Origin of the sequence: Paenibacillus profundus (assembly GCF_021369635.1) — a bacterium.
GTDB lineage: Bacteria > Bacillota > Bacilli > Paenibacillales > Paenibacillaceae > Paenibacillus_B > Paenibacillus_B profundus.
Genome location: NZ_JAJNBZ010000034.1, coordinates 1 through 57,671 on the forward strand (window position 1 = coordinate 1; position 57,671 = coordinate 57,671).

Annotated in this window: 48 protein-coding genes, 2 pseudogenes and 2 riboswitches; of the genes and pseudogenes, 21 read left to right on the top strand and 29 right to left on the bottom strand. The window is 50.1% G+C overall.

What is annotated here, in order from left to right; translation table 11 throughout:
* Positions 1-185 precede the first annotated feature (185 nt).
* The 7 genes and pseudogenes from LQV63_RS25895 (at position 186) to LQV63_RS25925 (ending at position 6,602) form a co-directional block, all read left to right on the top strand.
* A pseudogene (locus tag LQV63_RS25895) lies at positions 186-727 on the top strand (DUF3267 domain-containing protein).
* A gap of 40 nt (positions 728-767) precedes the next feature.
* Positions 768-1,301 (top strand): GNAT family N-acetyltransferase, encoded by a 534-nt coding sequence (locus LQV63_RS25900; RefSeq protein ID WP_233698836.1) that lies wholly within the window; start codon positions 768-770, stop codon positions 1,299-1,301.
* 123 nt (positions 1,302-1,424) lie between these two features.
* Positions 1,425-1,769, top strand: a complete 345-nt coding sequence (locus tag LQV63_RS25905) for an antibiotic biosynthesis monooxygenase (protein WP_233698837.1) — start codon at positions 1,425-1,427, stop codon at positions 1,767-1,769.
* A 537-nt stretch (positions 1,770-2,306) separates the two neighbouring features.
* Positions 2,307-3,635 carry an ABC transporter substrate-binding protein gene (locus tag LQV63_RS25910; RefSeq protein WP_233698838.1) on the top strand — a complete coding sequence of 443 codons (1,329 nt, stop codon included), beginning with the start codon at positions 2,307-2,309 and terminating at the stop codon, positions 3,633-3,635.
* A 102-nt stretch (positions 3,636-3,737) separates the two neighbouring features.
* On the top strand, positions 3,738-4,679 hold the full coding sequence (locus LQV63_RS25915; RefSeq protein WP_267934203.1) for a carbohydrate ABC transporter permease: 942 nt from the start codon (positions 3,738-3,740) through the stop codon (positions 4,677-4,679).
* 44 nt (positions 4,680-4,723) lie between these two features.
* Positions 4,724-5,533, top strand: coding sequence for a carbohydrate ABC transporter permease (locus tag LQV63_RS25920; RefSeq protein WP_026010884.1), 810 nt, complete (start codon positions 4,724-4,726; stop codon positions 5,531-5,533).
* Between the two features lie 46 nt (positions 5,534-5,579).
* Entirely contained in the window at positions 5,580-6,602 is a 1,023-nt protein-coding gene (locus tag LQV63_RS25925) for a zinc-dependent alcohol dehydrogenase (RefSeq protein ID WP_233698839.1), read from the top strand.
* Positions 6,603-6,618: 16 nt separating this feature from the next.
* Here the strand turns inward: LQV63_RS25925 and LQV63_RS25930 are convergent, their stop codons facing one another.
* A complete protein-coding gene (locus LQV63_RS25930) occupies positions 6,619-7,236 on the bottom strand; it encodes a hypothetical protein (RefSeq protein WP_233698840.1) in 618 nt (205 codons plus the stop codon).
* 146 nt (positions 7,237-7,382) lie between these two features.
* Positions 7,383-7,467, top strand: a riboswitch (ZMP/ZTP riboswitch).
* A gap of 96 nt (positions 7,468-7,563) precedes the next feature.
* Here LQV63_RS25930 and LQV63_RS25935 point away from each other — a divergent pair.
* Together LQV63_RS25935 and LQV63_RS25940 are read left to right on the top strand one after the other, a co-directional pair.
* Positions 7,564-8,427 (top strand): bifunctional 5,10-methylenetetrahydrofolate dehydrogenase/5,10-methenyltetrahydrofolate cyclohydrolase, encoded by an 864-nt coding sequence (locus tag LQV63_RS25935; protein ID WP_233698841.1) that lies wholly within the window; start codon positions 7,564-7,566, stop codon positions 8,425-8,427.
* The gene (locus tag LQV63_RS25940; RefSeq protein WP_233698842.1) at positions 8,424-9,062 is read left to right on the top strand and encodes a cyclodeaminase/cyclohydrolase family protein; all 639 of its coding nucleotides are present in this window, start codon (positions 8,424-8,426) and stop codon (positions 9,060-9,062) included. Before LQV63_RS25935 ends, LQV63_RS25940 begins: the two co-directional genes overlap by 4 nt.
* A 78-nt stretch (positions 9,063-9,140) precedes the next feature.
* On the opposite strand, the gene LQV63_RS25945 is transcribed toward LQV63_RS25940, so the two are convergent.
* The 3 genes from LQV63_RS25945 to LQV63_RS25955 form a co-directional block, all read right to left on the bottom strand.
* Positions 9,141-10,328 carry an MFS transporter gene (locus tag LQV63_RS25945; protein WP_233698843.1) on the bottom strand — a complete coding sequence of 396 codons (1,188 nt, stop codon included), beginning with the start codon at positions 10,326-10,328 and terminating at the stop codon, positions 9,141-9,143.
* 378 nt (positions 10,329-10,706) lie between these two features.
* On the bottom strand, positions 10,707-11,939 hold the full coding sequence (locus LQV63_RS25950; protein WP_233698844.1) for an aminopeptidase: 1,233 nt from the start codon (positions 11,937-11,939) through the stop codon (positions 10,707-10,709).
* A 325-nt stretch (positions 11,940-12,264) separates the two neighbouring features.
* On the bottom strand, positions 12,265-12,474 hold the full coding sequence (locus LQV63_RS25955; protein WP_026010883.1) for a hypothetical protein: 210 nt from the start codon (positions 12,472-12,474) through the stop codon (positions 12,265-12,267).
* 951 nt (positions 12,475-13,425) lie between these two features.
* On the opposite strand from LQV63_RS25955, the gene LQV63_RS25960 reads away from it, so the two are divergent.
* Positions 13,426-13,830 (top strand): GNAT family N-acetyltransferase, encoded by a 405-nt coding sequence (locus tag LQV63_RS25960; protein WP_233698845.1) that lies wholly within the window; start codon positions 13,426-13,428, stop codon positions 13,828-13,830.
* Between the two features lie 65 nt (positions 13,831-13,895).
* Here LQV63_RS25960 and LQV63_RS25965 read toward each other — a convergent pair whose 3' ends face one another.
* Complete coding sequence (locus LQV63_RS25965) at positions 13,896-20,240, bottom strand: DUF4350 domain-containing protein (RefSeq protein ID WP_233698846.1); 6,345 nt, start codon at positions 20,238-20,240, stop codon at positions 13,896-13,898.
* A 259-nt stretch (positions 20,241-20,499) separates the two neighbouring features.
* Here LQV63_RS25965 and LQV63_RS25970 point away from each other — a divergent pair, with 259 nt between their 5' ends.
* Entirely contained in the window at positions 20,500-21,489 is a 990-nt protein-coding gene (locus LQV63_RS25970) for a Gfo/Idh/MocA family protein (RefSeq protein ID WP_233698847.1), read from the top strand.
* 163 nt (positions 21,490-21,652) lie between these two features.
* Here LQV63_RS25970 and LQV63_RS25975 read toward each other — a convergent pair whose 3' ends face one another.
* The 9 genes from LQV63_RS25975 to LQV63_RS26015 form a co-directional block, all read right to left on the bottom strand.
* Complete coding sequence (locus LQV63_RS25975; RefSeq protein WP_233698848.1) at positions 21,653-23,863, bottom strand: hypothetical protein; 2,211 nt, start codon at positions 23,861-23,863, stop codon at positions 21,653-21,655.
* Positions 23,864-24,170: 307 nt separating this feature from the next.
* Complete coding sequence (locus LQV63_RS25980; protein ID WP_233698849.1) at positions 24,171-25,079, bottom strand: ABC transporter permease subunit; 909 nt, start codon at positions 25,077-25,079, stop codon at positions 24,171-24,173.
* Between the two features lie 13 nt (positions 25,080-25,092).
* The gene (locus LQV63_RS25985; protein WP_019419548.1) at positions 25,093-25,998 is read right to left on the bottom strand and encodes an ABC transporter permease subunit; all 906 of its coding nucleotides are present in this window, start codon (positions 25,996-25,998) and stop codon (positions 25,093-25,095) included.
* A gap of 345 nt (positions 25,999-26,343) precedes the next feature.
* Positions 26,344-27,462 (bottom strand): iron-containing alcohol dehydrogenase family protein, encoded by a 1,119-nt coding sequence (locus LQV63_RS25990; protein WP_051004456.1) that lies wholly within the window; start codon positions 27,460-27,462, stop codon positions 26,344-26,346.
* A complete protein-coding gene (locus LQV63_RS25995; RefSeq protein ID WP_233698850.1) occupies positions 27,441-28,289 on the bottom strand; it encodes a MetQ/NlpA family ABC transporter substrate-binding protein in 849 nt (282 codons plus the stop codon). The genes LQV63_RS25990 and LQV63_RS25995 overlap by 22 nt, the downstream gene beginning before the upstream one ends.
* A gap of 65 nt (positions 28,290-28,354) precedes the next feature.
* Positions 28,355-29,020: a methionine ABC transporter permease gene (locus LQV63_RS26000; RefSeq protein WP_019419545.1), complete on the bottom strand. Its 666-nt coding sequence runs from the start codon at positions 29,018-29,020 to the stop codon at positions 28,355-28,357.
* On the bottom strand, positions 28,986-30,023 hold the full coding sequence (locus LQV63_RS26005) for a methionine ABC transporter ATP-binding protein (protein WP_233698851.1): 1,038 nt from the start codon (positions 30,021-30,023) through the stop codon (positions 28,986-28,988). The genes LQV63_RS26000 and LQV63_RS26005 overlap by 35 nt, the downstream gene beginning before the upstream one ends.
* An 88-nt stretch (positions 30,024-30,111) precedes the next feature.
* A riboswitch (SAM riboswitch) is annotated at positions 30,112-30,221 on the bottom strand.
* Between the two features lie 287 nt (positions 30,222-30,508).
* Positions 30,509-31,384 carry a radical SAM/SPASM domain-containing protein gene (locus LQV63_RS26010; protein WP_233698852.1) on the bottom strand — a complete coding sequence of 292 codons (876 nt, stop codon included), beginning with the start codon at positions 31,382-31,384 and terminating at the stop codon, positions 30,509-30,511.
* A 1,088-nt stretch (positions 31,385-32,472) separates the two neighbouring features.
* Positions 32,473-33,396: an RluA family pseudouridine synthase gene (locus tag LQV63_RS26015; RefSeq protein ID WP_233698853.1), complete on the bottom strand. Its 924-nt coding sequence runs from the start codon at positions 33,394-33,396 to the stop codon at positions 32,473-32,475.
* A gap of 278 nt (positions 33,397-33,674) precedes the next feature.
* Here LQV63_RS26015 and recQ point away from each other — a divergent pair, with 278 nt between their 5' ends.
* The 5 genes from recQ (at position 33,675) to LQV63_RS26040 (ending at position 39,624) form a co-directional block, all read left to right on the top strand.
* Positions 33,675-35,504 carry a DNA helicase RecQ gene (recQ, locus tag LQV63_RS26020; protein WP_233698854.1) on the top strand — a complete coding sequence of 610 codons (1,830 nt, stop codon included), beginning with the start codon at positions 33,675-33,677 and terminating at the stop codon, positions 35,502-35,504.
* Positions 35,501-35,857, top strand: a complete 357-nt coding sequence (csaA, locus tag LQV63_RS26025; RefSeq protein WP_019421569.1) for a chaperone CsaA — start codon at positions 35,501-35,503, stop codon at positions 35,855-35,857. Before recQ ends, csaA begins: the two co-directional genes overlap by 4 nt.
* Before the next feature lie 43 nt (positions 35,858-35,900).
* The gene (locus tag LQV63_RS26030; protein ID WP_233698855.1) at positions 35,901-37,697 is read left to right on the top strand and encodes a B12-binding domain-containing radical SAM protein; all 1,797 of its coding nucleotides are present in this window, start codon (positions 35,901-35,903) and stop codon (positions 37,695-37,697) included.
* A 482-nt stretch (positions 37,698-38,179) separates the two neighbouring features.
* On the top strand, positions 38,180-39,082 hold the full coding sequence (locus LQV63_RS26035) for a DUF2167 domain-containing protein (RefSeq protein ID WP_233698856.1): 903 nt from the start codon (positions 38,180-38,182) through the stop codon (positions 39,080-39,082).
* A gap of 74 nt (positions 39,083-39,156) precedes the next feature.
* Positions 39,157-39,624: a hypothetical protein gene (locus tag LQV63_RS26040; RefSeq protein ID WP_019421572.1), complete on the top strand. Its 468-nt coding sequence runs from the start codon at positions 39,157-39,159 to the stop codon at positions 39,622-39,624.
* A gap of 104 nt (positions 39,625-39,728) precedes the next feature.
* On the opposite strand, the gene LQV63_RS26045 is transcribed toward LQV63_RS26040, so the two are convergent.
* The 6 genes from LQV63_RS26045 to LQV63_RS26070 form a co-directional block, all read right to left on the bottom strand.
* Positions 39,729-40,466, bottom strand: coding sequence for an ABC transporter permease (locus tag LQV63_RS26045; protein ID WP_233698857.1), 738 nt, complete (start codon positions 40,464-40,466; stop codon positions 39,729-39,731).
* A 1-nt stretch (position 40,467) separates the two neighbouring features.
* Positions 40,468-41,181 (bottom strand): ABC transporter permease, encoded by a 714-nt coding sequence (locus LQV63_RS26050; protein WP_233698858.1) that lies wholly within the window; start codon positions 41,179-41,181, stop codon positions 40,468-40,470.
* Positions 41,178-42,092, bottom strand: a complete 915-nt coding sequence (locus LQV63_RS26055; protein ID WP_233698859.1) for an ABC transporter ATP-binding protein — start codon at positions 42,090-42,092, stop codon at positions 41,178-41,180. The genes LQV63_RS26050 and LQV63_RS26055 overlap by 4 nt, the downstream gene beginning before the upstream one ends.
* Positions 42,093-42,162: 70 nt before the next feature.
* Positions 42,163-43,527 (bottom strand): sensor histidine kinase, encoded by a 1,365-nt coding sequence (locus LQV63_RS26060; protein WP_233698860.1) that lies wholly within the window; start codon positions 43,525-43,527, stop codon positions 42,163-42,165.
* Positions 43,524-44,198: a response regulator transcription factor gene (locus LQV63_RS26065; RefSeq protein ID WP_233698861.1), complete on the bottom strand. Its 675-nt coding sequence runs from the start codon at positions 44,196-44,198 to the stop codon at positions 43,524-43,526. The genes LQV63_RS26060 and LQV63_RS26065 overlap by 4 nt, the downstream gene beginning before the upstream one ends.
* Before the next feature lie 381 nt (positions 44,199-44,579).
* Positions 44,580-45,815, bottom strand: a complete 1,236-nt coding sequence (locus LQV63_RS26070; protein ID WP_233698862.1) for an MFS transporter — start codon at positions 45,813-45,815, stop codon at positions 44,580-44,582.
* 122 nt (positions 45,816-45,937) lie between these two features.
* Between LQV63_RS26070 and LQV63_RS26075 the strand changes: the two genes are divergently transcribed.
* The gene (locus LQV63_RS26075; RefSeq protein ID WP_019421579.1) at positions 45,938-46,261 is read left to right on the top strand and encodes an ArsR/SmtB family transcription factor; all 324 of its coding nucleotides are present in this window, start codon (positions 45,938-45,940) and stop codon (positions 46,259-46,261) included.
* 25 nt (positions 46,262-46,286) lie between these two features.
* Here LQV63_RS26075 and LQV63_RS26080 read toward each other — a convergent pair whose 3' ends face one another.
* Positions 46,287-47,135, bottom strand: a complete 849-nt coding sequence (locus LQV63_RS26080; protein ID WP_233698863.1) for a CPBP family intramembrane glutamic endopeptidase — start codon at positions 47,133-47,135, stop codon at positions 46,287-46,289.
* Positions 47,136-47,306: 171 nt separating this feature from the next.
* On the opposite strand from LQV63_RS26080, the gene LQV63_RS26085 reads away from it, so the two are divergent.
* Positions 47,307-49,157 carry a helix-turn-helix transcriptional regulator gene (locus LQV63_RS26085; protein ID WP_233698864.1) on the top strand — a complete coding sequence of 617 codons (1,851 nt, stop codon included), beginning with the start codon at positions 47,307-47,309 and terminating at the stop codon, positions 49,155-49,157.
* Between the two features lie 15 nt (positions 49,158-49,172).
* Positions 49,173-49,388, top strand: a pseudogene (locus LQV63_RS26090) (erythromycin esterase family protein); the annotation flags it as partial.
* A gap of 135 nt (positions 49,389-49,523) precedes the next feature.
* On the opposite strand, the gene LQV63_RS26095 reads toward LQV63_RS26090, so the two are convergent.
* The 7 genes from LQV63_RS26095 to LQV63_RS26125 form a co-directional block, all read right to left on the bottom strand.
* Positions 49,524-50,000, bottom strand: a complete 477-nt coding sequence (locus LQV63_RS26095; RefSeq protein WP_233698865.1) for a small multi-drug export protein — start codon at positions 49,998-50,000, stop codon at positions 49,524-49,526.
* Between the two features lie 202 nt (positions 50,001-50,202).
* Positions 50,203-51,171: a type I phosphomannose isomerase catalytic subunit gene (locus LQV63_RS26100; RefSeq protein ID WP_233698866.1), complete on the bottom strand. Its 969-nt coding sequence runs from the start codon at positions 51,169-51,171 to the stop codon at positions 50,203-50,205.
* Between the two features lie 29 nt (positions 51,172-51,200).
* On the bottom strand, positions 51,201-51,596 hold the full coding sequence (locus LQV63_RS26105) for a VOC family protein (protein WP_233698867.1): 396 nt from the start codon (positions 51,594-51,596) through the stop codon (positions 51,201-51,203).
* Positions 51,597-51,672: 76 nt separating this feature from the next.
* Positions 51,673-52,263, bottom strand: coding sequence for a tRNA (mnm(5)s(2)U34)-methyltransferase (locus LQV63_RS26110; protein WP_233698868.1), 591 nt, complete (start codon positions 52,261-52,263; stop codon positions 51,673-51,675).
* A gap of 1 nt (position 52,264) precedes the next feature.
* Positions 52,265-53,215 carry a TIGR01212 family radical SAM protein gene (locus LQV63_RS26115; protein ID WP_233698875.1) on the bottom strand — a complete coding sequence of 317 codons (951 nt, stop codon included), beginning with the start codon at positions 53,213-53,215 and terminating at the stop codon, positions 52,265-52,267.
* Positions 53,216-53,456: 241 nt separating this feature from the next.
* The gene (locus LQV63_RS26120) at positions 53,457-53,807 is read right to left on the bottom strand and encodes a hypothetical protein (protein ID WP_233698869.1); all 351 of its coding nucleotides are present in this window, start codon (positions 53,805-53,807) and stop codon (positions 53,457-53,459) included.
* A 96-nt stretch (positions 53,808-53,903) separates the two neighbouring features.
* Complete coding sequence (locus tag LQV63_RS26125) at positions 53,904-54,953, bottom strand: ABC transporter substrate-binding protein (protein WP_233698870.1); 1,050 nt, start codon at positions 54,951-54,953, stop codon at positions 53,904-53,906.
* A gap of 256 nt (positions 54,954-55,209) precedes the next feature.
* On the opposite strand from LQV63_RS26125, the gene LQV63_RS26130 reads away from it, so the two are divergent.
* Positions 55,210-55,386: a hypothetical protein gene (locus LQV63_RS26130; RefSeq protein ID WP_233698871.1), complete on the top strand. Its 177-nt coding sequence runs from the start codon at positions 55,210-55,212 to the stop codon at positions 55,384-55,386.
* 255 nt (positions 55,387-55,641) lie between these two features.
* The gene (gene trmB / locus LQV63_RS26135; protein ID WP_233698872.1) at positions 55,642-56,340 is read left to right on the top strand and encodes a tRNA (guanosine(46)-N7)-methyltransferase TrmB; all 699 of its coding nucleotides are present in this window, start codon (positions 55,642-55,644) and stop codon (positions 56,338-56,340) included.
* Between the two features lie 118 nt (positions 56,341-56,458).
* On the opposite strand, the gene LQV63_RS26140 is transcribed toward trmB, so the two are convergent.
* A complete protein-coding gene (locus LQV63_RS26140; RefSeq protein WP_233698876.1) occupies positions 56,459-57,634 on the bottom strand; it encodes an MGDG synthase family glycosyltransferase in 1,176 nt (391 codons plus the stop codon).
* Positions 57,635-57,671 lie beyond the last annotated feature (37 nt).

Here is a 57,671-nt window from a genome sequence, read left to right on the forward strand (position 1 = left end):
TCAAATTCTAAGAAAACGCGAGCATTTAAGAGAAAAGTGATTCTTCATAGAGGGAGTAATACGTAATAATCATGATGTATTTACAGCATGTAACAACCATTACGTGATATAATTGGAATGTTTATGGATAAGGATGTGGTGATGATAATATGATGTTGTGGTTTCGAAATTTGCCTCAAATAAATATGGATTTTTCTGAATGGACCCCTTTTATTCGAAAAATAACTGGTTTCGGAAAAATTATATGAAGTTTGTTTATCTATTGATGCTCGCTATTTTTCTAGCACCTAACTTATTAGGGGAAGGGTTTTCTTTTATAAGCACGTTCACTCTTCTCACCCTTCTTCTAATTATTGTTGCTGTTTTTATAGTACATGAGTTCCTCCATGTTCTTGTTATACATAATAAAGGTGACATTAGCCTAACAGTAAAAGGTATATTTTTTTGGATTAATACAAATGCAATTTTATCCAAAAAGAGATTTTGGATTTTTATGAGTCTACCTATTATCGTATTGTCGGTATTGCCTGGTATTATTTCTTGCTATTCATCGGGTAGTATCAAATCACTCATGTTATTTATTGGTTGGGTAAACCTGATAATCTCTTCTTCCGATATAGTTAATTCATTTCTAATCCTAATAAAGCCTAACAAAACAGTATTTTGGAGAGGTTATTATCAAGTAAAACAATATCCCTATATTATCAGGCATACAGACAATCATTAACGGAGAACAAATAGTGCTAATTTAGGTTGGAGGGAAGACAATGTATGTAACAACGGATAGATTGATAATTCGAAGTTTTGAATGCGAGGATTGGCCAGCAGTACTTGAATACACTTCGAATATAAGTAACATGAAATATATACCGGAAGGGGTTTTTAACGAAGAGACAGTTAAAGAATTTATTAGAAAAAACATTGGCGACCAAGCCCGAAATTTTCCTGTTGTTTTAAAGGATAATGGAAAGCTTATTGGTCACATTGTATTTCATAAATATTTTGGTGAGCATACATATGAAATTGGATGGGTATTCAATCCCAGTTTTCACAGTCAAGGCTACGCTTCAGAAGCGGCATTATCCATATTGAAAAATGGATTTGAGGAAATGAATCTACACCGAATAATTGCAACTTGTCAGCCAGAAAATTTACCGTCTTATCGAATTATGGAGAAGATCGGAATGAGACGAGAAGGTTATTTCAAGAAATGTATTCCCTATCAAAATGAATGGTGGGATGAATATTACTACGCTATACTGCGGGAAGAGTGGAACCAACGGTCTTCAACTAACGGGTAGAATAACTAAATAGATCAACATTGCATTAAATGGAAAACATATTCAATATCATGTTTTCAATGCCTACAACATGATATGATTACTTAGATGATAAGTCTAAACTTATTAAGTTGGAGGATATTTATGAGTAATAATAAAGAAAACGTAATACTCTATATAAGATTTAAAATTAAAAGTGAAAAAAAGGAAGAATTCAAAGAACTATTATCTGCTAATATGAGAGCGATGGAACATGAACCAGCTTTTGTAAGTGCCGTTCTTTCAGATGATATTGATAATTCAAATGAGGTTACTCTTTTTGAAATCTGGAAAGGAACAAAGGAAAGTTGGCTAAAAGAAGAACTTCCTAAACCTTATAGAAAAACATATGAGAATAAACTTGTGGATTTAATCGATGAAAGAATAATTAGTTATCTTACACCAACGAATGAGTGGAGAACTAATTTAACAAACAAAAAGATAGATTAATTAATAATTTAAAGAGTGACTTGTCTAAAAAACAGGTTGCTCTTTCTCATTTTAAAGAAAGGACTGAAACAGAGTCTGTAAACTATATTTTATAGTCTCCCATATCCACTCTTTCTATTGCAGCCGCTGTTTCAATTTCGGGGTTAGTCTAATACTTGTTTTACGGTGACTGACGGTTTTTGTAATTTGAAAAACCGCGCGAATTCAATACATCCAGTCTAATACTTTATTTTCTCGGCACACTTCCGTGCAATGGTCCTTATGTGCTCATTCTCCCATACAGTACTGGATGTCTTTAAATTGTCATAAACACCGACAGTATTGACAGCGCTTTCTTGGCTGGGTAATATTATAAATATACCAGAAGTGAACTATAACTTGTCCTATAAACTGTTGCTATACTGTCGTTTTTATATGGAATATTGATTGTTGTGAGGATGGTGGCTACGATAATGATGTTTACAGTGGGGTGGAAATACATATAACCGTGGTTCTTATCTAGTTTGTTAATTATATATAGAAGGGATGGTCTTATTTATGGTTAAACGCACGAACATCTTGCTGTTGACGCTTATCTTCTCATTATCGATGCTGCTCGCGGCATGCGGGTCAGGCGGCTCGAATTCAGGTCAAGGAACGGACGCGGGAGAAGCGAAGTCTGCGGGAGAACAGGCGAATTCCGGGCAGGACGCTGCAGGGAAGAAGCTGTCTGGCAATATTACGGTATGGATTCATCCGTATGTTGCCGAGGAGAAGAAGGATGAGCTGAAGACGGTGTTTGACGGAGCGATTGGAGCGTTTAACGAGAAGCACCCTGATGTCAAAGTGAAGCTGGAAGAGATTCCGTGGAAGAACCGCGAGCAGAAAATATTGACGGCCCTTGCTGCGGGCAATGGTCCAGATGTATTCTATCAGCTTCCTGACCAGATTCCGCAATTTGCTAACAAGGACGTGCTTGAACCGTTAACACCTTATTTAGAAGACAACAATATGGACGATTTCTCTCCCGGCTCTTTGGAAGCGGGAACGTATCAAGGGACGTTATATGGATTGCCTATTCTCCAAGAGGCACAAATGATGTTCTATAACCCTGACATCATTAAAGACATCGGTGAAGACCCGGCGAACGTGCCGAAGACGTGGGATGAATATAACGTCTGGGCGGAGAAAGCCGTCGCCAAAGGATATTATGCCCGGGATTTCAACGGGGGTGCCGCATGCTGTAACGCGACGTTGTATCCGATTCTGTGGCAGTTCGGCGGAGATGTAATCGACGACAGTCAGAACGCAGTCATCAACAATGCTGAAGGGGTTGCTGCCTTCCAATTCATTAAAGATATGTATAACAAAGGGTGGATTCCGAAGGACTCCATATCCAATCAAGATCAGTTCCCGGAATATTTGTCTGGAAAAATGTTATCGGTATGGGGAGCGGGCGTTACTCTGAGCGTGCTAAAGACCGAGAATAGAGACTATGTGACCGGTCCGCCGTTAAAGGGGAAGGCAGAAGCAAGCTTTGGAACCGTCGGTATGTTCGTTGTGCCAAAAAACAGCAAAAATAAAGAAGCGGCGGCTGAATTCGTGAAGGTGCTGACCAACACGGAAACGCAAATGGCGTTCAACAAGCTGGCGAATTATATTCCGACTCGCAAGTCAGCTTCCTCCATCTACGATAATGATGAAGATATGAAGAAGTTTCTTGAGGTGGCGGCCTATGCCCGCCCGGGCGTGATGAGTCCTGTCGCAAGAACGATTATGCCTAAGATTCAAGCGGAAATCGCTGCTATGCTCGAAGGCGGGAAGACGCCTCAGCAAGCGGCGGATGCAGCGGCCAAAGCCATTCAAGACGAACAAAGCAAAGGGTAACGAATGCTGAAGCGTTGATTCGTTAAGGATGCGGGGGATCATCGCAAGCAGAGTTGCGGTGGCCCCCGCTATTATTAATTAATGGGATCGTAGGTGATTACTTTGTCAAAAGCGAACGGTCAGGCCGAGCCGCTGATCCTTCAGCACAAACCGCCATTAGGCAGGCGATTCCGGCTGGAATTCAAGAAAAATGCGATCGTGTACGTGTTTTTGATTCCGATTTTGGCCCACTTTCTCGTATTTCAAATATTTCCGCTCGCCTTTAGCTTTGTGCTGACGTTTATGGACTGGCCGATTATTGGTTCGCCGAAATATGTAGGGCTTGCGAATTGGAGTTATTTTTTTCAAGACGAGATTGCTTGGAAAGCGATCTGGAATACCGTGTTGTTTTCCGTTTATTATATTTTGCCGACGATGGGCATGGGGCTGGGATTGGCGCTGTTGGTCAACTTCGGCGTGAAGGCTTCCGGCTTTTTTAAGAGCTTGTATTTCCTCCCTGTCGTTACGTCCTTCGTTATTATTTCCGGTATTTGGGCTTGGCTCTTCAAAGGCACGGAATACGGGATGATCAACTATATATTGAGCTGGATTGGCATCGATACGCAATTGTTCTTTTCCGATTCCAAGCAGGCGCTGCCCGTATTGGCCGCCTTGAGCGTGTTCAAAGTAAGCGGCAGCACCATGGTTTATTATTATGCAGGCTTGAAATCAATCCCGAGCCATCTGTATGAAGCGGCCAAAATCGACGGCGCCTCGAAGTGGAGAACGTTCTGGAGAGTGACCTTCCCCTTGCTGCTGCCGATCCATTTCTATGTGGCGATTATTACGACGATCGGTTCTTTCCAAATATTCGATTCCGCGTATTTGATAACGGGCGGCGGACCTAATTACGCTACGACCACTCTTGTGTATTACTTATACGAGGAAGGCTTTACAGGACTTCGCTTGGGTTACGCCAGCGTCCTTGCTTATATTTTGTTCTTTATTATTTTCGCCATCTCGCTCGTGCAGCGCAAATATTTGGGGAAAGATGTGCACTATTAAGCTGCACGTTACAGCAGGAGGAGGAGCTTGCTTTGACTGTCTCAATGAAGAAGAACGTATTTGTATACCTGATGCTCATGATCCTCGGAATCATCTTCTTTTTCCCATTTGCGATGATGATTTTAGGTTCGCTGCAAAAGGTGGAAAGGGCTACGGCCGATCCGTTGTTCTGGATCCCGACCAATCCCACGTTGTACAACTTCAGCTACATTATGAACCAAAGCTCGTTCGTGCAGTGGATTAAGAACTCATTGGTCATCACCATCGTCCCTGTTCTGGCGCAAATCTTTTTCGGAGCAGTGCTTGGCTATATTTTTGCGAAAAAGAAATTTCCCGGTCGTGAATTCGTGTTCTGGACGATGATGGCTGTCGTCATGGTGCCCGGACAACTGCTCATTATTCCGAAATATGTCATGTTCAGCCAATTTGGCTGGATTAATACGTATGCTTCGATCATTGTGCCAGAGCTGTGGGCGATTATGGGCGTGTTTCTCGTGCGGCAATTCATGATGACCATCCCGAAGGACTTGGAGGAAGCGGCCTATATGGATGGGGCGGGCGACTTTACGATTTTCTTCCGCATTATGCTGCCGCTTGCTAAGCCGGCCATTGCGACGATCGGGACGTTTGCCTTCATTAGCTGCTGGAACGATTTGTTCACGCCGCTCATCTTCATGACATCCGAGGATATGTTTCCGATTACGGTGGGGCTGGCCTCCATTTTGACGAAGGAAGGGAATTTCGGGGTTGAGATGGCCGGCTCTGCGATTTCATTCGTGCCCACGTTCCTCATTTTCATTTTCTTCCAACGGTACTTTACGGAAGGCATCGCTATGACGGGACTTAAATCTTAACGATTCGCGAAAGCGCGCAATACCGCACAAGAAAGGGAGAATCAGCATGATATCGGTTGTAGCATTGGATGGGAAAATCAAGACGATTACCCTCCCCGAGCCGAATGTGAAGCAGAACTTCGTCTTGGTTGATACGGAATACTCGGCCATCAGCCCGGGTACGGAAATGATGATGTCGGAGAAAAAAACGGACCGCCCGATCCCGCTGGGCTACAGTGCCGCCGGCATTGTGCGGGAAGTGGGAGCGGGCGTCACTCATGTGCAGGCGGGACAGCGCGTCGCGTGCTACGGCGCTCCGTTCGTGCGGCATGCCGGCTTGTTGGCCGTGCCGAAGCATTTGCTCGCACCCATTCCCGATGGAATGGATATTCGGGAGGCTGCTTTTGCTGGCCTGGGCGCGATAGCGATTCACGCGCTGCGGCAGGCCAATCTCCAGTTCGGCGAACAGGCGGTTGTAGTGGGACTGGGTATTTTGGGACAGATGATGTGCCAAATTGGGAACGCTGCGTCCTATCATATGTTAGGCTATGATCTGCTGTCCGAACGCTGCGAGGTGTTGCGCCAATGTGGAGTCGACGACGTGCATTCGACGCTGGAAGGGATCGATGCGTGCATTCAAGACGCCACCGGCGGAGAAGGGGTGGATACCGTCTTTTTGTGCACAGGACGGAATGCGGCGGGGATGATCGATCAGGCGCTCACTTGGATTCGGGATCGCGGCAAAGTGGTCATCGTCGGAGACTTGGAAATGGAATTCAACCGGGAGCTGATGTTCTCCAAGGAAGCGCAAATCTTAATCTCCCGTGCAGGCGGCCCAGGCAGATACAAGCGCGAGTATGAAGTGGACGGCATCGATTACCCGAAAGGGTACGTGCGTTGGACGGAAGGAAGGAATGTGGGCGAATACGTGCGCCTGCTCGCCGAGAAGCGAATCCAGGTCGCGCCGCTCATCTCGGCAGAGATGCCGGTGGAGGAAGCCGCGGCAGCCTATGAACGATACAAGACCTCTTCACGCGATACGATAGGTATCGTGCTGTCTTATCTGCCATCTTCTTCGGCAGCGGAATGAAGGGAAAGATAGCTGTTCATGAAATGAAATCGACATTGGCGACGAACGATAATCCTGCAGGATTTTCACTTCCAAGCGGATTGAGAATATAATTGACCGCTGTAAACGACACTACCACGACATATATCGCTCCGGGAGGAAGCGGATTGCTGCTGCTGTTTTTGTACACTCTTATGCCTTGCCAATTGTAAGGCGGCGTTTCGCTTAGGCCGACAATAGGATCCATATTTCCATCCAAGAGCACTGGAGGAGTTAACGTCTGCACCAACACAGGGGTCGGTGGACTAAAATTATAAACATCAACCCGGGCCACATGGGCATTGTCGGAAAAGACGCATAAATTCACGTTAATTGTAAGCGGATTAGCGTTACCGATGCCGCCGCTTCTTGCGGCAAATCCTCTGCTTTGACCATCGGATGTAGTTGAATCCCAAATGTATCGGGGATTTATAGTGGGGAAAGGCCCGTTGTCATTCGAATATTTAATTAATTGGGGCCAAAGAGTATAGCGGGGGATAACCGTGGCTTTATTGCCTGGCGCTCCGCTTACGGCCAAAGCAATGGCTGTATCCCGGTCATTCGCAACATATACGTTACTGCTACTAACTATTATAGCCTGACCTACAATAGGCATTTGATAACACCCTCTTCTAGATGAATGTGCTTCGCTGCTCCATGGTATTCACGATAGGTTAGATGTGACGGGGCGCAGAAATTTATTTTGTAAAAACAAAAAAAGGTTTTCTTTTTTATTTCAATTTGGTAGGATAAAAGAAATTGAATGCTGTATGTAACTGGCGAAAATAGTGGGAGCAACCACGAGGGAGCATACAGTCGGATGATACCGTTCGCCTGGGTAAAAGTGTTTGTTGAAGACTCGCTTGTTGAGCTTTGGCAAATGCTTTTTTTTGTTTTTCACATTTCACATTATTGCAATCGCTATGCCACAGGAGGTTATACGATGGGAATGGTCATGAAAGCAAAAGAAGCCGCGGATGCCGTGTACAACGATATCCGGAAGCGAGTGGAGGAGTACGCGTCACAGGGACATCTTCCTTGCATTGCCACGATTCTCGTAGAGGGGGATCTCGCCTCCGCTTATTATGCGAAGATGAAGCAGAAGGCGGCGGATAAGTTGGGGGTAACGTTTCAACTGCATGCCTTCGGAAAAGATGTAACGGAGCAAGAAATATTGGAGCTTATCGCCGAGCTGAACGCTGATCGCGACGTGCATGGCATAATGCTCGAATTGCCTCTGCCGGAGCATCTGTCCGCGGCGGCAATAGAGCAGTCCATCGCGCCGCTCAAGGATGTCGATGGTGTAACGCCGTTCAACAAGTTGGCTACAGTAACTGGGGAGCGCGGAATCTATCCGGCCACGCCGCAGGCCTGTATCCGTCTGCTTAAGCATTACGGTTATTCACTGGCGGGCAAAAATGTTACGCTGGTCGGGAGAGGGCAAACTGTAGGCCTGCCGCTCTTCCACATGCTGCAGCGGGAGCAGGCGACCGTGACGGTCTGCCATTCCCGCACGCCCGATCTCGCTTTCCATTTGCGGCATGCCGAGATTGTGTTCGCGGCGGTCGGACGCCAGAACCTGATTACACGGGATATGGTGCATCCCGATCTGGTCATGGTGGATGCAGGGATCAACGAGTCGGACGATGGGACGATTGGAGGCGATATTGCGCGGGATGTGGCGGATGACGTTGCAGCTATTTCTCCGGTTCCGGGGGGAGTCGGCACGTTGACGACGGCTATTCTGTTCGAAAATGTATTGCTGGCGCTGGATTACCAGCTCAGCGAACAGGAGGCGGAGCAATGAATCAGGCCATAACGTGGGACAGTTCGATACGGAGCTTTCTGGAGCAGGCGGGCAGCGCCGATCCGACACCGGGTGGAGGAAGCGTGGCCGCGCTCGTAGCGGCGCTCGGCGTAGCGATGAGCGCGATGGTAGGCAATCTGTCGCAGGGCGAGAAGTTCGCAGGCATTCGGGAACAAATTGAGCTTACGCTGAATGAGATGGACAGTCTGTCTGCGCTATGCGAGGAGCTGCTTGCCGACGACATACGCACGTTCGGGCAGTACATGGAGGCGCTGCGGCAGCCCAAGGGGACCGAGGAAGAGCAGGTGAACCGCAGACAAGCGCTGCGCGAAGCGACCTATGCGGCCATCGAAGTTCCGCTCCGGCTGCTCCGGGTATGCAGAGACGGGATGCGCATTGCAGCCGCCATCGCGGAGACGTCTAACAAGAACGTCATTTCTGACTTGGGCATTGGGGCGATTTTGTTCGAAGCGGCGGCCCAATCCGCCTATTTGACAATTGAGATTAACCTTGCCTCGGTGAAGGATGTGGAACGGAAGGGAGAGTACGCAGAGCGATCCTCTCAATTGCTGCTGGAGATCGGGCAGTTGAAAGAGTCGACGATGCATACAGTCCGTCAACGAATCGCAGGATAGGGCATATGTACAACGTCAGTATGAAAAAGGCCGACGGTTCCCGGTGGAATCGTCGGCTTAACGTGCGGTATGGATACGTTATGAAGAGATAGCTTGCTGGCGCTGATGCCGATCGGTATACAATACCTTCGTCATGAGCCCAATCGAAGCGACAATCAAGGCTGCAGGAATCCAGAAGATGCGCGGCGTTACCCCTTCAATTAACAACGGCAGGAAGTAGCCGATGAGAGAAGCCGTCTGGGAAATGAATACGTACAGACTGGCGCCGAAGCCCGCCTTGTGGATGAACATGCGCTGCACATAGCCCATGCCAACGCCATACAGCACGGACACGAAGAACGAGTACAACGGCTGCATAAGGAAAAATACGGTCAATGACCCGCTGACGCTGTAGGTCAAATAAGTGGCCAGTGCAAAGGTACTGCCGAGCAGGATAACGGGCTTGCTGCCGTATTTGGCGGCCCAGTAACCGGCCATCGTCATGAACAAGAGCTCGAACACGGCCTGCGTGCTCCAAATGTAAGACATCAGGCGCGGATCCCCGAACTGTTCGTGTACGACGAGCGGCAAATACAACCCCCGAATGGCATCGGCGCAGGACAGCAGAAGGATGGCGAACAGCATGATGAGGGAGAATGGTTCTCCCTTAATCGCCTTATTGGCAGATGCCTCTGCCGTAATTTCTTTATAGAACAGCAGCAGGATGAACAAGGCCGCATACCCCGCCATATTCCCCCACAGCACGCCCTGGAACGTCGCCAGCAAATACAAATTGGCTCCGAGCAGCAAACCCGTGAAGAAGCCGACGCTGTACGTCGCGCGCAGCCAAATCTGGGCGATCTCTACGACGTCCGGTGCCATGCGCGTAAAATGATTGCGGGCCATCGCGAACAGCTGTCCCATAATCATGCCGGAGGGTGCGGTCGCCAACGCCATCCCGATAAGTGCGGGCATGTAGCTTGCAGCATTCATATAGATGAGCAGACCTGCCATGCAAATAAGGGAAGCGATGATCGGAATCGTCTTCTTCCGCTTCATGCTGTCACTGATGAATCCGACCGAGATCGTAAGCACCATATTTAGAAAGAGTGAAATGGCGAAAATCGAAGCAATCTCGCCTTTGCCGAGTCCTATCGACTCCTTTAAATAAATGGCGTTCATCGGCGCCAGAATCCCTGTTCCGATTCCGTACAGAAAGAGGGTCAGCAGGAGAAAGCCCGCGCCCTTAATCCTCATAAACACCTTAAAATCCTGCCATATGTGCATGAAGGAGTCTCCTTCCTCTAAAATGTCATCTATTTTCTACCATTATGCGCATGCTTGAATGATTACGACAAGCATTAATATCATAGTTCCAATCGAGCTGCACCCTCTGAACCTTGTTCATGTGCCGCCACGCTTTGCTTCACTCTCCCCTCCAGTCAGTAAACGGTTTCTGATGGATTGGGAGAGTGGACAAAAGAGGCGTTTCAAAGGATACGGTGGGCATCATCGGGATGGATATAAATGAATAAAACCAGAATGCCGGACTAGTCCAGTTTAAATTCATTTGGCGATCAATCAGAAGTCATTAAAATATAGAAAGCGGCAGGAGCGTCATGCTCCTGCCGCTAAACTGCGTCAAACCGTTAAATCCTTGGCTCGTTAAATCGCCCAATTGCCCTTGCGGAAGATTGGCTCGACAGTACCGTCTTCATAAATGCCGTCAATGTCCATCTCCGCGGAGCCGATCATGAAATCGACGTGCGTGATGCTGATGTTCACGCCGGCCGCAGCGAGCTCTTCCTGTGACATCGTCTTGCCGCCCTCCACGTTGAAGGCATAGCCGCTTCCGATCGCCAGGTGATTCGATGCATTTTCATCGAACAGCGTATTGTAGAACAGGACATTCGATTGCGAAATCGGAGATTCGTGCGGCACGAGCGCAACTTCGCCCAAGTAATGCGAACCTTCGTCGGTGTCAACAAGCTGCTGCAAAATGTCTTGTCCCTCTTCCGCTTCGACCTTCACGATGCGCCCGTTTTCGAACGTCACTTTAAAGTTATTGATGAGGTTGCCTCCGTAGCTGAGCGGCTTCGTGCTTGACACATAGCCGTTCACGCCGGATTTGTGCGGTACGGTGAATACTTCTTCGGTCGGCATGTTCGCCATGAATGGAACGTCCTGCTCGTTCGTGCTGCCCGCGCCTACCCACAGGTGCTTCTCTGGCAGCTCGATCGTCAAGTCCGTGCCTGGCGCTGTATAGTGCAGCTTATGAAAATGCTTGCTGTTCAATACATCCACTTTTTTATGTAAGGTCGTGTTGTGCTCTTTCCAAGCTTCCACCGGATCAGGCGTGTTGAGACGCACAGATTCGAAGATCGCATCCCACAGCTTCGCGATTCCTTCTTCGCCGTTCAGCTCTGGGAACACTTTGGCTGCCCATGCTTGGGTCGAAGCCGCGACGACCGTCCAGCTTACTTTATCCGATTGAACGAATTGGCGGAAGCGCTCCAATGCTTTGCCCGACGCCTTCTGATTGTTGCCGATCCGCTGCGGATCGATGCCCTTCAGCAAATCTGGATTGGAGGATACGATGGAGATGAACGCTGCTCCTTTATCCAGAAATGCGTTGCGCTTCTCGACTTCCCACTGCGGGAACTGAGTGAACACGTCGTCCGCCGCTTTTTCGAACTTCAAGCGCGTCAGCGTATCGTCCGTCCATTCAACATGGACATTGCTTGAGCCTGCACCGTACGCTTTGCTTGCCACGAGGCGAACGAGGGGTGCCATTTCAAGCGAGCCTGTCACGAACACGGGTTGCCCTTGCTGTACGTTTACGCCTATCTTCACGATGAGCTCAGCGTATTGTTCCAACTGTTGTTCGAATGTTGCCATATGTCATCACCTTTTTCAATTGTTATAGGGTCTTCATGGAGCCTGCCGTGATACATTCACTATACCTTATTCGCGGGCGGCTAGACAAACTATTACCCGAAGCGCTCTCGGCGTAGGAGTTCCCAGCTGTCGTGACGGCGGAAGCAGTATCATCTCGGACAGAGACGGTGGCATCGCGGACGCCAACAAAATAGCAGAATAATTGTTCGAATAAAGCTGCATGAATAAGAAAGAGGGGCAGTATCTGCCCCTCTTTCTCTGCTGCATTATGCCTGCGCTGTCAATGCGAGCACGCTTATACAGCGGTGCTGCTCTTGCGTTTGAGCTATACGCCCATACGTTTGCGCTGATTGTTGATTTTCTTCGTGTGTTGACTCTTCATCATTTGATTGCCTGCAGCCTGATGCTGTTGCTGACCTTTCGCTTGGCCTTGCGCTTGTTTCTTCTGTTGCAGCATCCGCTTTGCCGCGTCTGCCAGACTCACTTTTTTCACTTCTTCTGTTTCTGCAGCGTTCGGCTTATTATCTTCCATCATATTTTCACCTCAAATGTAATTTCAATTTAGAATTTGACCTATCTGTTCAATAGTATCACATGTTCTTGTATTTATAATAATGTGTTTACGTTACCGTCAGCAATCCCTAATTAGGATTAATGTGTAAGAAGTAGGGGCGGAACCAAGTATTCTCTTCAGGGATGTGCGACTTGCAAATCCTTTTCTCCGTTTAGACCCTCATACAAGGAGTAATTATGATCGGCACCTGCCACACACAAAATACGTGTCCCAGACGGAACAATAAAAGAATGATAAGGAAAATGGGTTTAGAAGAAGTAATGGAGGGACAAAAACTTGGCTAAATTACAACGATTGGCTACAAAAGAAGATGGCATCGTTGTTGTTTGGAATTCTTAGAGAAGTATGAAACTGCTCCTTTGGCTAATAAGACATTCAAAGAAATGTGGTTAAATACCGACAAAATGCACTACAACCTTAATAATGTTCGTAAGAAAGGTCAAGGTGGTCAAAAGTATTTGGGCTTGGAAGACAGCCAAGTACAGACCTCACGAATATCGTACAGAATTAAACGATTTTAAAAAAAGAATGCTAAGAATGCTAGTATGTAGATGGACTTCACGTTAATCCAACCTATACGACAATCGCTCATTATTGGCTAATTAAACAAATGGTACAAGAACTCTTACAACGATTGGGCTAAAAATCCGATTACACATCCATTAGCATCTAGAGATAAAGGGTTTCATAAAGTATTTGATTTGAAGATATAATTTACCTTAGGTAATATCCAAGACCCACCATCAAAATAATAAGTATTAAAAGTAATTACAATATAGAAGGGATTTTGAAATTTAAGTAGAATAACTTTATAGTATTCCTTAGAATGCTTGGAGGTCATATTTTTGTTGCTTTACTATTGATATATATCATCTGTCTAATAAGTTAATATAAATTAGGAGCTGATATATTATGATATACAAGAACTCACTCGATGGTATTTCTTCTGATATGTTAAAGGGCTTTTTTGTGGATTGGCTTAATCCACCAAATCCACAAACTCACTTCATACTGTTAAAGAAAAGCAGTAAAGTGATTATTGCGATTGATGATAATACGAATCAAGTAGTTGGATTTATTACAGCGATAAGTGATGGAATTCTATCTGCCTACATTCCATTTCTTGAAGTTTTACCAGAATACAAAAATAAAGGTATAGGCAAGGAATTAGTAAATCGGATGCTAAAAGAACTTGATGACATATATATGATTGATTTATGTTGTGACGATGACTTAGTTCCTTATTATGACAATTTCGGAATGACGAAGACAAATGGTATGATTTTGAGGAACTATAAAATGCAATCTGGAAGTTAAAAAAATAAATATAAGCCAAAAACGCTTGGAAATTTGTCCAAGCGTTTTTGTGTGCTAAATTATCACTAATTCAGCTTCAATCCGTTGGCAATCGCTTGGGCGGCCTCTGCCCGTGTCGTGTTCCCGGTAGGAGCGAAGCGGTTCTCCGCCCGGCCTTGTATGAGACCCAGTGCATGCGCCGCGGTCACATATTCAGTTGCCCATGGAGAAATGTCCAGCTGATCCCGGAAGGTTAAGGCGCCCGAACGCGGCGCTTGCATACCGGCAGCTGCCTCGTATGCCCGAACGAGCATTGCCGCCATCTCTTGGCGTGAAATGGCTTCGTCGGGGGCGAACCTGTTGTCCGATTTGCCGGTTGCGATCCCGGCTTGGACAGCGACTGCTATCGGCTCCGCATACCATTTGCCGGCAGGGACGTCAGCAAACTCTGCCTTGCCTGACTTCCCTAGATGGAAAGCCTTTACTAGCAGTGCCGCAAACTCGGCGCGGGTCACCGGACGGTTCGGCTCGAAGGTCGTTAGTCCCGTCCCTTGTAACATTTGCTTTGCCGTCATTTCTTGGATGATGCTGTGCGCCCAATGGGCAGGAGACACATCTGTATAGCGCTTGTTGTATTCCAACACGGCATATTTGCTAAGCTTGTCGAATGCCCCTGTAATCTCTCCTTTCCCCGTAGATCCACCGTGATACTCCAGCGTTCCATCATTACGAATCGCATAGATTCCGACCAGGTGCGGGTTCGGCTTCCCATCCAGCTTCCAGGTTACGGAGATAGGCTGAACCAGCTTCTCAACCGGTACGAAATCGCCATTCTTCTTGACGATCATGAGCTGTAACTGGTAGGCAGAACCTGATAAGGTGAGTCCGCTCTTTGCGGATTTCGCGTTTTCAAGGCTAAGCCAGTCTGGTAACGGGTTCACCCTCCATGAGAGGTGACTGTCTGCCCGTTCATCCTTCGCAACCATGCCGGACAATGCTTGGAGCGCCTCCGCAGGGAAGCGGGCCGTCCACCACTTAGAGCTCAGTTCCAGACTCTTGCTTGCCAGCAAGTCTCCCGTATCGAGGGGCATAATGATTTCCGTAATGTCGTCTGGCATGGTCAGAGCAATGCGGATGCCGTGTGCCGACGCACCGGTTATATCTTTTTCAGCAACAATAAACTGCTGAGCGGGCTTCGGAAGCGGATCGGCAACCATGCTGCCGCTCGTGCCGTTTCCTTGTGAGCTGCTGCCGGACGATCCGCTGCCGCTGTCTGGCCTCTCGCCCGGTCTGTCGCGGCCTGGTCCCTCCGGTTGATCTGGCTCAGATTTACCTTTGATCAACTCACGTGTGTCCCTGACGCGCACCCAGTAGCCGCCAGAGAACTTGCCTGTCACGCCGATGGCTTCGAGCGTATCTCCTGGCTTAAGGACAGGCGGTTGACCGCTCTGTTCGGCGATATATCCGTCAATGAAGATCAGAGCCTCGCCCGTGCCATCATCCACATAGATCGTATGATCAGGGATGCTGGACACCCGCTTTACGACACCTGACAGCTTGACGAGCACTCCCTGATTCGCTTCATCCTTCGCAGCCCCTGTAGTAATTCGTTTCGGTTCTAATGGTTGCCCTGGAACCTTGTTCAGCTTAAGCACATTCTTATCGAAATTGTCGAACATAATCTCCACATTTTGCTCGAACACCTTGACATGCCCGTAGATGCGGACTGTATCTCCAAGCTGGAGCGAATCTTTCGGCACCTCGTTAAAGGCCATGATGCCGCCCGTTCCGTCTTGCACATAGAACGCGTCAAAGAATACGCCCGCGGCGGTCGTTACTGTTCCTTCTACGACAATGTCTGTTCCTTCCGGCTGTGTGCGCGCATCGCCAATCGGCACGACCTTCGTGCCACGGTGGGCAAGCCAGTTGAACAGGTTGGCCGCCAGACGGACGTTATCGTTCTTTTCACCTGTATCATCCAGTTGTCTGTCATTGAACAGATTCATTCCGGCGACGACGATGCGCCCCGCTCCGATTTCCTGCGAAGCAATAAGCGGGATGGCCGTTCCGCCCTGTTCACCGGATGTGTCGTATGCTGTTCCTTTCGAGGCAAGATTGAACTGGTAGCTGGTTGCGTTGCCTCGCGCAATGATGGTGACGGGGTCTGAATCCGCCAACGGCTGCTGGCCCAGTCTCATCAAGCTTGCGCCGCTATAGTAATCCACTCTGCGCACAAAATCCGTCACATAGTTGGCGACTGGTTCAGGGTGGGCCCGGACCGACCAGAGGCTGCTTGCCGGATTCGACCAGAAGTTTCCGTCCTCACTGCCGTCATACACGCCATCATCGTTGAACTGGATGACCGAACCGAGTCGTTCCAGCAGCGGGTTATTCATAGTCGGATCGGTGCTGTTGTTGCTCTTGCTGGCAAGCATCAATGATCCCCCGTTGTTGACGAATTCAGCGACGGCCGCCTGCTCGCTCTCCATGAACGGCTTGTTCTTATGTGGATGGGAAATGATCAGGACAGATACATGCTCCAAAGCTTGTTGAGTCAAGGGCTGGTGGTTCTCAATGACTTGGTAGCCTTCGGCGCGAAGCAGCTTGGTCAGCTTCTTGAATTCGTCCTTGTATTTCCCGGAATCTCCCGTCGAATTCTCATTGCCGTGTGCCGCGTCAATCATAACGGTAAGACCGAGCTGCTCCTTCACATGGAAAGTCCGCACAAACTGATTGTTCTCTGGCGCATTGCCGGCTGGCGGATTGGCGATGACGGCAATGATATTTCGGTCGCCTCCCGTCGGAGTGTTCCATGTCACTTGAACGCGAGATACGGTCTTCGGCGATAGGGAGGCCACTTCGGCCGTTCCGATCAGATGCGATTCCTTGATCTCATCCGCATAAAATTGAACTTGAAGGCGCTCAAGCTCGCCTTGGCCGAAATTGCTGATCAATGCCTCCAGCACGGCTGGATTGCCTGCAATGATATTGCCTTCGCTTGCCTGAATATCCTGAACCCTGACATCCACCTTGACTTCTTTCGTCCAGATCGGAGAAGCATATACCCGATTGCCGTCCATTTGCGTAACTTTCACAAGGAACCATTGCTGTCCGCCGGGAACGGCAACCTCGGGATTCCATGAAAAGCGTTTGTTCTCATCCGTAAAAAGGTCGGGCTGTGTCTCCGGTGTAATGAAGTCGGCGACATGGCCGCCGTTCGTAATCAGTTCGACTTTTTTGATCCGCTCATCCGGTGTAAAGCCAGGTGGGAGATAGGTGTAGGGTTGAGCGGAAGTTCCGCCTATAATGGAGAAGGCAAGTGACTGACTGTCTACAATTGATCCCATATAATACCCGTTGGCCTTGACATCAAGCGTAAAATTCGGATTCTCCGACATATAAACACGCCGGTTCCGCATCGAATCGAGCAGCGATTCCCGGGTCAGTTGTTCGGCGACGACAACTGTGCGCCGCATCGTCTCGCCCCACATCCCATTATGATGATCCTCCCCGAACGTCGGTGCAACATGCCATCCTAAATCCAATGTCTTATAATACAGATTTTCAATATTGGAATAGGTATATTGTCCGGAACCGTTGCCCACTTCAAACATCGTGAACAGTTTATCCACATCTTGGTCGTACGGAACGAATGCGTTAAATGGCGGGGTGCTTCCGCCCCAGTTCGGATGATTGAATTGACCGATGAGGTCGTCGTAGGTTTTGGCCCATTTGTAGAATTGGTTCAAATTTTGATAGATGCCGTTATTTTGAATGCGATCGATAAAGTTCTCTGTTCCGAAAATATTGGAATGGCCCCACACCGTGGAGGTCATCTCATAGGAACGGAAGGCAACAAATTCCTCATCTTGTGTACTGTCTTCAGAGACTTGCTTCAGCTTCTGCCATGCGGAGGCAGCTTGATCCGCGCTGCCGGTCCGTTCCGGCATGCCTTGGCGATCGATGTTGTCCTTGGCCTCGCGGCTGCTGACGTCGATGTCATGGGAATGATCTGTAAAGGCGAACCAGTCATAGCGATGCTTCTTGGCAGCGGCAATCGCTTGTTCTGGTGTTCCTTTCGCATCATGCGAAATGCCGGTATGATTGTGCGACGAGCCCCGGTAATGGTTCCCGCCTTCAAACGTCGGCAACACGCGGAACGTCCACGCATGCTTGCCTGCATTTCCCTTCGTATCTTTGGCTGTCACTTCTATTTTGTTGCTGCCCGTCTTCAAGTCGCTGTTCAGCTTGATGACGACCCTTCCGGCAGGCGCATCGAAGGCAGGAGCTAGCGGCTCGCCATTAAGCTGTGCCTGCACCGAGCCCACATCTATTCCGCTTGGATCGAAAATGTGTACGGAAATTTCCGGACGTCTGTTCTCCGTCTGAGAATAGTCGGCAGGCAATTCTTCAGAAAACTCCGGACCTTCCTGATCTTCCACGAGCATAAGCTTAATCGGAGCGTCATCTGTGCCGGCTTGTTGCGTCTGCGTGCCTGCGATAGCTTTAATGTAATATTCCAATGCGGACCCAGGGATATCGGCAGCGTGAATGACGGCTTCATAATGGGAGCCGTCTTTAATTGTCATCGGAAGGACAGCGTAATCGGAGCTGCCTGCCTGGCGGTAGTAGAGTATAACGGACTCCGCATGGAATGATGTGGCCGCAAACTGTAGATCCATGCCGGTATATCCTTCTGTGACAGGAGTATGTTCCAGCTGAAGAGAGCCGATGATGTCAGCCTCCTCACGCGGATATAATTCATATCCCGAATCGAAAGGAGCATACGTCTTGTGTTGTCCGACGATGCCCGTGAACCAGTATGATTGCTGCAGCAACAGCTTCCGTACGGCATCGATGCCTGTACCGTGGAATAGCTTGACGTTCATCGTTTGCCCGTTCTCGTCGGTAATCGTGACGTACGTGTCTGACGCGGAAGGAGACAGCTGAGATACCGTTCCGCGAATGGTCACGAGTCGTCCTTCATATGGCTCTGCAGCAGCATAGCGGTTCAGATCGGCGATGGTAAGCGCGACTGGCTCCGGAAGCGGCTCCTGCTTGATGGATGTGACGGATTGGGGGACGAGCAGCGTCATCCCATCGGCAAAATCGACCATCCCGGTGATGCGAAGCCTATCGCCGCGCTTGATGTCCAATCCGTGCGCGATTCCGTCCAACACTTTTACGCCGCCTGTGCCATCCTCAATGAAGAAGTTGCTGTTTCCCTCACCGAATAGCTGATTGTCAACGGTCACGATGCCCTCTACGGTCACTCGGGAACCTTGGTTAATCGGGATGCCGCTGCTGCCGTTCACCCGCAGATCGGACAGCGGGATCATGCGATCAGAAGGATCGTGACCGTCAGCATCGACCCGGACCATGCGGCTCTCTTCGCGGCCAGCAAGGGTAGCGGACACATAGGCTGTATTCTTCTCGCTCGGATTATCGAATGAGATAGCAAAGGAACCGTCAGACTCCGCCTCTCCTGAAGCCGCCTCCGAATACAATCCGCCGTCCATTACATAAATCTTGACGAGAGAGTCGTGCGGCACCGCTTCAGAATGGCCATATACGGCTGTATAGACGGATTGGGTAACGGCGGAGTAGTTGTTCTCCAGCCGAATGAGCCCAGCGTTCGGTGCGGGCGTTATCAAGGCCGGCTCCGGTGCGGTGCCGGAATGACGGATGTATATGCTGTTGCCAGGATCGGCTATCGTGTGAATGACAAAATCCGCCCCGGTATTTTTTGTGAACCAGCCGTTGCCCAACCCGATGATACCCCGCGGATCGGTTCCTTCGTTTGTTTTGCGGAGCAACGTCCCTTTTTTAAACGCTTCCACACCGATGTGCTCCTCATCGCTATCTGGAGAAGGCGCGATGACGGGGCTGCCCCAATATTCGTTCGGCAGATTACTGTTGCTGTCGCTCCAAGTGAAAAAATCGACGACACTCGAATCGTCTTTGCCGCTAATCGTATCTTGCTTGTTGACCAGCGCGAGCTTCCCGCCGGCTTGCCCCGGATTGACGGAGGACGTATCATCGGCGGATACAGGCAGCGGAATGCCATTTGTACCGCTCCCGCCGGTAATTAAGTAATAGCCATGCGCCTTAATGGTGCCAGATAACGTTTTATTGTTGGAAGCGCCGGGCTTGGCGGAAAATATGGAATTTTTGGCGGCGTATTGAAGGGACCATCCGCTCAAATCCACATCTTTGTCCGTCGGGTTGTAGAGCTCGAAAAATTTCGTGTTGTAAATGGCCCCGCTATTGCCGCCAGCCACATATACCTGACTGAATACCACATGTGGAGCACCCGCTGCTTCGGTCCGCTGCAGGAGCCCCGGCGGAATCAGGGACGTGACGAACATAATGAATGCCAGCGTCAAGCCTATCCATTTCCGGGTTATGTACTTGTTCCTCAATCGAATCATTTCCTTTACCTCCTATATGAAATGGAATGAAGCTAAAAAAATGCCATACTCTATCGTATTGTAATTTCCAATTGTTATGAGGCTGTTAATTGCAGGAGGGGGATATGTAAAGTTATAATGCCCTGCTAATCTATGGAACGGGCCAAGGATCGATTACAATATAGGCAGGCACGATAGGGGACAGGGAGAGCAGTATGACACAGCCAAATTCCTATCGTCCGGGGATTGGATTCCCGGCAGCTAGCGGGGGACGGCCTATATGAGCAGAGGGGTGAAGACCATGCGCATCGGTATTATTGGTACGGGGTGGTTCAGTAAAGTACATGCTGGAATATTGTCAGGCATGGAAGGCGTGCAGGTAAAAGCTATTTGCGGGACAAGCGCAGAGAAAGCGCAGCAAATGGCCTCTCGCTACGGCGCATCGGGGTACGGACAATTGTCCGATATGTTGGATGGGGAGCGGTTGGATGCGGTCTATATTTGTGTTCCGCCCTTGGCACATGGGGAAGTGGAACGACAACTTTTGCAGCGGAAAATTCCATTTCTGGTGGAGAAGCCGCTTGGCATTGGCACGGAGGTGCCACTTGACATTTTATCAGGGATACAGTCCAGTTCCCTCATAACCTCTGTCGGTTATCATTTCCGTTACATGGAGACATCGCTCCGTTTGAAGGAAGCGTTGGCCCGGCAGAGCGCGGGCATGGCCGTCGGCCAATGGATGGGCAGCATGCCTCAAGTCGCGTGGTGGCGGAAGCAAGCGGGCTCGGGTGGCCAATTCATCGAACAGACGACGCATCTCGTCGATTTGCTGCGTTATTGCGCCGGTGAGGTGGAGGAAGTGCAGGCGCTGTATGGTCAACGGATGCAGCGGAGAGAGGATCTGGGGGTAGAGGTGGCCGACGTGGGCACCGTGTCGCTCAGATTGCGCAGCGGCTTCATCGCCAACATTTCTAACACTTGCCTGCTGCCTACTGGGGTGAGTCGCGTAGGCCTGACCTTCTATACGGAAGAAGGCATGCTGGACTGGAGTCCAGAGCGGCTCCGCATGAGCGAGACAGGGCAGACAACCGAATGGCCGAACGGTTCCGATCCGTATGCGCTTGAGAGTGCGGCGTTCATTCACGCCGTTCGCACTGGAGATGCATCGCGTATTTTATCCGATTATGCCGATGCATTCCGCACGCATCTCGTGACCTGCGCCGCTTTAGAATCGGCTGCTGCAGGCAGGCCGATACTGATAAGCGAGTAGAAAAATGCAGGTTAATAATTCTGAGAAAGGGGTGGTTCAAGCAGCAAGGCTGCGCTTGAAACCACCCCGATTCATGTATCGTTCATTACTCCAGCTTTAATTCAAGGAGACCCAAGTCACGGATGTCGATGACCTGGTCGCCATTCAAATTCATATGCCGATTTTACTCCTGCAGCCGATTTCCAATCTCTTTGGCGGCGGGCAGCTCCATTTCGATCGCGGGTCTAGGATCTTCTCCTGCGTTGGAAATTGGGATTTTGATCAAGTTGGCTTGATCAATGTAATAAATATGCTCGTTGCCTTGCCCGTCCTTGGCCAGCGTCATAAAAGCAATTTCCTTGAATGTGCTGCCGTTATCCTCGGATAAAGTTACAAATTCCCACGTGTTCGGGTCGATAACGGTGATGCGATCCGCCAAATCCATGTATAACAATCCGTCTTGCCCCCAATGCGGGTGGTAGGGGCGCCAGAAGCCGTAATTTTTAACATGCGGGTATATATTTTTATAGTCGAGGATGCGATACGTATCCGGGTCCAGCTTGAACAAGATTCCGTCGACCCCGCCCCATACATTGCCGTCTGGGCCAATGGACAAGCCGCTAATCATGACAGGCCGATCTAGATCGGGGATGTCCAGTGTGAATTCCGTTATTTTTTCTTTTTTTTCGACGTCCCACACGAACATTTTGGCCGTTTTTTCAGTCGCGGCAATTCCCAGGCCGCCAAAGACGGTGGTCGATCCGAATATTTTCCCGTCCTTGTATGCCAAGCCGTTGATGCTCTGGTTGCGGACGACATTCCGGTATACTTCCTTCTTTCCCGTATCCGGATAATATAGAGTCAATGCGCCGCCTAATTTGCCGTAATCGGGAATTGTCCCCATCATGATGAAGTCATTCGTAGCCCGCATAATGTAAGGGCGATCTTGCTCAGAGCCGATTTGGAACACGGTGTGCGCTTGTGGAACCGGCTTGGTCGTATCTAAGTTCTGAATGTGGCCTCCCGGATATATGCCAAAATACATATCTTGGCCATAGGCAACCATGCCTTCCGCCTGTCCTAAGCCGAAGGTGGTGAATGCGTCGGTTCGCGGGTCGAACCTCACTCCGATTCCGCCGGGATATCCGCTCATATATATGTTTCCGTCTGGACCGTTTTCCATATTGTGCAGCGGATTGGATGCTCCCTTGACGACGGATGGAAGATATTTGATCTTCTCCGTGTCGACATTGAAGATGGCCGTCTTGCCGTCACGCAGTATCGTCACGAATGACATGCCGGGGAAATCGGGATCATCCTTGAACGCTACCCAGGCGGCTCCGCGGAAGGAGGTGCCATATTTCATGGCGGTCATGCGCGTCTCGAACGTAGTCAAGTCGATCTCTGTAATGCCCCCATTGGCGGGGATATACACTTTGCCGTCCTTCGCTGCAAGCTGGTTAAACGAGAACACGCCCGCTCCTTGCGCGCCGCCAACGTTTTTCCCGACTTTGTGCGGCAGCCATTCGCTTTTGTCCAAATCATAGAACAACAAGGTCATGAGCGGATCGCCGAATTTCACGAGCAAATACCGATCTACGATCGCCATGTCATACGCAAACGGCACGTCTGCCGGAGCCACACCGAGGAGCTCTGCCACTTGGCTGGAAATCACCTGCTTCTCTCCGGTCTGAACGTTCAGCTTGACGATGGCTCCCGTGGAGCCGATGCCTGCAAAAATGTAACCGTTGTCATACGCCATTGAGCGCACGTATTCCTGGTCCTTCATCATGCGGCCATAATCATGGTACTTCTTCGCAATGGGATCATACTTAAACACCTTCCCTTGTTGGAACGTGCCTCCGTATACGTTGCCATCCTCGTCGGTTACCAGGGACCAGATTGATTTTTCGCCTGGAAGCGGCTCTCCCAAGCTGCTTACGGTCTTCGTCCGGGGTGAATAGCTCCACAATTCTCCTCTAGTGCTGCCGGACATAATGGCTGCAATATAGACGGTTCCATCCGGGGCAATTGTGTGGCGCCAGGACGTATGAACGCCCTCCAACCGAAAGGAGCGCAGCAGCTTGTTGCTCTGAATATCCACCACATTGAACACCGACGTATCGCCTTGCGCCGTGGAATACATCGTTGGCCGTCCATCCTCCATGCCCGAGACCGCATCGTTAATCGCAATTGTGAAGACGGGAACGCCCAAGTCTACCGGCTCGGCAAATATTTTGTTTTTAAAGACAATCGATCCTGCCGGCGGCATTCCGCCAGGCGCTGCGCCGGTCGAATCTGCCGCGCCCGCGGGATTGCCGAATGCCAAGACGGTCAGCATCGCCGCCAACATGGCGCTAATCCAGCTTATTCTTGTGTTCCATCGCTCTGTCAAGAGTTTCCCTCCTCTAACTGATTCATCCAACATTCCAGACACGCATTAGTTCCAGACCGCTCGGTTGGAAGCGAATCTGCTGCAGGTATTCATGTGGGTTGCAAATCGTGGTATTCAGCAGCAGTAAATAATGGGCTGAGGCACTTGCTAGAATATAACTGGTTCATATAGATCTTACCTTGTTCGATAGAGGTGTCAACTGGCAGCCGATATATAGACACGTTAGAGACAAGTCAAAAAAGCTGAAAATGATGCCTGTTTCTGCATGCAACCATTTTCTGCAGCTGCCTCAATAAAACTTTCTTTTCTATAAATAAACATTCATGCGTCTATTAAAATGTCGCCTCAAACCTTCGCCCAATATGTTGAAGGTTAATATGGAGAAGGCCACGGCGAGCGCCGGATAGAAAATAAAAGAGAATTTGCTTACATAGATTTCTGCCCGATGCTCCGCGAGCAGTGACACCCAATTGAGGCTTGTACTCAAAAACTTCATTGTGTAGTAATCGACCTCAACCCAATCATGGGTCAAAAATATGCTCAGAACACCCAGTTGTCCGATCAGCAGCATCACTTTACCTAAGTCCAAGCAGAAATTGACGACGATTTCTGGAAGCAACGCTGGAAAATAGTAGCTTTTGGATAGCCGCCATGAGCTTAAGCCCAATCCTACTCCAGCTTCAAAAAAAGGCTCGCGCGTTATTTTATTAGTTTGCTCCTGCACCAAATGAGCGACGCGGCCGGTCTCGATGATCGCCAAAAAGAAAATGACCCATATAAGCCGATTGTTCGCGTATTGTATGAATGGAATGCTCAGCAGCAGGATGGCTGAAAACACGGACGGCATGAAAGAAAACAGTTGATTTAAGCTGTTTACGATAAAATGGGCCACGCCCTTTTTTTTGCGGGCGAGCAGCCCCAATGGAATCGCGATTAGATATCGCAAAAAAGCGACAGAAAATACGATTAGAATCGTCTCTTTCGTGCCAACGATAAGCTTGCTTAGATTGTCTACGCCGTTCCTGTCACTCCCCAACGGATTGATGCTCGATGGCTCATACGGTGGCAGCAGAAGCTTCTTCTGTTCGCTCCATCTATGCTTCACTTCCTGCAGCCCTTTATCTACAAATGGCAGATCGGGTCCGAAAAACATGACAAAGACAAGGAACGCGAGCATGAATCCGCCGATCCACAACGTAATGTTGCACTTCTTCAATTCGTAGCCCCCTTTATCTTGGCTCAAAATGTCTTCTTGAAAATTGGCTTATCAGCTGGACGATAAGCACAAGGATCATGAAGCAAAATGAGATTCCTATAATCATGCCCGGATCGTAATCGAACCCAGTGCCGAATGATGGACTATAATCGATCGCTTTGAACAAACGATATGCCGCTCCCGGATAACTCATGAAATACTCGACCATTAATAGATTGGACAAAATATATACGAATAAGGAAGACAGATGCGTTAATATCGTCCCAAAGCTATTGTAAAACACGTGCTTGTAAAAAATGAGGCGTTGGGTCAACCCCTTCGCTTTAGCCACTTGAATATATAATTTGCCTTCCTGTTCCGCGATGGACGCGCTCGTAATTCTTGCAATATACATAGTCGGGTAAATGGAGACCAGCACAGATGGCAAAATAAAAGAGTACCATCCTTCCGAGGAAAAAAAGCGAATGAACGGGACATAGCGAATGACAAACCACTGTATTAACAGCAAGACCAAAAAGTCAGGCAACGATTGAAATAACCATGTCGTCCAATTGCCCAAAAAATTAAATCTAGTTCTGGACAACCTATAGTCCATCATACCTTTCATAACGCCCAGGCCGAAGCTTAACACCAACGCGGTTATAATGACAGCGAAGCTCTTGGACATGGCAATCAGGACGGCGGATTCGACGGTTTCGCCGTATCTGTTCAAGCCCAGACTTCCATTCTCTAGCAGCCCGTTGACCAATCCTTTTAGATTGTCGCCGTATTTGCCCCAACTGAAGTTATACTCGGCCGTCACCCTGTAATATTCCATCCCGATATCCAGATCCCGGGGGAACAAGACAATGAGAATGACCATAATTAATGAAAAAATACTGATACATAATGATCTTAAAATCTGTGACCGCAGACTCATGTTCTCCTCCTACCCTATTCTTACTCCATGTTCATCATATTTATATTCACGGCAGTCTATTAAAAACATTCTACTCGAATCATAGTGAAATCTATAGTTAAAATTAACCAATGGTTATAAAAAAAAGTGTGATTTTGTCTATTGCTGACGGATTTTTGTCTATTGGTGATGGAATGTGTAGGTGAAAGAAAATGGAAAATACAAATTTTCCTGCGGAAAAAGGCAAGGGAGATGGGATAGATAGAAAGCGAGTTGATGGGGTGCAGCCATGAAAAAGGGGCACAGGATGTAATCCCGCCCCCGTTATTTCTGCAAGGTGTATACTCTACTGGAGAATATAACCTCTTATGACTCCGATATTGCGTGTTCCAGCGTTACAATCGCTTGATACACATCGTCTGCTGTAATTCCTGACTTCATAAAGTGTATCGACTCATTCGGATGCGTCGTGCCGCTAGCGATGTTTTTCAATGTTGCAGTATCCTGACTGGACAGCCCCAGATCGGTTAAACGATAAGGGAGATTCATACCGAGATAGAAGGGGAGCAACCGTTGTACTTCTGGCAGGTTGTCTTCCAATACCAACTGCACGAGAATGCCGTAGGCTACTTTATCGCCGTGCAGCAGATCATGCGTTTCTGGAGCCACGGTAAGTCCATTGTGAACCGAGTGAGCTCCCGCGATGCGTCCCAGATGGTCGCCGAATCCTCCAACCATTCCGCCAGTCATTATAATCGTTTCAACCACCTGCACGAATGCTGCCGACAATTGCTTCGTCTCGGCGTCTTGAATGCTTTGCCGCCCATGCTCCAAGAGAGTGGACTGACATAGACGGGCAGAGTGATGGGCGATCTGAATGGCGATGGATGGATGTTCCAGCTTCCGAATCAGTACATCGGCTTCATACCATTTGGCCAATGTATCGGCAATTCCAGCCCTAAGGTAGGCGACTGGAGCTTGCAGCGCAATTCTCGGTTCGACCAGTACCATCAGCGTGCTTTTTGGAAATATAGTATAGTTCGTGAATTGTCCGTGCTCATTATAGAACACGCTTAACGGTGTCCACGCCGCACAGTTCGAGGCAAGCGTTGGCACCAGAATCGTGTCCAGCTGCGCCTCATTCCCGGCAGCTTTGACCACATCCATGACCTTGCCGCCACCGACGCCGAGAATGACATCGGCTTGCTCTGCCTGCGCATAACGGGCAATTCTTCGGGCTTCCTCTAATGTACACTCTCCATTGTAACGAAGATATAATAGTGTAAGCTTGGTCAGCTTAGGGAAAAAAGGCTTCGCTGCCTTCAAGGAGCGATCGCCATGCACGACGAGCACTCGCTTGTAAGTGTAGGGCTGCAGCAAACAATCCAGCTTATCCAGTATACCTGTTTCACAGTAATAGAGCGCAGGCGCTCCTCTGACGATTACTCGTTGTTCCAACGATGTCACTTCCTTTTCAGCATCCATTCAGGCTTGCCGAAGCCTTTGAACTGTTCATCGATAATTTGTTCAAATTCATCTGATTCTACGGCTTCCTTCAAATCCTTCGCGAATTGCTTGTCCAGCTCTGCTGTATTTACGACCAAGCGGTTGCGATAGTCATCCGGCATATTTTCGAGCTTCAGAGCATCCAACAGGTTCATTTTGGCAGCCAGTGCGAAGTTACCGGGAACGAGCGACAGGTCGACGCTATCCGCCGCGCGCGGCAGCTGCCCTGCTTCTATCGGCTGGAGCACGAGTTGCTTCGGATTATCTTTTACGTCTTTCTCCGATACCCGCAACGGATCGATGTCATCTTTAATGGTAAGGAGTCCTGCATCTTGCAGCAGTCCTAACGTGCGTGCAAGATTCGTCGGATCGTTGGCAACTGCGACGGTGCTTCCAGCTGCAACTTCATCCAACGATTTGAACTTCGATGAATAGATGCCCATCGGTGCGGTCGGAACGGAGATGAGCTCAGACAATTGCAGCTTATTTTCTTTTGCGAAATTTTCCATGTAAATTTTATGCTGGAATAAGTTCGCGTTCAAATCACCGTTGGACAACGCTAGGTTCGGCTGGACGTAATCACCGAATTCGATTACCTCGACCGTATATCCTTTTTTCTCCATAATCGGCTTGATTGCTTTAGTAACCATATCACTGTAAGGTCCAGCAGTGGCTCCGATTTTTAAAGCTTTGCTTTCTTCTTGGTTCGAGCCTTTGTCGCTGGTTGTGGTTGACGTGCTGTTGCCGCATCCGGCAAGCACACCAATCGCCAGGATGAGAGAGAGTAGGATTGCAGCTTTTTTCATGTTAAATACCTCCATATGATGTGTAATATAATAGGTAAAAAGTTCTCTTTTGAACAGCACTTAATTTAACGCTTATCTACTTTTTTGGCGATGTAATCTCCGCCGTATTGAATAAGTTGCACTAGGCAAACCAAGATGACCACTGTTGTGAACATCACGGTATTATCGTAGCGGTAATAGCCGAAACGAATGGCTAAGTCGCCAATCCCGCCTCCGCCAACGGTGCCTGCCATCGCCGAATAGGCAACCAGGCTGATCGCAGTAATGTTCACGCCTTGAATAATGCCAGGCTTCGCCTCGGGGAGCAGCACATCCTTTATAATCATCCACGGCGTAGCTCCAATTGAGACAGCTGCTTCAATGACCCCCTTGTCGATCTCGCGCAACGCCGTCTCCACCAGCCGGGCAAAAAACGGGATCGAGGCGACCGATAGGGATACCGAGGCGGCCGTTGGACCGATGGTGGTGCCTGTAATGAATTTCGTTACTGGCAGCAAGGTGACAAGCAAAATAATAAATGGGACCGACCGGATTATGTTGACGATAAATCCCAATATATTTTTCGTCGGCGTGTGTTCCAGAAACAGACCCTTGTCGGTTACAAATAAGAGAATTCCAATAGGAAGACCCAGAATTAAGGCGGCAGAAAGCGAAATTCCTACCATATACAACGTCTGAAAGAAAGCTTTGTTCAGGTCAGGCAATAGTTGGATTAGAGAATCCGTCAGCATGGTAGATCACCTCCAGTCGATATGTACGCTCTCTTATATAATCGATAGCCCGCTGTACTTCCACAGCGTCTCCGATGAGCTCCAAGATGAGAATACCGAGAGGATTGTCACGGATATATTCAATTTTCCCATGCAGGATGTTGCCTTTGACCTGATAGGCCTGCAGAACATCGGTGATGATCGCTTCTTCTGCCTGCGGCGCAACAAAGTGAATTTTGACAATCGTTCCTTGGCAATGCTGGAGCAAGCGTTCAGGAAGGTTAAATTGGAACAGGCTGCTAATGAACGATTGGGTCATCGGATGCTTAGGCTCGGAAAAAATATCATAGACAGCTCCTTCCTCCACCACATTTCCGTCTTGCATCACGGCCATCCGATCGCATATATCTTTCACCACTTCCATCTCATGGGTAATGAGCACAATGGTAAGCTTCAACTCGCGATTGATTTTTTTCAACAGCTCCAAAATCGCTTGTGTCGTCTCGGGATCAAGAGCGGACGTCGCTTCATCACACAACAGCACATGCGGCTCGTTCGCCAATGCTCTGGCGATGCCTACCCGCTGTTTTTGTCCGCCGCTCAGCTGGGCCGGATACACATTGCGTTTGTCGGACAGGCCGACCATCTCCAGCAGATCCGTGACGCGAGTGTCGATTTCTTCTTTTGATTTATGATTTGCCTTCAGTGCAAAGGCGATGTTCTCATACACCGTCTTGGAGCGAATCAGGTGGAAATGCTGAAAAATCATCCCGATCTTTAACCGGGCTTGGCGTAAGCCTTCGCCCTTTAAAGCTGTCAGGTCCACTCCATCGACGAAGATGTTGCCCGAAGTAGGCTCCTCCAACAAGTTGATGCAGCGCAGGAGCGAACTTTTTCCTGCTCCGCTTCGTCCGATAATACCGTAGATTTCTCCTTTGTTTATCGTTAAGGAAACGTTGTTCACACCAACGACTGTAGATGATTTGCTTCTGTACTCCTTTATTAGATTTCTAATTTCTATCATCGCTCTCACCCCGCTATTCCTGTTGCTAGACACTCATAATACAAAAAAACCTCTTTCATAAGAGAAAGAGGTTGAACTGGCATTAACCAACTTATCTCTCAGAATGTGAACCATTCCGTAGGATTTAGCACCGTTTACTCTACTGGTAAGGTTGCCGGACGTCATAGGGCCTATTCCCTCAGTCACTCTTGATAAGGTAAAATATGAAGTTTTGTAGTGAAAATAATACACATGAAAGATTTGCTTGTCAATAAAATTTTCAATATTTATTTTCAAACTGGAAATGATATCTTTCCGTGGTATAATTTTTTGTTGGGGATATATAAACACACCAGAGGTGAGTTGATTGAAAACGGAAAAGGTTAACATTTTTGAAATGACCAAGGACATCAATCAATATGCGAATTTTGTAGTTGGTGAAGTCAACGAGCACGTGGTTCGTGCTGCCGCCCTTGAAGCGGTCTAGTATGTTATCGAGATAAGCATCATGTGCCGAATCTCTGCCGATACCCGCACTTCCTGCATAATTCCTCTACAGCTTCTCTTCTGGAAAATCCAAAGTACAGATTATTCGCTCTTTCGCCTTCTACAATTTCAGAGAAAGGAGTGCTGTTAATATTGCCTAAATTAATGACGCCCTCGCCATCCAGACAGCAGGGCACGACCGTTCCGTCGACCAGCACGGCCGCTTGACTCCGAAGCGCATGACAGAAGCCTTTGCCATCATCCTCCGGAGCTTGCAGGCTCGGCCATTGAAATTCATGGTCCTGATTCAAATAGATTCTGTCGGCGATTTTGACTCCGCTGCCTGGCATCACTTTTTCTTCTATTTTGTAGTCCAGATTAAATTCTTTTTCTAAAATGGCCAGTGTTTCCCGGTTTCTGCTCTTTATCGAATTTGTTGCATTGTCTTGGTCCAAATTCCATAACCTGAACGATATGATGACATTATGCTCAGCCGCTTCCCGCACAAAAGAAAGAATATCAGCCAAGTATCCCTCTCGATTTTCCGACCCCTCATGTCCGTCGAAGCTGTGCAGCGAGAAGTTCATTTGGCGCAGCGCCGGTTTCCCCAGAAGCTTATGCCTATTTTTATGAATAAGTGTTCCATTCGTCGTAATATTGACCTTGAACCCTTTTGCATGGCTGGCATCCAGCAACTCATCGATTTTGGGATGAAGGAGGGGCTCGCCTTTGACGTGAAGATAAATATAATTCGTATGCGGTTTAATCTGATCCAATATGTTGTTAAAGGTGTCCGGCTTAATGAAATTAGCCTTGCGAGCCGTTTGCGGGCAGAAGCTGCAAGCCAGATTGCATACGCTTGTAACTTCGATATATACCTTTTTGAAAGTTTTCAAGACTTGTTCCCCATTCTATATCTTTCTGTAAATACTCAGGTCGTTGCCGACATAGACTGATTGCGCATCTGATTCTATATTGTACTAGAAACATCAGGCTTATAGAAGGCTTTCGTTCTATGGGCAAAATGATAGGACACGTTCCAACGATTAGCAAGGGGGATGGTTGAAACAAGCTATGACGAGGAGAGCTGCATGAGGAGGGTTAGTTGGCTGCTGTATAAGGTGGGCTGCATTGTTTTCCGTGGTCATTTCCGAGATTGTTACCGCGGTTGATGCAAGCTTCGTTGGAAAACGTACAGTGGAATGAGTCGATTAGGCGGGAAAACGGTATGCAGACTGTATTTAGTCCAGTGGATTTGGCTGTTTCTTAGCGATTGCTGCGAAATGAGTGCCAAACCATTGGATCATTTCCAATGGAGCCTGCCGTAAGGAGGTTTGTGCTGCTGTCCCATTGGACAAAATCCAGTGGAGGATGCGACAAAGGGCAGACCGTGCTGCAAATGCAGGTTTTGTCACCATCAGGCATGTATGATGATCGTATGCAGTCAGCCCTGACTAGTTGCCTGTGAATCTCTCAACCCTCGGATTGCTCCGACAATCATTCGAAGCTATACGGTCTGCTAAGAGAGGAGGGGCGAAATCATCCTTTTGCTCACTAACCCCTTGATTCAGAAAAGGAGAATCCTATCGAGACCATCAATTGATAACGTTCAATCGCTCTTAACTGCTTGGATCGACTAAAAAACATGAATTCCCCTGTAACTCATCCACGAAGCCATTATCTTCAGATCCTGAACTGTTCTGTGCACAATCTGAACCAGTGGGAGAGTGAAGCAAAGGGCACATCGAAGGCTGCGGCTTCGCACAATCTGAACCAGTGGGAGAGTGAAGCAAAGGGCACATCGAAGGATGCAGCTTCGCTCAATCTGAGTCAGTGGGAGAGTGAACCAAAGAGCGCCATGAAAACTATTGCTTCGCTCAATCTGAGGCACGGGTGGCGAAACCGCATTCAGTATACAAAAAAACTCAAGCCTTATTTCAGCTTGAGCTTATAGCTCACCACCTGTGCTGTCTGGGTTAGTCCCTCATTCGGCCGAATCGTTGCGGAACGGACTTAGCAGCGCCTTGGGGATGTTAGTTTCGAATCGCATGTTGGTTCCTGTGGTCGGATGCACAAAAGCCAATACCCGCGCATGGAGTCCGAGCCGACCAATCGGTTTTGTTTTCGCTCCGTACTTTTTATCCCCTACAATGGGATGTCCGATATCCTGCATATGGACACGGATTTGATTTTTCCGTCCTGTCTCCAGATGGACCTCCAATAAGGAGAAGTTCCGATTGGATTGCACGGTCTTATAATGAGTGATGGCATGCAAGCCGTCATTTGGATAGGGGCTCGAATACATTTTTAACGTTTTGCTTTCTTTCAGCCACGAGGAAATCGTACCCTCCGGCTTCTTGACCAACCCTTCCACCAGCGCGATGTAGGAGCGCTCCTGCACCATATCCTTCCACGATTGCTGCAGCTTCTGCTGCACCTTCTCGCTCTTGGCGAACATCATGACTCCGGATGTATCCCGATCCAGCCGGTGCACGACAAAGATCCGATGCTTGGGATTGTCTTTGCGAACGTGCGTCGTCAGCTGCCGATAGGCTGTCAGCTCTTGCTCCTGCGCTGAAGCGATCGAGAGCAATCCGGCTTCCTTTTGAATGACGATAATGTCTTCGTCTTCGTGTAGAATGTTAAGCCCAATGAAAGGGAGCTCATCGGATATTCTATCCTTGGAAATCGTGATAGTGTGCCCAGGTTGAAGTTGGAAATTGTATTTCGTAACCACCCGGTCATTTACGGAGACTTGTCCGCGCGCCAAAATGGATTTAACAGAGTTGCGTCCCATATTGGACATTACAGTCAATAAATAGGGCAGCAATTCCATCGGTTCCGTGACCGTATACCGTTTAGGCGCGGAATGGTGGCTGGAATGTGAATGATGTGCTTTCTTCTTCATGTCATACCTCCTGTTACATCGCTAACGAAGCTCACGAGAAGCAGACGACGGTAAAATCTTCTCCATCCAGTTCTAACCTCGCATATCGAATGTTCTTACTATAGCAAAAAGCCCGTTCGGATGCACGGAATCCCATCGTGAACAAGGGAATTCAATTCCGTGCGCACAAAGGCCATGATATAATGGGGTCAATGTGATTTCGATTATAGACGTCGTTCGTGAGCACGTTAATTATCGCTAACCTTGTATTAAAATGGAAGAAAGAAGGAGTTATTGCAATGATATCGATGGACCAAGCGCGAAGCACGTTGAAGCGGGTGTACGGCTACGATGACTTCCGCGCGGGACAGAAGCGGATTATACAATATATTATAGAAGGAAAAAATACGGTGGGCATCATGCCGACGGGAGGCGGGAAATCGATCTGCTATCAGCTTCCCGCACTGCTTCTGCCGGGCGTGACACTGGTCGTATCCCCACTCATTTCGCTTATGAAGGATCAGGTTGATGCGCTGCATAGCTTGGGTGTCGACGCGGCCTTCATCAACAGCACACTGGAGCTCGGGGAAGCGGGAGGCATTTTGCGCCAGGCGCAGAACGGGCGCTTGAAGCTGCTCTACGTGGCCCCGGAACGGCTCGAAAGCGAATGGTTCCGAGAGCGCGCCAAGACGCTCCCTATCTCGTTCGTGGCCGTGGATGAAGCGCACTGCGTCTCGCAATGGGGGCACGACTTCCGCACGAGCTACCGGGCCATCGCCCCGTTCATGAGAGAACTGGAGGAAGCCGGGCGACCGCGGCCGTTGATGGCGGCGTTCACGGCGACCGCCACGCCCGAGGTGACCGAGGATTTGACCCGGCTTCTGGAGCTCGGAGATTCGGAGCTGGTCGTAACTGGTTTCAAGCGGGACAACCTGGCCTTTACCGTGCTGCGCGGGGAAGAGCGCAAGGCGTTCGCGCTGGATTACGTGCGCAGGCGCGAGCATCAAGCGGGCATCATATACGCCTCGACCCGCAAGGATGTGGAAGATCTGCACGAGATGCTCCGTCGTGCTGGCGTCGCGGCCGGCCGCTATCATGCGGGCTTGGACGACGAGGAGCGGGTGCGCATGCAGGAGGCATTCCTGTACGACGACGTCCGCGTCATCGTGGCGACGAATGCGTTCGGCATGGGCATCGACAAGTCGAACGTGCGCTATGTCCTGCACTATAACATGCCGAAGCATATGGAAGCGTATGTGCAGGAGGCGGGCCGTGCAGGGCGGGATGGCGAGCCGAGCGAGTGCGTGCTGCTGTTCCATCCGCAGGATATTTTGACGCAGAAATTTTTCATTGAACAGAGCGAAGCGTCTCCGGAACGGAAGACGCACGAATATAAGAAGCTGCAGTCCATGATCGACTATTGTTACACGACGGGCTGCTTGCAGAACTACATGCTGCGTTACTTCGGAGAAGAAGGGGAAGAGCCGTGCGGCACGTGCGGCAGCTGCAAGGACGAGCGCGAATCGATCGACATTACGACGGAAGCGCAGAAGATCTTCTCTTGCATCTATCGCATGCGCGAGCGATTCGGCGTATCGATGGTCGCTTCCGTGCTGAAAGGCTCACGCAACAAGAAGGTCATTCAATACGGCTTCGAGAAGCTGTCGACGCATGGGGAAATGCGCCACTTGACGGAGAAGGCGATTGCCGATCTGATCTACGTGCTCATTGCCGAAGGCTATTTGCAGCTGAGCGAGGGCCAATATCCTGTCGTCCGTCTGCTTCCGCCTGCGGCAGAGGTGCTTAAGGGACAGCGGCAAGTGACGCAGCGTGTAGCTAAGTCGTTGAAGCCGAAGACCGCGTCAGCTGTGGATGAAACGGTATTTGAACAGCTGCGGCTGCTGCGGCGTGAACTGGCCCAGAAGGCAGGAGTCCCGCCGTATATCGTATTTAACGATAGCACCTTGCGTGAATTGGCGGAGGTGCAGCCGACCACGGAAGCAGATATGCTGCGCATCAAAGGGGTCGGTGAAGCGAAGCTGAAGCAATTCGGCTCACCGTTTTTGGCGTTTTTTCAGCAACGGGATGAAGAGGCAGCCAAGCTTGATAATCAGGAGGAATGGATATGATGGAAGATAACGAAATAACTACCCTTGCATCTATTGAGGATTTCATGAAGCTGGATGTGCGTGTTGGCACGATCGTAGAGGCTGAGCCGTTCGAGAAGGCGCGCATACCGGCGATTAAGCTATGTATTGACTTCGGTCCGCTCGGTAAGAAGCGCTCAAGCGCGCAGATTACAAAGCGTTACACACCAGACACGCTCGTCGGCCGGCAGGTTGTAGCGGTCGTGAACTTTCCGCCGCGGCGCATTGCGGGCTTTGATTCCGAGGTGCTCGTCCTAGGCGGAGTTCCGGACAGCGGCGATGTCGTCCTGCTTCGACCGGATGAGGAAGTCCCGAACGGAACGCCGATTGCGTAAGCGGCTGGCATGTCCCGGTTGTGCAGATGAGAAAGGAGCTACCATGAAAGTTATACTTACTACGTTGAATGCGAAATATATTCACACCTCGCTCGCCATCCGTTATTTAAAGGCGAGTTGCGAGCATGAATTCGACGTCGAACTAGCCGAATATACGATTAAAGATCCGTCGATGAATATCGTCTCCGATCTGTATCAGCGGAAGGCAGATGTTATCGGATTCTCCTGCTACATTTGGAACATCGAAGAAACGATTCAAGTGGTCAGCATGTTGAGAAAAGTTCGGCCTGACGTGCGCATTGTACTGGGCGGACCGGAGGTGTCCTATGACACTGACTATTGGATGAAGCGGCTGCCTGACGTCAACTTCATCGTCATCGGCGAAGGGGAGGAGACATTCCTTCACCTGCTCCGTGAAATTCGCGATGAACAGAAATATCACTTTGTATTTGGACTGGCGTACCGCAAGGGAGAAGAGGTCATGATCAACGCTCCCCGTCCGAAGCTGGATCTGAATAACATTCCTTCACCACACCGTTTTGCGGAGGATGTTCCGACACTGGGCAAACGTGTCGTCTACTTCGAGACGAGCCGCGGCTGCCCGTTCAGCTGTCAATTCTGTCTGTCGAGCATCGAGGTGGGTGTGCGTTATTTTGATATTGAACGGACTAAGGCAGACTTGGTCTATTTAATCGATAACGGCGCCAAGCTGATTAAGTTCGTCGATCGGACGTTCAACATTAAACGTGAGTATGCGATGGAAATGTTCCAATTCCTCATTGATAACCATCGGGGATGCGTATTCCAGTTCGAGATTACGGCGGACATTATGCGTCCGGAGGTGCTCGACTTCCTGGCGGAAAATGCGCCTCCCGGTATCTTCCGATTTGAAATCGGCGTGCAATCGACGAACGATCCGACGAACGAGCTCGTCAAGCGGCGTCAGAACTTCACGAAGCTGACGCGCACAGTGACAAAGGTGAAGGAGAGCGGCAAGATCGACCAGCACTTGGACCTTATCGCAGGCCTGCCGCTGGAGGATTACGACACGTTCCGCAAAACGTTCAACGACGTGTTTGAGCTTCGGCCTGAAGAGCTGCAGCTGGGCTTCTTGAAAATGCTGCGTGGAACAGGATTGCGTCTGGACGCGGACAAGTACGGCTATGTCTATATGGATCATGCGCCCTATGAGATGCTTGGCAATGAGGTGCTGCCGTTCGAGGATGTAGTCCGCTTGAAGCGATTGGAGGACGTGCTCGAGAAGTACTGGAACTCGCATCGCATGGACCGCACGATGGAGCATCTCATGCAGCGTGAATTTGCATCTCCGTTTGATTTCTTTCAGGCGTTCGGGGATTATTGGGAAGCGAATGGCTGGCAGAAGATTGGCCATCAGCTGGAAGATTTGTTCGTGCGGCTGAGCTCCTTCCTGACAGACCATGGCTTGCAGCGGCCTGACGTGGCGCATGGTCTGATGAAGATGGACTACTTCATGAACCACAAATACAAGCCGCGCAAAATATGGTGGGACGTCGCGGTGAGGAAAGAGGAAGCCCTGCATATGCTGCGCGTGGCTGCGAATCATCCCGACCGGATCTCAGCAGACTTTGCCGCACTTGGTCTCAGCGAGAAGGAGCTGCTTAAGCACGCGGTCGTGGAGCGGTTGCCGTTCGATACAGCCCAGTGGCTGCGCCTGGAACCATCCGTTGCGGAAGCTGTGTCCGCACAGCAGGGGGCGAAGCTGGAAGAACCGACGATCCTTATCGTGCTGTACCAACAGACGAATGACGAGACACCTCTCCTGTTCGCTGTACCTGAACGCGTTATAGCCGGCAAGTAAGGTAGTTAGCTGATAGCAGCCGTTTTGTTTTTCAAGTGCCGCACTCCAAATTCAAGTAATTAGATGCCGCAAGAACAGTCCTAGATAATGTCGAAGTTTGTCGCATGAATATTCCGTATTTTAATAGTCCAAGTCTGATTGAGTAAGGTAAGGATCTATAGATACAAATTTTTTGCGGAAACATCTCTTCTGGGATGTGACACAAATAGACTATTCGTGATGAGAGTGCTGCAGAGAGTTTTCCTAACTAGCGCCGTTGCGAGTGCCTGTTCGCTGGGTCTTGAACGTAATATTGATGAAGGCGCAGATGGTTCACTCATCTTCCACATCGGGTTAGATGACTGCAATGCAACGATACTGAGCGGCTACAGAAAATATAAGGAAAAAAGTCATGGTCTTTTTAGCCCATTTATCTCTGGTAATTATTCCTGTATAGTATATCGGTGTTAAAAAAGAGATAAATGTTCTAGGAGGAAAAGACCTTGAAAAGTTGGTTACAAAGATGCACTGTGATCGTTGCTAGTGTTGCAATCCTGTTCGGGGGCATCTCGCAAGCGGGAGCAGAACCGGTATTGAATTGGGTAGAAGGAACGGGTCAATCCATCGATATGGGTGAGGGTTTGGCGTCCTTTACGCTGCAAGAAGATATGATCTTTTTGAATGGCAAGGATGCACAGACGTTCCAAACGGAGAGTGGCGGCAAGCCGTCCGGCGAAGAAATTGGAGCTGTGTTCCCTGCAGCTGAAGATGCGACTTGGGGCGTATTCATTGAATATACCAATTCCGGTCATATCAAAGACGATGAGAAAGATAAGATTGATGCAGAGGAGCTGCTTCAGAGCTACAAGAACGGAACCGAAGCTGCGAATGAGGAGTTGGATCCGAGCCGACACCTATTCGTGGATAGCTGGGATATCGAGCCTTCCTATAACGCAACGACGAAGCGGCTAACGTGGTCACTGCTTGCGCACAACTCCAGTAATGAGAAGATTGTAAATTACAACGAACGGATTTTGACGCGTGAAGGTTATATTTCCATCGTTCTGGTTTCCGATCCCGATCATCTGGCGGCAGACCGTGTCGAAATGGAGAAGACGGTACTGTCTAGCTTTAAGGTGAAGGAAGGAAAACGGTACGAGGATTTCGATAAATCTACCGATAAGGTGGCTGAATACGGCCTTACCGGACTCGTACTTGGCGGTGCGGGTTTGGCCGTTGCCAAAAAAGTCGGATTTTTAGCGCTAATTTTGGGCTTGTTCAAAAAGTTCTGGATCGTGGTAGTAGCTGCGATCGCCGGGCTATGGCGCCTTATTACGGGGAAAAAGAAAAAAGAGGAAACTACGGTTCCGCCTTCTAATGATGACACTCCACAGTCGCTGACATAGGAAGATGGATTCTGCCGGTATGTGATATGGCAGGCATCATCTTTGGAAAGTGTGGACATGAGGAGAATGAATAGATGACAGCGATGATGAAATATCGTTCGCAATCCGACCCAGACACGCATACGCAGAGCGCAAAAGAACTGTTCAACCTCGTATGGGAGCTGCTGGAGAAAACGACCCGCACGCAGGAAGAGACGGATCAGATGATTCATGCGGCTCATGCTTCCCGGTATCATTGGGGGGTAGCAGGAAATGAACTTCAATTCGCACGGGGAGAATGGCAAATTTCCCGCGTATATTCGACGGCAGGAATGGCTGAATCCGCGATGTATCATGCGAGACGGTGTGTGGATATATGCCGGAAATATAACCTAGGCGCATTTGATATGGCTTACGCCTATGAAGCTCTGGCCAGAGCTTCCAGTCTGCTGAATAAAGCTGAGGATGTAGAAGGTTATATTTCGAGGGCGGAAGAGCTTGCCCGGCATGTTGAGAACGAAGAGGATCGCCGTTATCTTACAGATGACTTAAAGACAATATAACAACGATATGACGCATGAATAACGCAACGCAGCGCAGCGTCCCAATGCTTGAATGGCAAGGAGTTTTCTCCTGGCCGTCCGGCATGAGGGACGCTGTTTTTGCTTTATATTTCTTTTCGGCTGAAATACATTAATCCCGCACTCAGGAATACGATGAAGCTGCCGGCAATGATGAACAGCAGCGTCTCCATCGGCATGTTGAAAGCTCCGTAGTCATCGCTAATCAGCAGCATGGATCGCGCCGGTTGGGACCATGGGTACCACGGCCCGTACTTCTCCGAATTGACGACAAGCATGTTCGGCAGCGTCAGCATGACGTTGATGGCGAGCGGCGCCGCGAAGCTGGCCCAGGCCGTGGAAACGAACAACTGCAGCGCGGCAAGCGGCAGCGTGGCGAACCAACCGCTGCATGCGCGTCTAGCGAACTCGTCCCACGGAACAATATTCATCTCATATCCCTTCAGGAAGCCGACGGCAATAATGCCTGCTGTGAACAGCAGTTGAGCCAGCGCCAGCAAGAGCACAACGTGGAGGAACTTGGCCATATATAACCCGCTGCGCGATACAGGCAGGGCGAGGAGCTGCTTCCAGCCCCCGCCGTTATGTTCATAGCGGCATACGAAGGCGGAGAATACGCCTGTCAGCAGCGGCAGGAACAAAAGGGCGTGTATGCTGGCCATAATAGTCCACAGCAGCGGCCAAGCGTTCAACTCGGCATCCCTGTTCACCTCAAGCAGGCCGAGCAAGGACGCGAGCAGTGGACTGACGAATATTAGGAGCCAGATATTTGACTTGCGCAGCTTCATTCCTTCCGAATGGAACACATTCATAAAGGATTTCATGCTAATTCACATCCCTTCTGGCAAAATGGACGAGGCTTGCCGTGTAGATGACGGCGCCTGCCGCCAACCCGGCCAGAACGGAATATTCGGGCACGTCCGCCGCGTTTACTAAATGCGGCCATTTCAGCGGCATCCAATCCGGCATTTTTATGGAATACAGGGACAAAATCGTGCCCATGATTCCGCAGGTAAGCGGGATGGCTTGATTGCGCATCACGATGGACAGCCATAGCTGCAGGGCCAATACCGGCATGGCGGCAAAGAATGGATAGAAGCTGATGATGAACAGTCTTTGCCAAGGAATATCCCAACCGAATCCGAGTCCGGCGCCGAGAAGGATGGAGCCGGCCGCAAGCAGCACACAGGCGCTAAGCAGAAGGATGAGGTTGAGTGCGAATTTGGCGGTAAAGACGTGAAAGCGCGATACGGGCAGCGCCAACAGCTGCTTCCATGATTTCAGCCGATGCTCCAGTCCGGCGATCATCGACGCAATGAGCGTAATGCCGAACAGAAGCGCCGGCGCAGCCAAGTATTGAACATTATTCAGCAAGCCGCCCCACAGATCATCGGCATACAACTTCGTCAAATAGTCATAGCGCAGGCTAAAGTTGATTGCTTGCAGACTGACGACGCCGAACGGACCAAGGAAGATGAGCAGCCAAATCCACGTACGGCGGATTTTTATAATATCGGACGACAGCACCTTGCCTATCATTGTCTGCTCCCCTCCCTGGTAAGAGCCAGGAACATCTCTTCGAGCGATTGGCGTTTCTCTTCCACCCGGTAGACGGAATGGTTGTTGCGAACGAGCAGCTCGACAATGGCGGCTACCTTGTTGTCCGGCATGTAATCGAGAACTAACGATTCCTCGTTGAACTCTGCGCTGCAGCCAGAGGAGGCAAGCGTACGGAATGCCTGCTCCGGGTTCGACACCGCGATTTGAATGCGATGCTGCGCCCGATTGTGCAGCGAGTCGATCGTGTCTTGAAATACCATCTCGCCGTGCTGGATGATACCGACGCGATTCGCCATCTGCTCCACTTCGCTCAACAAATGGCTCGATACGAGCACCGTAATGCCGTGCTGCTGCGGCATGCTTTTAATCAGCTCGCGAATTTCCAAAATACCGGACGGGTCCAGACCGTTCGTTGGCTCGTCCAGAATGAGCAGCTCAGGCTGGCCCAGCAAGGCGCAAGCGATCCCAAGCCGCTGCTTCATGCCGAGGGAGTAGCCTTTCACCGGGCGCTTCGCATCTTGCGTCAAGCGGACGATAGACAATACTTCATCGATGCGGGATTTCGGCACATCCAAGATGCGGCGAATCGCCTCCAAATTTTCGTATCCTGTCAAATGACCATAGTAGGACGGATATTCAACCAAGGAGCCGACCTTTTTCAAGATCGACATCCGGTGCTTGTGCAAGTCTTTGCCGAAAATGTGAATGCGGCCCTGGCTCGGGCGAATCAGACCGAGCAGCATACGAATGGTCGTCGTCTTGCCAGCGCCGTTCGGGCCGAGAAAGCCGTAAATATCACCGCGCCGTATGTTCAAGGTAACTTGATTCACTGCTTTGCGCGCGCCATATTGCTTCGTTAATCCTTGAGTCTGAATAATGTACTCACTCAACTGGAATCACCTCGGTATATATGCTAACTGCCGAAGGTTAAATGAACGGGACTCGCAGGTTAATTCCAGTTTAATTTTTCGGATACATGAGGGTGATTGTGCCTCCGGAATTGCTGGCGACCTCCCAATGCAGCCGCATCTCCTGCACCATGAGCGCCACGATTGTCAGGCCGATGCCCGCGCCCTTTCCTTGGGAGACGGCTTCCATGCCCGGACCGCGGTCCTCGATGACGAGCGCTTCGCGTCCTGTGCGCATCTCCGTGCGTATCCCGATATAGCGGCCAGAAGCGGCGTGGCGCAATACATTTTGGAATAGATTGTCCAAGATGCGGGCGAACCATTGCGGGTCCACCTCCCATATAAGGGGATGCTCCGGCAAATCGACATTCACTTCGAAGCCCTCTTTCTCCCATACAGGGAACCATCCCGCCGCGGAAGCGCGAACGAGACGCAAAATATCGGTCCGCTCCGGATGAAACTCGTACTTTTTGGCGGACAAGAGGGTATAGGAGAGCAAATTGTCGATAAGCTGGGCCAAGTCGCCCACTTTCGTATCAATAAGCGTCAAAGACTGCATGCCACGGTCGGACAGCGGCTCCTGCTGCAGGGAATGGGCATGGCCGCGTATCGTCGTCAGCGGGGTGCGCAGATCATGCGATAGATTCGCGATAAGCTTCTTGCGCAGATCCTCCTCTTCCCGTTGCCGCTGCCGGCTTTGCTGCAATTCGCCAATCATGCGGTTGAACGCGTGCTCGAGCTGGCCGATTTCATCGGAGCTCCTAACTTCTACAGGCGCCGGTATCCCGCTCCTGTCAGGCGATGTCATCGCTTCTTCCAGATGGACGAGCCGGCTTCGCAGCCGATAGAAGAACCACCAGGAGGACGCGATGAACAGCACGAATACGGCAATGACGATGATGAAGACGTGCGCGCTGTCAAATGAAGCGTTGGACACCATCAGCTTACGGGGAACCTGGATAACGATGAAGCCCTGCTCCGGCTGTTGCCCGATAAAGGCGACGGCGGTGAACGGATCGCCATTGAAGCTTTGCTTCATGAAGGCGATGCTGTCACCGGCGCTCCACTGCCGCGGGATGCCGGGCCGCTCGGGCAGCATGAGGCGCGTTCGCCCCGTCTGATCGACCCAGAATAGGTCGGCTTTCGGAAATTCCCGCTTCAAATCACGCAGCCTCTGCGCAATCGCTGCTTCCTTCGCATCCTTCAAGGCGGCTGCCTCTTCGTGCCACCGTTTCTCAAGACGATCGCCGCCCGCATAAATATTTTCCTTCAGCTTCGCCTCATTGCTATAGTCAGTCGTTAACTGATACAAGATGGAGGCCAGCGGAAATATAATCGGCCATATGACGAGCGCGGCGAAGACGATGAGCATGTAGCGGACTAACAGCGACTTGCGAAAAAGAACGCGCGGCTTCATAGCTTCAACCGGTAGCCAATCCCGCGAATCGTCTCGATGATGCCGGGTTGGCTGGGATCGGATTCAATCTTTTCCCGCAAGTGCCGGATATGAACCATGAGCGTCTTGTCCCCCTCGATGTAGGGCTCTCCCCAGACGCCTTCATATATTTGTTCCTTCGTTAAAATCTGATTGCGGTGGCGCAGCATGTATGTGAAAATATGATACTGTTTGCCTGTCAGCACAAGCTCTTCGTTGGTACGCGTATCCACGATGCGATTTTCCCCGGGATAGACATGCAAATGCTTCAGTTCCGTAATTGCCGCCTCCTGCTTCTCGTAGCGCCGGAGCAGCACCTCGATTCTCGCTGCCAGCTCGTCAGGGTGAAACGGCTTGGTTACATAATCATCTGCGAACTGCAAGCCGTACAGCTTATCGTCGATGGCCGTGCGTGCGGACAGCATCAGGATGGGGGTATGGGGGTGTTCTTTTTTGAGCCGCTGACCGATCGTGAAGCCGTCAAGACCAGGCAGCATCACATCCAATAGAACAAGATCGCTGTTCTCTGCTGCATCTAAAGCCTGATCCCCAGAAGTAAGCCAGACCACCTCGTATCCCTTCTCGTGCAAATATTCGCTTGTCCACTGACCAATCTCTTGATCGTCTTCAATATACAGAAGTCGTTGTTTCATATTTGTTCGTGTCCCTTTCCGGCGTTATTGATGTGTAATCACAAAAAAGAAGCTGACGTCATGGGACGCCAGCTCAATAAGGGTAGGGTTACTGAGTTGGACTCATGTAATTGCGTGTATCCCTTCAATTCCAATTTTTAAGAGTGCGGTAAATCTTTATATAGAAGACGGCGGCCCCATCTCGTATGAAAGAACAGACGTTTCAAGATGAAATATAGTTTATTTGCGGTCCAATAAAGTCCTAGAGCAACTGGCATTCTCCATAGGAAGAGAAGCGATAAGCCTGTCGCAAGCACAGGAAGCAGGATCGCACCTAGCCCTTTCGTATAGTTATTCACTTTATACGAAAGACTGGGCGAAGTGTTTCACAAAATCCGGACGTTAGCGCCCAACGTTCGACGCCGAGGCGGAAGAGGTGACAGTTGACACGCTCGTTACTGGTTTTAATATATGGCGAAACAGGATTAACGCAGCGGTATAGCTAAGCATCGTCAGGATAACTATAGCGGGAAAACCCGCTACCCGGGCATAGAGCAGGCCGGCCAATGAAGAACCGATCATCGTTCCGCCATACATAGAGCTGTTCGCCAGCGCGGCAATCGTTCCTCTTGCGGAAGGCTGCTGCTTCTGCAGCGTGTTCATCAGAAGCGGGAACAGAATGCCTCCCATGCAAGCGATCATCATATAAGCAAAGCCGACGACAGCAATATGATCGCCCCACATGATGAGCAAATACATGCTTATCATGCCGAGCAGAGCTGCCGTTACGGTAGCGCGAGTGCCCAACCAGCGCTCGACTGGAGCTGTCATCAAGCTGCCGGCCAAATTGCCGATGCCGAAGACGAGGATGAACAGCCCTGTCTGTTGCACGGATAGCGCAAAATCATCCGCCAGCCAATTTCCCAAGAAGGAGAAGGTGGCAAAGGTGCCGAGCTGATATAAGAAATAACCGAGAAACGCCGCAACGGTTCGTCGCTCAGACAGCACGAATCGATACTGCTTCGCCAGCACGGTGATGGATATCCCATTCCGCTGTCGCGGCGGAATCGATGGCAGCTTCACAGCCAGAAGAACTGTGATGATTAGCGCTGCCCCGGCTACCGCAAAGAACGGGAAGCGCCAGTTGCTTGCGGCCAGCACACTGCCGATCGGTACACCCATGCATTGGGAGACGGCTAGCCCTGCAGTGGCTGCGCTCATTGCTTTGACGACGTGGTGAGCAGGCAATAGCTGCGGAATGGAGGCCCACACTTGGGGAGAGGCGATGGCTGCGCTGATTCCCGCGAGTGCACGCAAGGCAAGCAGGGTGGAAAAATCAGCTGCCAGGCCACAACCTGCAGTAAAGAGGGAAAATCCAATCATGCCTGCCACAAGGCATGATTTGCGATTGAATCCGTCGGATAACGGACCAGCGATTAGGGCAAAGCCCGCATAGCCGAGCGCATAGGCCGATACGAGCCATCCCGACTGCTCAGCCGAAATATGTAATACCTGTCTTAAGGTAGGCAGCAAAGGGGAGACGATAAACGTGTCCGTGCCGATAACAAACATCGTGAAGAAGAACAATGCCATTATAATTCGAGCATGTGGTTGTGTGTCCGTTGATTTTAGTTGCATGTTGCTTGTCCTCCTGAAGAGCATCTGAATGAGTTGCGATTGAAAAGGCGCGCACCTAAATTCAATAGTTCGAGTGTATTCGAACTATTGAATGATGTCAACGATTGAAGTACAATGTTACTATGAGAACTTTATACCATCCGGAAACGGAACAGATTGAATTGCAGCATGTTTTCTACGCATTAAGCGAGCCTATTCGCTTCACCATAGTGCTGCAGCTAATGGATGCATCGGAATTGTCTTGCGGCGGATTTGAATTGGCGCTGCCAAAATCAACCCTGTCCCATCATTTTAAAGTGCTGCGGGAGTCAGGGGTCATTCGGACACGACTGGAGGGGACTCAGCGGTTTATCTCATTGCGGACGATGGATTTGGAATCACGCTTTCCTGGATTGTTGAAGGTCATTCGGGAGAGTGCCGCGGGAAACGTGGCACACGAAGCATAAGCAGATTGATCGCAAGCTGACCGCCCTATAGAGGCGGTCTTTGCGTTGAGGATGCTGCTGCTTGCCGAAGCGGAGCTATTGGAAGACGACGGAATACCCATACGGCTAATCCAACGTAACACAGCATGGTGATTACACTGTTGTCTCCGCTAATATAATAGGCAGAATCAGATGTTGGCGTCGTAATCACAGCCATAATCATCCAAGTCAAATTATGCGCCGTATGCAGAATGGAAGCCGGCCATACGCTTGAAGTACGCAGGCGCACATAACCGATAAATGGCCCGAGGCACAAGGTGCTGACGACAATGAATACACAGGCGAGCAAGGGATTCTGTTCCGCATGATAGCTGCCTGCGATGAGAATCATCGGCACATGCCACACTCCGTGAATGAACCCGCTAATGAGCAGGGCCCGGCGTTCTCCGCAGGCTGATGCAAGCAGTGGAAGCCAATATCCCCGCCAGCCCAATTCTTCGCCTAAGGAATTGGTCAATACGTTCATAAGGAACGTAATCACAATTACGATTGGAAATGCGCTCCATGGATATCCTCGGAAGTCATTTGGCACATGCAACGTCAGCAAAGAGGCTGCCCAAGCAATAGCATAACTGAGCACAATGATGGCAACTGGTATGATTAGACTTGCCGCCCACATGTGCAGTCCGAGACGGTGCAAGCCAAGTCTTGCCCATCCTGCTCGCTTCCAGCCGTCACGCGTCACGATGAACATCATAAGCACAGCGGCGATGGTAGGCGTCAACATATAGGCAAAGGAACTGATGTTCGGAATGAAACTGAATCCGAGTCCTAGGACGAGCACAAGTGCCATATAGGTGTAAGCTTTTGACCGATCTGATAAGTTATAAAACATGATGCATTCCTCCATGCTTTTCTTTTTTTCGCCTTATTAGCGCGTGTTCAAAGGGTGACTTTTTGAACAACCTCTATTAGCATATTAAAATGAACATTAGACACCTAGTGAGGAACATCGGAAATTGCAATCATATGAATATCACATTCTGCGAATGAAAGAGGAATGGTCATGAAAGAACGGCAATGGCATTGGATTGATTGGGCTTTACTGAGCCTTTATGGATTGTGGATAGTCTCCGGCATCTTGTATATGCTATTCACTCCCGGCTTTGTAACGCTTCCGGCTTGGCAAGCCTACAGTTTGTTCATTCTGTCCGGTGTAATTCCCTTATGGTTTTGGAGACCGGGATACATACGTCCGCGCCTATTTATTGCCTCGGAAATAATTTGTGCGGGCGGAATCAATGTGAACATGCATTTCTCGATGCCGATGTATCTAGACAATATGGTTGTTCCTTCGCTGTTAGCCGGATTTCTTTCATCCAAAAGGATGGTTTGGTGGTCGGCTCCTATCTTTACATTGTTTCCGTTACTAGGAATTTGGAGCGGAAAGATTGCCTGGTTTACTGTGCCGGATGAGATGATAAACCACCTCATTTTGTTTGGTATCGGATATGGCTTTAATGTCTTTTTGCATACCCAACAGCGGTTGCAGCAGCTGCTGCGTGAGAACGAACGGCAATTCCTCACGATTCAACAATATGCGGAGCAAGTGGAAAGACTTACGGTGCAGGAGGAGCGCTCCCGTGTCGCGGGGGAGTTGCATGATGCTCTGGGTCATTCGCAGGCAGCGCTCATTATGGGACTGGAGACGGTAAATTCGTTGCTGGACACTGAGCCGGAACAAGCGAAGCAGCGCTTGCGCAGTGTGCTGCAGCACGCCAGAAGCAGCTTTGCAGCGGTGCGTCATCATATACATGGCATAGCCTTAGTAGAGGATTCGGAGATAGATATGACCGAGCATGTGCGGAACATGCTGAACAGGATGAGCGAACAGACAGGAATCAAGAGTCGTCTCAATGTGAGGGGAACGCCTCAGTTCATACCATTTGTTCATCGTGTGACGTTGGAGCGATGCGTGCAAGAAGCGATTACGAATGCTGTGCGCCATGGTCAAGCGGAACAAATCGAGGTGGAAATGACGTATGCCGCCAGTAAAATAAGTGTGACAATTGAGGATGATGGGATTGGGAATGACGGACTCACATTTGGCTATGGGCTGACGTCGATGCAAGAGCGTCTGCAAGCTTACGGAGGCTCGCTGGACATCGCGTCGCATCCTGATGGAGGCACACGGGTGAGTTGCTGTCTTCCCGCTGTTCAGCAGCCTGAATCTGAACCGCCAATACGATTGTTCATGGCAGATGACGAACAGCTAATAAGAGAGAGTTTGAGTTTTTTGGCAGAAAAAGAGCAGGGGCTAATTGTTTCAGGAACGGCTGCCAACGGTCGTGAAGCCATTGAACGCATAGCCGGGGCGGAAGCAGAACCGCATGTTGTTCTGATGGACATTCGTATGCCTGAGATGGACGGTATTGCTGCGGCACTAGAAATAAAGGAGCGCTGGCCGCATATCAAGCTGATTATGCTGACTACGATCGATGAGATGGAGCATGCGGTACAGGCCATCGAAGCCGGAGCGGAAGGCTACTTGCTCAAGTCTATTCATCCGCAGGAGTTATTTGCGATGATTCGCCTTGTATCCCGTGGCAGCACTTTTGTGCCGCAGTCGTTGGCGCTGGCCATGACCGAACAGATAAAGCGGGGGCAGACGGAAGGAGCAGAAATAACCGGAGCTGAAGAGGCCTCCACCGAAGATCCGTTTGGTCTTACAGAACGTGAACGCGAGGTGCTGCATTATTTGGCGGAAGGAATGAAGTATCGGGAAATCGCGGCAAAGTTATATTTGTCGGAGGGTACCGTACGCAATTACGTGTCCAGCCTGTATGCGAAGCTAGGTGTTCATGACCGCCAGTCCGCAGCGAATACGGCCCGCAGGGCCAAGCTCGTGCGAGATTAAGCAAGCGGCGGGACGCCGGAATCGGGATCAGTGGAGGATATTCTATCCGCTGCTAAGCAGCCGTATACGTTCATGGACCTGCGTTACCGTCAGAATGAGCGAGGCAACTCCTGGATGTTCGAACCTCGTTTTGTATATAGATGGGGGGGGCCGGAAAGCCTTGTGCCGTATGCGCAGTATGATGGTATTCTTCTAATCGACAACGTACACATACCGGATGATATCAATTAAGCTCAATCGCAAGCGAAGTAATGTCGAACTGTAAATGATAAATATGAAGAGCCGATGATTCCTACACCCCTGCTTCATGGGACACAATCCAAGGGATGAGGCAAAGGGTTAAACCTTGAAAAAGACCGCCTGACTTCAGGCGGTCAAATATGTAATGAAATTAAAGCCATACACGGTGCCAATGGTCAGCACAATCGACCAGACGGCTAGGCTTATGGTCATCCATGCAATGACCCATTTGCGTGGAGAACCGAATGATAGCGCGAGTATAGTTGCAATATCTGTACCGATGAGGATAGGAGCGAGCAGTGCCAATCCAGGGACGCCGTAGCGATCCCAAATGGTCTGCGCCTTCGTCCATTTCGGAGACGGCTCTGTTGATTTCCCGCGCTTTTGTCTCCACTCCTGCCACTTTTTAAATAGCAGTCCGATGAGCAGTATCGGGATTAAATTTCCGAGAAATCCGGCCAAAGCAACGGGAACCGGCGACAAGCCGATTAATATGCCTAGCGGAATGACGACAAACACTTCCAACCACGGTAAAGCGGCAAACAAAAATAATACTCCGTATTTCCATTCATCGGGTACGGAATAAAGAAAATCCAAGTCCATTCCTATACTCTCCCTTATTATATTGAGATTCCATTCATCCAGCTTATGAGTTTCTCCTGACCGTGCGTACCTTTTCATACAATACACGCTTCTATAGATCGAGGAAACAGTTTTTTAGATATATGCTGGGAAGCGGATGAAAAATAAAAATCCGACTCACGAACACCGCGAGCCGGATATTTCATGCATGTACTGCAATTTGTTAAGGCGCGACGGAACGAAGCACCGTGCAGTCGCCTTCAAGCGTGTATGCGCCAAGGTTGGCTGGAAGCAGGAAGCATTCGCCCGCTTTGAACGACAAATCTTGATCCGCCCATTTGAGTGTGCCTGTGCCTTCGCATACGACGAGGATAACGAAGCTTTCCGGTGTCGTGGACAAGGACCAAGGCTGCTTCACGACCCCTTTTTCTACACGGAAATAAGGGGATTCCGCGAGATTCAGCCATTCATTCGGCGTAGCAGAGTCCGTCTTCATACGCGTAGCGCCAGCGCCTTCGTAAGCGATGACGTTCAGGGAGTCCTCAATATGCAGCTCGCGCGGCTTGCCATCCAAGCCCGGACGGTTGTAATCATACAGGCGGTACGTCGTGTCGGAGTTCTGCTGAATCTCGGCGACGACGACACCTGCACACAGTGCATGCACTGTGCCAGCTGGAATATAGAAGGAATCGCCCGCTTGCACGGGAACTTCCTGCAGGGCTTCCATGATGCGGCCTTCTGCAATGGCTTTCGCCATCGCTTCGCGATCCACGCCCTCTTTCAAGCCGTAAATAATTTTGGCGTCTGGCTTCGCATCCAGCACGTACCACATTTCCGTTTTGCCCAGCTCGCCTTGCGGCAGGCCTGTATATTCGTCAGTCGGATGCACTTGGACAGACAAGTCGTCATTACAGTCCAACAGCTTGATGAGCAGCGGAAAGCGTCCGTTTTTCTCAGAGAAGCCCTTCGTGCCAAACCACTCTTTGCCGTATTGCTCGCGAACTTGGTCCAAGCCCAGTTCTGCAAGTTCACCGTTCATGACCTTCGTCGTGCCGTTAGGATGATCGCCAATCATCCAGCCTTCGCCGATATGGCCTTCTGGCAGATCCAAGCCGAACTGCGTCAGCGCGCGTCCGCCCCAGACACGTTCTTTAAATTCAGGTTGAAATTTCAGTGGGTATGGTGTTGTCATGATCTCTCACTCCCGTGTTGTCTAGTAGTCTAGTTTCTCGTAGTTTGGAAAAATTCAAGCCACTCGCCGTCCGGACCTTTAAAGAAGAAATAGCGGCTGCCGTTCGGCAAGGTGACGAGTTCCTGATCAATAAGCTCGACATGGCCGAGCGCCTTCACACGCGTCAACTCGGCTTCCACGTCGTCGACGCTGAAGGCTAGATGATGCACTCTGCCTTCCTCGGGAAGACGGTCGCTGTAGCCTTCAACCAATTCCAACTCGCTCTCATCCGCTCCCGGAAAAGAAAGAAATGCGAGACGGATAACGCCGTTCGTATGTACTAGCGTATCCTTCAGTTTCATGCCGATAACGTCCTCGTAGAAGCGGATGGATGGCTCCAAATGACGGACCATAATTCCAATATGCTCGATTTTGCGCACTGCCATATCCTTCATCTCCTCTATATGTTATCTCACGGTTTTTGATGAAGTTCATCGTTGGTCAGGCGTCATGTAAGCCAGCTTAGGTGGAGCGCTTCTCTACGCCGATGACATAAGGCGCTTCGGGGCGCTGCAGCATGCGGTACACGACCGCCTGCCCGAGTGCAGCGGGCAGGCTCTCCGCCCAGACGCGCACGGCGTCCGCTTCGCGGTCGCCCCCTTCGTGGCCCGGGTACAGCACGACGCTGAGCACCCCGCCCGGACGCAGGAGCGTCAAGGCGGAGTCGAGCGCCGCGAGCGTCGTGGACGGCGCCGTCATGATGCGCTTATCCGCTTCAACCGTCGGCAAATAGCCGAGGTTGAACATGACGGCTGCCGTCGCACCGTGCCACGAAGGGGGCAGCGCGCCGCGCATCTCGGCATGGCTTGCCAGATGCAGGCTTGCCTGCGCGCTGCCGTCCGCGCCCAAGGCGGAGTGGAGGCGCTGTCGCGTCAGCTCCAGCGCCTCCGCCTGAATGTCAAAGGCCGCAACTTCGCCGCGCGGCCCGACGAGCCGGGCTAGGAACAAGGTGTCTACGCCCGTGCCCATCGTCGCATCAATGACGCGGTCGCCCGGCTGCACGCGCTCCTTCACGATCTGCTGCGCATAGCTCAGTACGGAGAGAAAGCCCATGCTACGGCTCCCTCCAATACTTGCCCTGCCATGTATTGCGATGTCTGAGCTCGGCGTCAATCGCGTTCAGCACTTCCCATTTCTTCAAGCTCCACATCGGACCGATAATCAAGTCGCGCGGCGCGTCGCCGGTGACGCGGTGCACAATCATTTCCGGCGGAAGAATTTCAAGTGAATCGACGATCAGCTTCACATACTCGTCCATGTCAAGGAAGCGGAGCAATCCTGCTTCATATTGCTTGACCATCGGCGTCTTGCGCATCAGATGGAGCAGATGGAGCTTGATGCCCTGCACGTCCATGCGTGCGACCGCCTTAGCCGTCTCCAGCATCATCTCATGCGATTCCTGCGGCAGTCCGTATATGATATGAGTGCAGATGCGAATGTTGTGCTTGCGCAGCTTCTCCACCGCCTGCAAGTAACATTCCGTGTCGTGCGCCCGGTTAATGAGCTGGGACGTCGATTCGTGAATCGTCTGCAGCCCCATCTCCACCCAGAGATATGTGCGTTCATTCAGCTCGGCCAAATATTCGACGACATCGTCTGGCAAGCAATCAGGACGGGTTGCAATGGATAAGCCGACGACACCTGGCTGCTCCAATATAACTTCGAAATATTCGCGCAGCGTATCTACCGGCGCATACGTATTCGTATACGCTTGGAAATAACCGATATATTTGGCGTTCGGCCATTTCTCGTGCTGCTTGGCGCGAATCGTATTGAACTGAGTGACCAAGTCATCGCGGCGCCGTCCTGCGAAATCGCCGGACCCCCGCGCGCTGCAGAAGGTGCAGCCTCCGATGGCGATGCGTCCGTCCCGGTTCGGGCAGGTGAAGCCGGCATCCAGCATGACCTTGAATACTTTCTCTCCGAAGTGGTTCCGCATCTCGGTATTCCATGTATGGAACCGCTTGTCTCCCCATTGTTCCGGGATAAGCGGTTGTTCGTTCATTCGTTCATTCAATGGCACACAAGCCCTTCCAATCTAAGGTTCTGCTCCAGGTTCATCCGGCTCCAACTGCAAGGAAGGAGTGAAGAACACTGTGGTTTCATTGTAGCAGATCTTGCTGCAAAAGCGAAGATACGGACGTGCTCAGGGCGATGCATCAACGGATATTAAATGCCCGATTGTCTGCAGCGGCATTGGGCTGCTTGTCATCTGCGGAGAGTCCAAGAGTCAAGCACCTGAAAAATCAGTCTAAGCAATCGTAATGTTTGTTTGTGACGAAGTCAGCACCTGTGAACATGCCTGGTTCTGCCGTATCGGGAATACTCCAGCAGACATACAGCGCCTCAGTCGCTGCGCGTGCTGCGAAGGTGCCCGTTACTGGTCGCAAAGCGTCAAATATGCGAAACGGTGCTTGGCGCGTCACATAGGAAGGAGCAGGGGTTCCTGCTGGCAGAGTGGACACGTCGACATCCGTGTTCTCGTTCACCTGCACGTCAATCAGTTGATACACTTCAAGCGAATCTCCCAATAGATGATTGTTATGGCCTTTGCACGTCCAAGCGATGGATGCCTCTTCCGGCACGTCGTTGAACAAAATTTGGCAGCTTGCATATGAACCGCGGGCACATGGGATCGAGATGCTGCGCGAATGCCGGCTCGTTATCTCACTTTCGGTTCATGGATGCACGGGTCATTTCTTTTGGTTCTGTGCTTCTTTAATTTTTATTTCGGATTCCTCTTTCAGCACTCTTAAAAATTCCGCTATATCCATATTCGACTGTGAAAATGTAAGCATGCTGCCGCCGATATCGACATACTTATCCCAGGTGCTGATTTTGGCTGGGGGCAGGGCGGGCTTGCGCTCATAGAAGGCCGCTACATTTTTCTTTGGAAATTCATAATCTTTGCGGGCTGCCGGATCTGGATTGAAGATACCCGGTATGCTGTAAAGGCGCTTCATCAGCTCCAAATATTTCGTGACGGCAGGTTCTTGCGTAATGAGCACTTCCCCTGTTTCCGGATCGGTCAAGTTGACAGCAAGCTGACTCAGAGGCACGGTCACTTCGCTCGAGGCTAGGCCAGGACCCATTTCAAGGCCGCGATACTGGACCCCGTCTCGTTCCGCGGTCATTTGCTTTGCCAACTCGATTACTTCGTCCCACGTCATTTGAGCGGCAGGATATTCGATCCCGAATTTGTCGAACACTTCCTTGTTATACCAAATCCCGTACGGACTGTATTGTATCGGGACACCCATAATTCTCCCTTTGCCTTCCTTATCCATGGCGCGGATGGAAGCGACAAGCGAAGGATCAAGCTGATTGATATCATATTGATGCTTTGCGATTAAATCATCCAGGGGCTCAATCATATCCAGTTCAACTAAGGGATCCAGTCCCCAGTTGGCAAAAATAATGTCCGGCACAACCTGCTGCGCATTCAATTCTTGCAGCGGCTCCAGCTCTGCCCTGGAATCAACCAGTTCTAATTTGATGTTGGGCAGCAACTGTTCAATGCCTCGATAACGTTCTTCAAACGCCCCTTCTCCCCAAGGGTACAAAATTTTGATCGTAACCGGCTCACTGCTCGATTGCTCTGTGCTCTCCGCAGCAGGTTCTGGTGTGGGCGGTTCCGCTTCGCTGGCAGGGGATGGAGTCGATGAGGAACATCCTGCCGCCGCAACGGCGATTAACATGACAAGCAGTAAGAACACACTTGGGACACGCTTTCTTTTCTTCAATCCTTACACGCCCCTTTCTAAAATAGAAATAAGATAATGGAATGTCAGCCTCAAATGAATGCGCTACCATCATTATAAAAATACGGCTGTTAATATGGTGTTAATTGTTGAACGTCCCAATAAACCTGCTTGAAGCACCTTACATTTCATGTTATATTTGAAGCAGGCGATAAAACGCTTTCAGCATACGTCAAAGCTACCATTCTCGCTAATCGGCAAGCCAATCACGCGTTGTCATTAATTAATGAGGTGATGAATGATGAACTCCGCCTTTCACATTCCGCAAGGGGAAGAGAAGATTACGATCGAGTTGACCGTAAAGGAAGCAATGGCGCTGACGGGGCAGAAATTCCACGAGGATTCCTCGGTCAAGTCTGAGGCGATGCGCAAGCTGAACGAGGTCGTTCTGCGCAAGTATGGTATGGAACGTTAGTATAGAGTGAATCGACCTTAAGGGTGTTAAACGATAGTACGCAGATAGATCAGATTGTGAAGATAGACGATAGCAGATGGATGCACGTATTGCCGCATGAATCCGCTATTAGCGATGCGCGATTATGACGAAAGAATGCTGCGGCAACGCTGGCATTCTTTTTTCAGTTTACGGTTGTTTAAAACGAGAGTCTTTACTTTTTACTAGTTGTCATTCAAAATAGGGGATTGGATCATATTCATTGGAGGAAAGCACATGCGATTACGTGGCAAAAGAGGGGTTATGGAACTGCTGGAGCAACAATCCCAGCTCGCCGTGCTGGAGCCGGAGACATATAAAGGCAAATGGAGCGAATTGTTCGGAAATGACCGACCGATTTATGTGGAGCTTGGCATGGGGAAGGGGCAGTTCATCAGCCAGATGAGCTTGAACAACCCGGAAGTGAACTTTATCGGCGTGGATATGTATGATGAGTTAATTGCGCGCGCTTGCGCGAAAGCGTACTCGTTATGGGAAGAGCAAGGTGTGGAGCCGCGCTCGAATTTGAAGCTGGTGCGTGCGAATATTGAGTTTTTGGAGAAGATGTTCGCTGAAGATGAGATTGAGCGGGTCTATTTGAATTTCAGCGATCCATGGCCGAAAAATCGCCATGCCCGCCGCCGTTTGACACATGCGCGCTTTGTTGAAAAATATAAGTGTGCACTGAACGAGAAGGGTGAAATTCATCTGAAGACGGACTCAGAGACGCTCTTTGAATTCTCGCTCAATTCATTTGCGCAGATGGGCTTGCAAATGCGCAACATCAGTCTGAATCTGCACCGCGACGGTATTAATGAAGAGCATGTCATGACGGAGTATGAGCAAAAATTCGTTAACAAAGGCATGAACATTCATCGGGTCGAGGTGCTCATCGGCACCCAGACTCTTCATGACTATCGCACTTCTTTGTCGTAAGCTAAGCGACCGGTATCATCCTATACAGGATCAACAAAAGAACACGAGGGCCTGCGTTTCAACTTGTTGCGCAGCTCCCGCGTGTTCTTTGTCATATCCATTTTCCATTGCCGTTCCGTTACTCTTCAAAAAAAGAGAAAACAGGATTTGCCTGCTCCGGCTCCTGCTGCAGCATGCGGAGAATCGTCTCTGCGCATGCTTTCGGATGATAGCGTGCCACATTCTGTTCGTGTTCGCGGCGGCGTGCTGCTACTTCATCATATTGATGGACGAGCATATTCATCCACTTCGTTACCGAATGAGACGATTCGATGGGCTCACCATACCCTTTTTCCGTGAAATAATGACAGTTCTCTTCCTCTTGTCCTGGAAGCGGCTGATAGAACAGCATCGGAATGCCCTTCGCGAGCGCTTCGGTGCATGTCATGCCTCCCGGCTTCGTAACGAGCAGATCGGAGATGTCCATCAGTTGATCGACTTCCTGTGTATAGCCGATTACATGAATATTCTCGTGCTGGAAGCGCGGATTTTGCAGCAGACGTCGGTGCAGCTTCTCATTGTTGCCGATGCAGAAGATGAACTGCACGTCTTTGCGCCATCTGGTCAAGATCTCAGTCGTCTGGCTCGGATCCATGACCCCCCAGCCGCCACCCATTACCATAACAGTCGGCATGTCCTTCAACCCGAACCGTTCGCGGATATCTGCCTTTGTATTGCGGTCATGCGTCTCCCAGAACTTGGGGTGAACCGGAATTCCGGTCACTTGGATACAGCTGCTGTCCACACCGTGTGTCTCCAGCTTCGATTGGACTTCCGGGGTGGAGACGAAATAACGATTCACAGCTGGGCTGACCCAAGCCGCATGCGCATCATAATCCGTTATGAGCGTGCACAGCGGGACATCCAGCCCGAGTCGGCGCAGACGCGAAATGACTGCGCTCGGAATCGGATGCGTGCATACGATCATATCCGGCTTCAATTGACGCATCACCGACATCGCATGCGTGTAAAATACCCGATGCAGCGCCATTGTTGTCAGACGATTTAATGATTTGTGATATTGTGTTTTATACATGAATCCGACCAGCTTCGGTTGAACGATTACCGTCTTGCGGTAAGCTTCTATAATAAGAGGAGCCGTCTTCGGATTTAAGAAGCTGCCTAATTCCATCACGCGCGTCTGCACATGCTGCGGCGACAGCTTTCTCAGGCTGACAGCCAAAGCATGGGCAGCCTGGGTGTGACCTGCCCCGAATCGTTCCGACAACAACAATATGCGCTTTTTGCCTTCCATGTCGGAACCGGGTGTGAACGGACCCGAAGGAAGCGTC

Bases quoted from the DNA above. Each gene is read 5' to 3' on its own strand.
- LQV63_RS25900 (WP_233698836.1), top strand. From the start codon at position 768: ATGTATGTAACAACGGATAGATTGATAATTCGAAGTTTTGAATGCGAG.
- LQV63_RS25905 (WP_233698837.1), top strand. From the start codon at position 1,425: ATGAGTAATAATAAAGAAAACGTAATACTCTATATAAGATTTAAAATT.
- LQV63_RS25910 (WP_233698838.1), top strand. From the start codon at position 2,307: ATGGTTAAACGCACGAACATCTTGCTGTTGACGCTTATCTTCTCATTA.
- LQV63_RS25920 (WP_026010884.1), top strand. From the start codon at position 4,724: ATGAAGAAGAACGTATTTGTATACCTGATGCTCATGATCCTCGGAATC.
- LQV63_RS25925 (WP_233698839.1), top strand. From the start codon at position 5,580: ATGATATCGGTTGTAGCATTGGATGGGAAAATCAAGACGATTACCCTC.
- LQV63_RS25930 (WP_233698840.1), bottom strand. From the start codon at position 7,236: ATGCCTATTGTAGGTCAGGCTATAATAGTTAGTAGCAGTAACGTATAT.
- LQV63_RS25935 (WP_233698841.1), top strand. From the start codon at position 7,564: ATGGGAATGGTCATGAAAGCAAAAGAAGCCGCGGATGCCGTGTACAAC.
- LQV63_RS25940 (WP_233698842.1), top strand. From the start codon at position 8,424: ATGAATCAGGCCATAACGTGGGACAGTTCGATACGGAGCTTTCTGGAG.
- LQV63_RS25945 (WP_233698843.1), bottom strand. From the start codon at position 10,328: ATGCACATATGGCAGGATTTTAAGGTGTTTATGAGGATTAAGGGCGCG.
- LQV63_RS25950 (WP_233698844.1), bottom strand. From the start codon at position 11,939: ATGGCAACATTCGAACAACAGTTGGAACAATACGCTGAGCTCATCGTG.
- LQV63_RS25955 (WP_026010883.1), bottom strand. From the start codon at position 12,474: ATGATGGAAGATAATAAGCCGAACGCTGCAGAAACAGAAGAAGTGAAA.
- LQV63_RS25960 (WP_233698845.1), top strand. From the start codon at position 13,426: ATGATATACAAGAACTCACTCGATGGTATTTCTTCTGATATGTTAAAG.
- LQV63_RS25965 (WP_233698846.1), bottom strand. From the start codon at position 20,240: ATGATTCGATTGAGGAACAAGTACATAACCCGGAAATGGATAGGCTTG.
- LQV63_RS25970 (WP_233698847.1), top strand. From the start codon at position 20,500: ATGAGCAGAGGGGTGAAGACCATGCGCATCGGTATTATTGGTACGGGG.
- LQV63_RS25985 (WP_019419548.1), bottom strand. From the start codon at position 25,998: ATGAGTCTGCGGTCACAGATTTTAAGATCATTATGTATCAGTATTTTT.
- LQV63_RS25990 (WP_051004456.1), bottom strand. From the start codon at position 27,462: ATGGATGCTGAAAAGGAAGTGACATCGTTGGAACAACGAGTAATCGTC.
- LQV63_RS25995 (WP_233698850.1), bottom strand. From the start codon at position 28,289: ATGAAAAAAGCTGCAATCCTACTCTCTCTCATCCTGGCGATTGGTGTG.
- LQV63_RS26000 (WP_019419545.1), bottom strand. From the start codon at position 29,020: ATGCTGACGGATTCTCTAATCCAACTATTGCCTGACCTGAACAAAGCT.
- LQV63_RS26005 (WP_233698851.1), bottom strand. From the start codon at position 30,023: ATGATAGAAATTAGAAATCTAATAAAGGAGTACAGAAGCAAATCATCT.
- LQV63_RS26015 (WP_233698853.1), bottom strand. From the start codon at position 33,396: ATGAAGAAGAAAGCACATCATTCACATTCCAGCCACCATTCCGCGCCT.
- recQ (WP_233698854.1), top strand. From the start codon at position 33,675: ATGATATCGATGGACCAAGCGCGAAGCACGTTGAAGCGGGTGTACGGC.
- csaA (WP_019421569.1), top strand. From the start codon at position 35,501: ATGATGGAAGATAACGAAATAACTACCCTTGCATCTATTGAGGATTTC.
- LQV63_RS26030 (WP_233698855.1), top strand. From the start codon at position 35,901: ATGAAAGTTATACTTACTACGTTGAATGCGAAATATATTCACACCTCG.
- LQV63_RS26040 (WP_019421572.1), top strand. From the start codon at position 39,157: ATGACAGCGATGATGAAATATCGTTCGCAATCCGACCCAGACACGCAT.
- LQV63_RS26045 (WP_233698857.1), bottom strand. From the start codon at position 40,466: ATGAAATCCTTTATGAATGTGTTCCATTCGGAAGGAATGAAGCTGCGC.
- LQV63_RS26050 (WP_233698858.1), bottom strand. From the start codon at position 41,181: ATGATAGGCAAGGTGCTGTCGTCCGATATTATAAAAATCCGCCGTACG.
- LQV63_RS26060 (WP_233698860.1), bottom strand. From the start codon at position 43,527: ATGAAGCCGCGCGTTCTTTTTCGCAAGTCGCTGTTAGTCCGCTACATG.
- LQV63_RS26065 (WP_233698861.1), bottom strand. From the start codon at position 44,198: ATGAAACAACGACTTCTGTATATTGAAGACGATCAAGAGATTGGTCAG.
- LQV63_RS26070 (WP_233698862.1), bottom strand. From the start codon at position 45,815: ATGCAACTAAAATCAACGGACACACAACCACATGCTCGAATTATAATG.
- LQV63_RS26075 (WP_019421579.1), top strand. From the start codon at position 45,938: ATGAGAACTTTATACCATCCGGAAACGGAACAGATTGAATTGCAGCAT.
- LQV63_RS26080 (WP_233698863.1), bottom strand. From the start codon at position 47,135: ATGTTTTATAACTTATCAGATCGGTCAAAAGCTTACACCTATATGGCA.
- LQV63_RS26085 (WP_233698864.1), top strand. From the start codon at position 47,307: ATGAAAGAACGGCAATGGCATTGGATTGATTGGGCTTTACTGAGCCTT.
- LQV63_RS26095 (WP_233698865.1), bottom strand. From the start codon at position 50,000: ATGGACTTGGATTTTCTTTATTCCGTACCCGATGAATGGAAATACGGA.
- LQV63_RS26100 (WP_233698866.1), bottom strand. From the start codon at position 51,171: ATGACAACACCATACCCACTGAAATTTCAACCTGAATTTAAAGAACGT.
- LQV63_RS26105 (WP_233698867.1), bottom strand. From the start codon at position 51,596: ATGGCAGTGCGCAAAATCGAGCATATTGGAATTATGGTCCGTCATTTG.
- LQV63_RS26110 (WP_233698868.1), bottom strand. From the start codon at position 52,263: ATGGGCTTTCTCTCCGTACTGAGCTATGCGCAGCAGATCGTGAAGGAG.
- LQV63_RS26115 (WP_233698875.1), bottom strand. From the start codon at position 53,215: ATGAACGAACAACCGCTTATCCCGGAACAATGGGGAGACAAGCGGTTC.
- LQV63_RS26130 (WP_233698871.1), top strand. From the start codon at position 55,210: ATGATGAACTCCGCCTTTCACATTCCGCAAGGGGAAGAGAAGATTACG.
- trmB (WP_233698872.1), top strand. From the start codon at position 55,642: ATGCGATTACGTGGCAAAAGAGGGGTTATGGAACTGCTGGAGCAACAA.
- LQV63_RS26140 (WP_233698876.1), bottom strand. From the start codon at position 57,634: ATGGAAGGCAAAAAGCGCATATTGTTGTTGTCGGAACGATTCGGGGCA.